At 53.9% G+C, this 57,671-nt stretch carries 44 protein-coding genes (1 of these 44 running past the window's edge); 29 read left to right on the top strand and 15 right to left on the bottom strand.

Going from position 1 to position 57,671, the window contains the following annotated elements; all coding sequences use genetic code 11:
• Positions 1 to 810, top strand: the 3' portion of a protein-coding gene (locus AC1MDE_RS09235; protein WP_480344502.1) for an N-acetylmuramoyl-L-alanine amidase. Its footprint begins 15 nt before the window's first position; the window shows 810 of its 825 coding nt (coding positions 16-825); the start codon falls outside the window, past its left edge; the stop codon is at positions 808 to 810.
• A gap of 166 nt (positions 811 to 976) precedes the next feature.
• Here AC1MDE_RS09235 and ltaE read toward each other — a convergent pair whose 3' ends face one another.
• From ltaE to AC1MDE_RS09220, 3 genes are all read right to left on the bottom strand, one after another.
• On the bottom strand, positions 977 to 1,975 hold the full coding sequence (gene ltaE / locus AC1MDE_RS09230; protein WP_480344501.1) for a low-specificity L-threonine aldolase: 999 nt from the start codon (positions 1,973 to 1,975) through the stop codon (positions 977 to 979).
• A 69-nt stretch (positions 1,976 to 2,044) separates the two neighbouring features.
• A complete protein-coding gene (gene poxB, locus AC1MDE_RS09225; RefSeq protein ID WP_058961794.1) occupies positions 2,045 to 3,766 on the bottom strand; it encodes a ubiquinone-dependent pyruvate dehydrogenase in 1,722 nt (573 codons plus the stop codon).
• Between the two features lie 110 nt (positions 3,767 to 3,876).
• Positions 3,877 to 4,773, bottom strand: coding sequence for a LysO family transporter (locus tag AC1MDE_RS09220; RefSeq protein ID WP_166936476.1), 897 nt, complete (start codon positions 4,771 to 4,773; stop codon positions 3,877 to 3,879).
• A gap of 136 nt (positions 4,774 to 4,909) precedes the next feature.
• Between AC1MDE_RS09220 and AC1MDE_RS09215 the strand changes: the two genes are divergently transcribed.
• On the top strand, positions 4,910 to 6,550 hold the full coding sequence (locus AC1MDE_RS09215; RefSeq protein WP_479399808.1) for a DUF2813 domain-containing protein: 1,641 nt from the start codon (positions 4,910 to 4,912) through the stop codon (positions 6,548 to 6,550).
• Positions 6,551 to 6,638: 88 nt separating this feature from the next.
• Here the strand turns inward: AC1MDE_RS09215 and cspD are convergent, their stop codons facing one another.
• Complete coding sequence (gene cspD, locus AC1MDE_RS09210) at positions 6,639 to 6,860, bottom strand: cold shock-like protein CspD (RefSeq protein ID WP_038647847.1); 222 nt, start codon at positions 6,858 to 6,860, stop codon at positions 6,639 to 6,641.
• Between the two features lie 322 nt (positions 6,861 to 7,182).
• On the opposite strand from cspD, the gene clpS reads away from it, so the two are divergent.
• Both clpS and clpA read left to right on the top strand, forming a co-directional pair.
• Entirely contained in the window at positions 7,183 to 7,503 is a 321-nt protein-coding gene (gene clpS / locus AC1MDE_RS09205; protein WP_034820663.1) for an ATP-dependent Clp protease adapter ClpS, read from the top strand.
• Between the two features lie 55 nt (positions 7,504 to 7,558).
• Positions 7,559 to 9,838: an ATP-dependent Clp protease ATP-binding subunit ClpA gene (clpA, locus tag AC1MDE_RS09200; RefSeq protein WP_058961793.1), complete on the top strand. Its 2,280-nt coding sequence runs from the start codon at positions 7,559 to 7,561 to the stop codon at positions 9,836 to 9,838.
• Positions 9,839 to 9,933: 95 nt separating this feature from the next.
• On the opposite strand, the gene infA is transcribed toward clpA, so the two are convergent.
• The 5 genes from infA to trxB all read right to left on the bottom strand — a co-directional run bounded on the left by infA (position 9,934) and on the right by trxB (position 15,839).
• A complete protein-coding gene (gene infA / locus AC1MDE_RS09195) occupies positions 9,934 to 10,152 on the bottom strand; it encodes a translation initiation factor IF-1 (protein ID WP_002211347.1) in 219 nt (72 codons plus the stop codon).
• Between the two features lie 349 nt (positions 10,153 to 10,501).
• Complete coding sequence (aat, locus tag AC1MDE_RS09190) at positions 10,502 to 11,194, bottom strand: leucyl/phenylalanyl-tRNA--protein transferase (RefSeq protein WP_058961792.1); 693 nt, start codon at positions 11,192 to 11,194, stop codon at positions 10,502 to 10,504.
• Positions 11,195 to 11,227: 33 nt separating this feature from the next.
• Positions 11,228 to 12,958, bottom strand: a complete 1,731-nt coding sequence (cydC, locus tag AC1MDE_RS09185; protein WP_058961791.1) for a heme ABC transporter ATP-binding protein/permease CydC — start codon at positions 12,956 to 12,958, stop codon at positions 11,228 to 11,230.
• Positions 12,958 to 14,727 carry a heme ABC transporter permease/ATP-binding protein CydD gene (cydD, locus tag AC1MDE_RS09180; RefSeq protein ID WP_480344500.1) on the bottom strand — a complete coding sequence of 590 codons (1,770 nt, stop codon included), beginning with the start codon at positions 14,725 to 14,727 and terminating at the stop codon, positions 12,958 to 12,960. Before cydD ends, cydC begins: the two co-directional genes overlap by 1 nt.
• A gap of 146 nt (positions 14,728 to 14,873) precedes the next feature.
• Entirely contained in the window at positions 14,874 to 15,839 is a 966-nt protein-coding gene (trxB, locus tag AC1MDE_RS09175) for a thioredoxin-disulfide reductase (protein WP_480344499.1), read from the bottom strand.
• 520 nt (positions 15,840 to 16,359) lie between these two features.
• Between trxB and lrp the strand changes: the two genes are divergently transcribed.
• The 5 genes from lrp to serS all read left to right on the top strand — a co-directional run bounded on the left by lrp (position 16,360) and on the right by serS (position 23,971).
• The gene (lrp, locus tag AC1MDE_RS09170; protein ID WP_006118610.1) at positions 16,360 to 16,854 is read left to right on the top strand and encodes a leucine-responsive transcriptional regulator Lrp; all 495 of its coding nucleotides are present in this window, start codon (positions 16,360 to 16,362) and stop codon (positions 16,852 to 16,854) included.
• A 119-nt stretch (positions 16,855 to 16,973) separates the two neighbouring features.
• The gene (locus AC1MDE_RS09165) at positions 16,974 to 20,441 is read left to right on the top strand and encodes a DNA translocase FtsK 4TM domain-containing protein (protein ID WP_480344498.1); all 3,468 of its coding nucleotides are present in this window, start codon (positions 16,974 to 16,976) and stop codon (positions 20,439 to 20,441) included.
• Between the two features lie 175 nt (positions 20,442 to 20,616).
• Positions 20,617 to 21,228, top strand: a complete 612-nt coding sequence (gene lolA / locus AC1MDE_RS09160; protein ID WP_034820613.1) for an outer membrane lipoprotein periplasmic chaperone LolA — start codon at positions 20,617 to 20,619, stop codon at positions 21,226 to 21,228.
• Between the two features lie 7 nt (positions 21,229 to 21,235).
• Positions 21,236 to 22,582, top strand: coding sequence for a replication-associated recombination protein A (locus tag AC1MDE_RS09155; RefSeq protein WP_058961787.1), 1,347 nt, complete (start codon positions 21,236 to 21,238; stop codon positions 22,580 to 22,582).
• A gap of 96 nt (positions 22,583 to 22,678) precedes the next feature.
• On the top strand, positions 22,679 to 23,971 hold the full coding sequence (gene serS / locus AC1MDE_RS09150; RefSeq protein WP_058961786.1) for a serine--tRNA ligase: 1,293 nt from the start codon (positions 22,679 to 22,681) through the stop codon (positions 23,969 to 23,971).
• A 136-nt stretch (positions 23,972 to 24,107) separates the two neighbouring features.
• On the opposite strand, the gene AC1MDE_RS09145 is transcribed toward serS, so the two are convergent.
• Complete coding sequence (locus AC1MDE_RS09145) at positions 24,108 to 24,335, bottom strand: hypothetical protein (protein ID WP_167347135.1); 228 nt, start codon at positions 24,333 to 24,335, stop codon at positions 24,108 to 24,110.
• Here AC1MDE_RS09145 and AC1MDE_RS09140 point away from each other — a divergent pair.
• Positions 24,283 to 25,434: an MFS transporter gene (locus AC1MDE_RS09140; RefSeq protein WP_480344497.1), complete on the top strand. Its 1,152-nt coding sequence runs from the start codon at positions 24,283 to 24,285 to the stop codon at positions 25,432 to 25,434. The two genes, AC1MDE_RS09145 and AC1MDE_RS09140, sit on opposite strands and share 53 nt — an antisense overlap.
• A 47-nt stretch (positions 25,435 to 25,481) precedes the next feature.
• On the opposite strand, the gene pflA is transcribed toward AC1MDE_RS09140, so the two are convergent.
• The 4 genes from pflA to ycaO form a co-directional block, all read right to left on the bottom strand.
• Positions 25,482 to 26,222, bottom strand: a complete 741-nt coding sequence (pflA, locus tag AC1MDE_RS09135) for a pyruvate formate lyase 1-activating protein (RefSeq protein ID WP_480344496.1) — start codon at positions 26,220 to 26,222, stop codon at positions 25,482 to 25,484.
• Between the two features lie 159 nt (positions 26,223 to 26,381).
• On the bottom strand, positions 26,382 to 28,664 hold the full coding sequence (pflB, locus tag AC1MDE_RS09130) for a formate C-acetyltransferase (RefSeq protein WP_479402757.1): 2,283 nt from the start codon (positions 28,662 to 28,664) through the stop codon (positions 26,382 to 26,384).
• Positions 28,665 to 28,731: 67 nt separating this feature from the next.
• Entirely contained in the window at positions 28,732 to 29,592 is an 861-nt protein-coding gene (focA, locus tag AC1MDE_RS09125) for a formate transporter FocA (RefSeq protein ID WP_034820596.1), read from the bottom strand.
• 355 nt (positions 29,593 to 29,947) lie between these two features.
• A complete protein-coding gene (gene ycaO, locus AC1MDE_RS09120) occupies positions 29,948 to 31,708 on the bottom strand; it encodes a 30S ribosomal protein S12 methylthiotransferase accessory factor YcaO (protein ID WP_480344495.1) in 1,761 nt (586 codons plus the stop codon).
• Positions 31,709 to 32,020: 312 nt separating this feature from the next.
• Here ycaO and serC point away from each other — a divergent pair, with 312 nt between their 5' ends.
• The 12 genes from serC (at position 32,021) to AC1MDE_RS09060 (ending at position 46,027) form a co-directional block, all read left to right on the top strand.
• Positions 32,021 to 33,106: a 3-phosphoserine/phosphohydroxythreonine transaminase gene (serC, locus tag AC1MDE_RS09115; protein ID WP_034820590.1), complete on the top strand. Its 1,086-nt coding sequence runs from the start codon at positions 32,021 to 32,023 to the stop codon at positions 33,104 to 33,106.
• A gap of 81 nt (positions 33,107 to 33,187) precedes the next feature.
• Positions 33,188 to 34,474 carry a 3-phosphoshikimate 1-carboxyvinyltransferase gene (gene aroA, locus AC1MDE_RS09110; RefSeq protein WP_058961782.1) on the top strand — a complete coding sequence of 429 codons (1,287 nt, stop codon included), beginning with the start codon at positions 33,188 to 33,190 and terminating at the stop codon, positions 34,472 to 34,474.
• A gap of 197 nt (positions 34,475 to 34,671) precedes the next feature.
• Positions 34,672 to 35,352, top strand: coding sequence for a (d)CMP kinase (gene cmk, locus AC1MDE_RS09105; protein ID WP_034820574.1), 681 nt, complete (start codon positions 34,672 to 34,674; stop codon positions 35,350 to 35,352).
• Positions 35,353 to 35,474: 122 nt separating this feature from the next.
• Positions 35,475 to 37,148: a 30S ribosomal protein S1 gene (gene rpsA / locus AC1MDE_RS09100; protein WP_034820570.1), complete on the top strand. Its 1,674-nt coding sequence runs from the start codon at positions 35,475 to 35,477 to the stop codon at positions 37,146 to 37,148.
• Positions 37,149 to 37,234: 86 nt separating this feature from the next.
• A complete protein-coding gene (gene ihfB, locus AC1MDE_RS09095) occupies positions 37,235 to 37,519 on the top strand; it encodes an integration host factor subunit beta (protein WP_003849360.1) in 285 nt (94 codons plus the stop codon).
• A gap of 200 nt (positions 37,520 to 37,719) precedes the next feature.
• A complete protein-coding gene (locus tag AC1MDE_RS09090; protein ID WP_480344494.1) occupies positions 37,720 to 39,978 on the top strand; it encodes a DNA internalization-related competence protein ComEC/Rec2 in 2,259 nt (752 codons plus the stop codon).
• 34 nt (positions 39,979 to 40,012) lie between these two features.
• Positions 40,013 to 41,761 (top strand): lipid A ABC transporter ATP-binding protein/permease MsbA, encoded by a 1,749-nt coding sequence (msbA, locus tag AC1MDE_RS09085; RefSeq protein WP_034820556.1) that lies wholly within the window; start codon positions 40,013 to 40,015, stop codon positions 41,759 to 41,761.
• Complete coding sequence (lpxK, locus tag AC1MDE_RS09080) at positions 41,758 to 42,759, top strand: tetraacyldisaccharide 4'-kinase (RefSeq protein ID WP_058961780.1); 1,002 nt, start codon at positions 41,758 to 41,760, stop codon at positions 42,757 to 42,759. The genes msbA and lpxK overlap by 4 nt, the downstream gene beginning before the upstream one ends.
• Positions 42,760 to 42,782: 23 nt before the next feature.
• Positions 42,783 to 44,000, top strand: coding sequence for a winged helix-turn-helix domain-containing protein (locus tag AC1MDE_RS09075; protein ID WP_480344493.1), 1,218 nt, complete (start codon positions 42,783 to 42,785; stop codon positions 43,998 to 44,000).
• Positions 44,001 to 44,094: 94 nt separating this feature from the next.
• Positions 44,095 to 44,277, top strand: coding sequence for a Trm112 family protein (locus AC1MDE_RS09070; protein ID WP_058961778.1), 183 nt, complete (start codon positions 44,095 to 44,097; stop codon positions 44,275 to 44,277).
• Positions 44,274 to 45,023 carry a 3-deoxy-manno-octulosonate cytidylyltransferase gene (kdsB, locus tag AC1MDE_RS09065; protein ID WP_034820546.1) on the top strand — a complete coding sequence of 250 codons (750 nt, stop codon included), beginning with the start codon at positions 44,274 to 44,276 and terminating at the stop codon, positions 45,021 to 45,023. The genes AC1MDE_RS09070 and kdsB overlap by 4 nt, the downstream gene beginning before the upstream one ends.
• Before the next feature lie 110 nt (positions 45,024 to 45,133).
• Complete coding sequence (locus tag AC1MDE_RS09060) at positions 45,134 to 46,027, top strand: YcbJ family phosphotransferase (RefSeq protein ID WP_479401021.1); 894 nt, start codon at positions 45,134 to 45,136, stop codon at positions 46,025 to 46,027.
• Here the strand turns inward: AC1MDE_RS09060 and elyC are convergent.
• Positions 46,007 to 46,792, bottom strand: a complete 786-nt coding sequence (gene elyC / locus AC1MDE_RS09055; protein WP_480344492.1) for an envelope biogenesis factor ElyC — start codon at positions 46,790 to 46,792, stop codon at positions 46,007 to 46,009. The two genes, AC1MDE_RS09060 and elyC, sit on opposite strands and share 21 nt — an antisense overlap.
• Before the next feature lie 124 nt (positions 46,793 to 46,916).
• Between elyC and cmoM the strand changes: the two genes are divergently transcribed.
• From cmoM to AC1MDE_RS09020, 7 genes are all read left to right on the top strand, one after another.
• On the top strand, positions 46,917 to 47,690 hold the full coding sequence (gene cmoM / locus AC1MDE_RS09050) for a tRNA uridine 5-oxyacetic acid(34) methyltransferase CmoM (protein ID WP_038647801.1): 774 nt from the start codon (positions 46,917 to 46,919) through the stop codon (positions 47,688 to 47,690).
• Between the two features lie 11 nt (positions 47,691 to 47,701).
• Positions 47,702 to 49,024, top strand: a complete 1,323-nt coding sequence (gene mukF / locus AC1MDE_RS09045) for a chromosome partition protein MukF (RefSeq protein WP_480344491.1) — start codon at positions 47,702 to 47,704, stop codon at positions 49,022 to 49,024.
• Positions 49,005 to 49,739: a chromosome partition protein MukE gene (mukE, locus tag AC1MDE_RS09040; protein ID WP_480344490.1), complete on the top strand. Its 735-nt coding sequence runs from the start codon at positions 49,005 to 49,007 to the stop codon at positions 49,737 to 49,739. Before mukF ends, mukE begins: the two co-directional genes overlap by 20 nt.
• Entirely contained in the window at positions 49,736 to 54,202 is a 4,467-nt protein-coding gene (gene mukB, locus AC1MDE_RS09035) for a chromosome partition protein MukB (RefSeq protein WP_479414619.1), read from the top strand. The genes mukE and mukB overlap by 4 nt, the downstream gene beginning before the upstream one ends.
• 180 nt (positions 54,203 to 54,382) lie before the next feature.
• The gene (gene ldtD / locus AC1MDE_RS09030) at positions 54,383 to 56,173 is read left to right on the top strand and encodes a L,D-transpeptidase (RefSeq protein WP_441339622.1); all 1,791 of its coding nucleotides are present in this window, start codon (positions 54,383 to 54,385) and stop codon (positions 56,171 to 56,173) included.
• A gap of 188 nt (positions 56,174 to 56,361) precedes the next feature.
• Positions 56,362 to 56,913, top strand: coding sequence for a peptidoglycan L,D-endopeptidase MepK (mepK, locus tag AC1MDE_RS09025; RefSeq protein ID WP_039328994.1), 552 nt, complete (start codon positions 56,362 to 56,364; stop codon positions 56,911 to 56,913).
• Between the two features lie 36 nt (positions 56,914 to 56,949).
• On the top strand, positions 56,950 to 57,579 hold the full coding sequence (locus AC1MDE_RS09020) for an MBL fold metallo-hydrolase (RefSeq protein WP_058961771.1): 630 nt from the start codon (positions 56,950 to 56,952) through the stop codon (positions 57,577 to 57,579).
• Positions 57,580 to 57,671: the final 92 nt, after the last annotated feature.

Raw genomic sequence — 57,671 nt, 5'->3', positions numbered from 1 at the left:
CTGTTGGCGCTGGCGTTTTTACTGAGTGCCTGTCAGTCGTCTGTTGAGCCGCGCAACGGCTACTGGGTCGATACCGCGCATCCGGCGCAGGGCGCGCGGCCTCGCATTAAAGTGGTGGTGATCCATTATACCGCCGAAGATCTGCCATCCTCGCTGGCCACGCTCACCGATCGTGAAGTCAGTGCCCACTATTTGATCCCGCAGCAGCCGGCGCAAAAAGACGGCCAGGGCGTCATCTGGCAACTGGTGCCGGAGCGCGAACTGGCGTGGCATGCCGGGCCGAGTTTCTGGCGCGGTGCGACCCGTATCAATGACACGTCGATTGGGATTGAGATCGTCAATCGTGGCTACACGCGAACATTAACCGGCGTGGAGTGGCAGTCTTTTACGCCTGCGCAAATCAGCGTGCTGGTGGCGCTGGTGAAGGATATTACGCAGCGTTATGCCATCACACCTGAAAATCTGGTGGGGCACAGCGATATCGCGCCGCAGCGGAAACAGGATCCTGGCCCGTTGTTCCCGTGGCAGCAGTTGGCGGAGCAGGGGCTGGGCGCATGGCCCGATAGCGCTACCGTGCAGCGCTATCTCCACGGGAATGCGGCTGATGCGCCCATCGATCAGGCCGAACTGTTGGATGCGCTGCAGCGCTATGGTTATGACGTCAATTCAGCGAATACCCCACCCATGCAGCGTAAGCTGATCGCGGCGTTTCAGATGCACTTCCGTGCGCGAGATTATCGAGGCATCGCCGATGCGGAAACGCTGGCGATAGCTCGGGCGCTGCTGGCGAAATACGGCGCAGCGCAGTGAAGAGACGGTGTATGACATCGCCGATGCAGAAACGCTGGCGATAACTCGGGCGCTGCTGGCGAAATACGGCGCAGCTGGCGAAATACGGTGCGGCTGAAACAGGGCCTCGCGTTGGTGAGCTTGTGGACGGCCCGAAAGCCGTCCCTGCAAGACACTTTGCGCCCTGTTACGCTAAAAACGCCTGCCAGTGCGCAACCAGACGTTGTAAATCCTGGCGGCTGACATCGAGGTGGGTGGCAATGCGCGTGACCGGACCCACGCTCATCAGCACATCGCCGGAGTGCATCCAGCTTTTCAGGGCGTCAACCTGATCCGCCGGTACTTTCACAAACAACATGTTGGTGTGCTGATTCAGTACCTCAACCCCAATGGCGCTGAGCTGCCCAGCCAGCCAGGCCGCATTGTCATGATCTTCTTTCAGGCGCGCCACGTTGTGCTTCAGCGCGTACAGACCCGCCGCGGCCAGGATGCCGGCCTGACGCATACCGCCACCGGTCATCTTACGCCAGCGACGTGCTTGCTCAATGTAGGCTTCATCACCGCACAGCAGGGAACCGACCGGCGTGCCCAGCCCTTTAGACAGGCAGATGGTCAGCGTATCGCAATAGCGCGCGATATCTTTCAGCTCAACATTTTGCGCCACCACGGCATTGAAAATGCGGGCGCCATCAATGTGCAGCGCCAGTTTGTGCTCACGCGTCAGCTTCCACGCTTGCTCCAGATAGCTCTGCGACAGCACTTTGCCGTGATGGGTGTTTTCCAGACTTAGCAGGCGCGTACGCGCAAAATGGATGTCATCCGGTTTGATGGCGGCAACAATATCCGCCAGCGGCAGCGATCCATCTTCGGCATGAGATATAGGCTGAGGCTGAATGCTGCCCAGCACCGCCGCGCCACCCGCTTCGTATTTGTAGTTATGTGCCTGCTGGCCGACGATATATTCATCGCCGCGCTGGCAGTGACACAGCAGTGCCACCAGGTTGGCTTGCGTGCCGGTCGGGAAGAACAGCGCAGCGGCTTTGCCACTCAGGCGTGCGGCCTCGCGTTCCAGCGCATTGACGGTGGGATCATCGCGATAGACATCATCGCCAGTTTCGGCGGCCATCATCGCATCCAGCATGGCGGCACTTGGGCGGGTTACGGTATCACTGCGTAAATCGATCACATCGCTCTCCTGAAACAAAAAAGCGGGCTGAGCGCCCGCGTTATGAGTTATCTGGCCTTATTATCCGTTTTACCTCAGCCAGTTGGTTTTCGCCAGTTCAACGATCTCGTCACCACGACCATTCAGAATCGCGCGCAGCATATACAGGCTGAACCCTTTGGCCTGCTCGGCTTTGATCTGCGGTGGCATCGAGAGCTCTTCTTTAGCGGTAATCGCATCGATTAGCACCGGACCGTCATGCGCGAATGCCTGTTCCAGCGCGCTGTTAAGTTCAGAGGCTTTCTCGACGCGAATGCCTTTAATGCCACAGGCGGTGGCAATCGCGGCAAAATCCGGGTTTTCCAGATCGGTGCCATCGGTGAGGTAGCCGCCTGCCTTCATTTCCATTGCCACAAAGCCCAGCACGCTGTTGTTGAAAATCACCAGCTTTACCGGCAGCTTTAACTGGGCGACGGAAATAAAATCGCCCATCAGCATACTGAAGCCACCATCCCCACACAGCGCCACGACCTGCCGTTGTTTATCGATTGCCTGAGCGCCGAGCGCCTGTGGCATCGCGTTGGCCATCGAACCGTGGTTGAACGATCCCAGCAAACGGCGTTTGCCGTTCATTTTCAGATAGCGCGCAGCCCACACCGTTGGCGTGCCCACATCACAAGTGAAAATCGCGTCCTCGGCAGCGTAATGGCTGATTTGCTGCGCCAGATATTGCGGATGAATCGCCTGTTTATCATTGGCGGTGGCGAGGTCGTCCAGGCCTTTACGCGCCTCAACATAGTGTTCCAAAGCGCTGTCGAGATGGTGCCGATCGCTTTTGCTGACGAGTTGAGGTTGTAGCGCCTGTAACGTGGCTTTGATGTCACCCACCAGCGCCATATCGACATGGCTGTGCGCCCCCAGACTGGCGGGATTGATATCAATCTGGATAATTTTAGCGTCGGCTGGATAGAACGGGCGATAAGGGAACTGGGTACCCAGCAGAACAACGGTGTCTGCGTTCATCATGGCTTGATAGCCGGAGGAGAAACCAATTAAGCCGGTCATACCAACATCGTAGGGATTATCGTACTCGATGTGCTCTTTGCCGCGCATGGCGTGCACCACGGGCGCTTTGAGGGTTTCTGCCAACTTCACCACTTCAGCGTGCGCGCCAGCACAGCCGCTGCCGCACATCAGCGTAATATTTTTGGCATGGTTGAGCGTGTCGGCCAGCCGGGCAATTTCACTGGCGTTAGGCACAACATGGGGTAATTGTGGCGGATACCACTCGCTACGCGCCCCTTCCGGCGCCGGTTTCAGGGCAATGTCGCCCGGAAGCACGATGACCGATACACCACGATTGAGAATCGCTTTGCGCATGGCGATGCCGAGAACCTGCGGCAGTTGCTCAGGGTTGGACACCAGTTCGCAATAGTGACTGCATTCGCGGAAAAGCTCTTCCGGATGCGTTTCCTGGAAGTAACCGCTGCCGATTTCACTCGAGGGGATATGGGCCGCAATCGCCAGCACTGGCACATGGTTGCGGTGACAATCAAACAGGCCGTTAATCAGATGCAGGTTGCCTGGGCCGCAGGAACCGGCGCATACCGCCAGTTCACCGCTGATTTGCGCTTCAGCGCCTGCCGCAAAGGCCGCCACCTCTTCATGGCGAGTGGGCATCCATTCAATGGTGCCCATGCGATTCAGGCTGTCATTGAGTCCATTAAGAGAATCCCCCGTGACACCCCAAATGCGTTTCACACCGGCGCTTTCCAGGGTTTTGGCCAGCAGTGCCGCCACAGTTTGCTTCATCGTTCGCTCCTTTCTGGTGTTTTGCTATCCGTCCCGATGGCGGAAACGTGTCAGTCAGAAAGCGTAGACGAAGGAAGGCGCACGCAGCCGTGAAAAAATGCGCTCGCTGCTCAGGCGGAAAACAGCGCGATAAGAATCGGGGCCAGTAAACTCATGATAAAACCGTGCACGATCGCGGCCGGGACAATTTCCATGCCGCCGGTGCGTTGCAGAATCGGCAGGGTGAAATCCATTGAAGTGGCGCCACTCAAACCCAGCGTCATACTGCGCTGACGGCTGATCAACAGCGGGATCAGCATAATGGTGATCAGTTCACGCAGCAGGTCGTTAAAGAAGGCCGCGCTGCCAATCACCGGGCCGAAGGATTCGGTCATCAGAATACCGGACAGCGAGTACCAGCCGAAGCCGCTGGCAAGCGCCAGGCCGGTTTTGATTGGCAAATCGAGCCATAATGCGGCCAGCATTCCACCGATCAAGGCGCTGCATAGCGACACCGCGGCTACCAGCATGCCGCGACGATTGAGCGTGATTTGACGCAAGGTCATGCCGCTGCTGCGCAGTTGAATACCGACAAGGAACAACATCAGCATCAGGGCATATTCACTGATGGTTGATGCGTGGCGCAGAATTGACCACTGGCTTAATCCCAGCAGGAATCCGCCCAGTACCGAGCCGCACAGCTTGAGGGATTCCAGCGCCATGTGCAGACGTGAAGGCAGGGCTTGCTGCTTGTGCGGGTGATGCCACGGCACGCGCTTCTCCAGTAGCCAGAAAGCCAGCAGAGAACAGGCGAGAATGCACAGCATACTGATCAACGCGGTATGAAAAATGGTGAGCAGATTACTGCTGAGGTTATCGAGGAAAGCGAGACTGGTGCCCATAAAAAACAGGATGATGTACACCAGTGCGCTCAGCATGCGGGCGACGCCGCGCAGCAGATTGGCACGGGTCACATGCAGTAAATAGCCAGCAATCAGTGGCAGCAGAATGATGATCAAGCCATACATAGAGCGTTTTCCATCCGTGGGAGAGGGCCGCAAGCTATCGGAAAACAGTTGAAGTGTAAACCTTTTACCCGTGCATTAACTTGACCAACTTAACGAGGCGAACCATGCTCAGGCAAAGCACTCAAGGGATAGCATGATGTTTCTGGAACATATCGATATTCGCGGTTTTCGTGGCATCAATCGGCTGTCGTTGCCGCTCACTGATACCAATCTGCTGATTGGTGAAAATGCCTGGGGTAAATCCAGCTTGCTGGATGCGCTGACATTATTACTGGCGCCTGCGGCTGAACCTTATCAGTTTACCGAACATGATTTTCACTTCCCACCGGGCGATCTGGAAGCACGCCTGCGCCAGCTGCAACTGGTGTTCCGCTTTCGAGCACAAGCGGGCGATGACGAAGCAGTGTTCCAGCCTTTCTGGCAGCGCGATGAAAACGGGCGCTTCATCCGCTTCAGCACCCGTGCGCGCCGCAACGAGCATGGTGTGAAAACCACCTGGCGCTTCATCGACCAAAATGGCGATGTGCTGGCGATGGAAGGCACTGAGGCGGCGCTGGCCCATCTGCGTGCCTTTTATCCCGTGCTCAGACTGCGCGATGCGCGCTTTGGCCGGCGTGGACGGCACAGCAGCACCGATGCGGACCGCCAGGCCACGACGCTGAGTGAATTGTCACAGGAAGTCGAGAAATTAACCCGGGATTTGGTGGTGCAGCCGCAGAATTTGAGCGACGATTTACTGCGTCAGGGCTTGCACACCATGCAGCAATTGCTGGAGCACTACTTCCTTGTGCAGCAACCGGGGGTTAGCGCGGCGCGTGTCGCACCTGAATTACGTGATGGTTCGCAAGGCTGGCGTTCACTCGACAAGCTTAACCACCTGATTGCGGGAACGGAATCACGCAGTCGGCAGGTCATTTTATTGCGCATGTTCTCTTTACTGATTCAGGCGCACGGCAATGAAGCGCTGCCGCAGGGCGCTCATCCATTGTTGCTGGTGGAGGATCCGGAAACGCGACTGCATCCAATTATGCTGTCAGTGGCGTGGAATCTGCTGGATTTAATGCCGCTGCAAAAAATCACCACCACCAATTCGGGGGAGCTGTTATCTCAGGTGCCGTTAGAGAATATTTGTCGCCTGGTGCGTGAACCTACACGCGTTGCGGCATGGCGGATTGGTCCTGAAGGATTGAGCGCTGAGGAGAGCCGCCGTATTGGCTTTCATATCCGCGTGAATCGCCCCTCGGCACTCTTTGCCCGCTGCTGGTTGCTGGTGGAGGGGGAGACGGAAGTGTGGATCATCAATGAACTGGCACGGCAGCGCGGTTACCATTTTGCGGCCGAAGGGGTCAAAGTCATCGAATTTGCGCAGTCTGGTCTTAAGCCGCTGTTGAAGTTTGCCAGACGCATGGGCATTGCCTGGCATGTGTTGACTGACGGCGACGAAGCGGGCAATAAGTATGCAGCCAGCGCACGGAGCCAACTGCAGGAGCATGAGCAGCAAGACGATCATCTGACGCAGTTCCCGGCCCCGGATATAGAACATTTTCTCTATAAGCAGGGGTTCAGCGACGTTTATCACGACATGGCGCACCTGCCGTTAAACGCGCCGATGAATGCGAGGCGTATTATTACTAAAGCGATTCATCACAGCTCGAAACCCGAATTGGCGATTGCGGTAGCCATGGCGGCGGCAGAGCGTGGGCCGCAGGCGATTCCCTCGTTACTGGATCAGCTGTTTGCTCGCGTGATGTGGTTAGCTCGCGGACGTGCAGATTGAGGGGCGGGAAAATCCGCAAAAGAAAAATGCCAGCGTCTGCGGCTGGCATTTTTTTCGGGAGTGGTCAGAATGAATGAAGAGGCGCGCGTCAGGCGACTTGCGTGACTTCACAGGGCACAATCAAGCTGGCGTGATTGCCTTTAGGCCCTTCATGGACATCGAACTGAACCTGCTGGCCGGCCTTCAGCGTTCTGTATCCCTCCATCTGAATCGTGGAGTAGTGTGCGAAGATATCGTCGCCGCCGCCAATCGGACAGATAAAGCCGAAGCCCTTGGCGTTGTTGAACCATTTAACAGTACCCGTCTCCATGCTTTTACTTCCCTCGCAAGACATTTTGAACAGTAGGTGAGGTCATTGAAGCTGTGAGTCGAGTTTGTTTAAAACTCAATCAGCTTGTGTAAGTAGAATGTAGAGAAACGGTCCTTATCGTCAAGCAAACGGCCCTGGCGCACGGGGAGAAATTCATCAAAATTTGAGGCAGTTAACGCTATTGCAAATTTTGTGATACAGGTCGCGCATGGGCTTTTAGGGCCGTTTTTTCTTAAGGGAAAGGTGGCTTGACAGACATGTTAAACTTAGGAATGGGCGCAGAAATGCGCGCAATCGTAACGCAGAATTTCGACGGAACATTATGGCAAACACAAACGACTGGCTTAATTTTGAACATCTAGCCGAAGATAAAGTACGCGAAGGGTTAAAGCCGCCTTCGATGTATAAAGTCATTCTGAATAATGACGATTATACACCTATGGAATTTGTTATTGACGTTCTGCAAAAGTTCTTTTCTTATGATGTTGAACGTGCAACGCAACTGATGTTGAAAGTTCACTACCACGGAAAGGCGATTTGTGGTGTATTCACTGCAGAAGTGGCGGAAACCAAAGTCGCCCAGGTGAACAATTACGCACGAGAGAATGAACATCCGTTGCTGTGTACGCTGGAAAAAGCCTGAGCCCGTCTCCATATAGGGGAAAGGTCGTCAGAGCGATAATTGGGGGAGGTGCCAAATGCTCAATCAAGAACTGGAACTCAGTTTAAACATGGCTTTCGCCAGAGCGCGCGAGCACCGTCATGAATTTATGACCGTCGAGCATCTGTTGCTGGCATTGCTTAGCAACCCGTCGGCCAGAGAGGCACTGGAAGCCTGTACGGTGGATATCGTGGCTCTGCGACAGGAACTCGAAGCCTTCATCGAACAAACCACGCCGGTGCTGCCAGCCAGTGAAGAGGAGCGTGATACTCAACCAACGCTCAGCTTTCAGCGCGTGTTGCAACGTGCGGTATTCCATGTCCAGTCATCCGGTCGCAGCGAAGTGGCAGGCGCGAACGTGCTGGTCGCCATTTTCAGCGAGCAGGAGTCTCAAGCGGCTTACCTGCTGCGCAAACACGAAGTCAGCCGCCTCGATGTGGTGAACTTCATCTCCCATGGTACGCGTAAAGATGAGCCGGGCCAGCCGCAGAACAATGCGGAGAATCCGGTTAACGAAGAGCAAGCAGGCGGGGAGGAACGTATGGAAAACTTCACCACCAATCTTAATCAGCTTGCTCGTGTCGGCGGAATCGACCCGCTGATCGGCCGCGATAAAGAGCTGGAGCGTGCCATTCAGGTATTGTGCCGTCGCCGTAAGAATAACCCGCTGCTGGTGGGTGAATCTGGCGTGGGTAAAACCGCGATTGCGGAAGGGCTGGCCTGGCGCATTGTGCAGGGCGATGTTCCAGAAGTGATGAAAGATTGCACCATCTACTCGCTGGATATCGGTTCGCTGCTTGCGGGTACCAAGTACCGTGGTGATTTTGAAAAACGTTTCAAAGCGCTGCTAAAACAGCTGGAACAAGACACCAGTAGCATCCTGTTTATCGATGAAATTCACACCATTATCGGTGCGGGTGCCGCTTCCGGTGGACAGGTGGATGCCGCTAACCTGATCAAACCGTTGCTCTCCAGCGGAAAAATCCGCGTGATGGGGTCAACCACCTATCAGGAGTTCAGCAACATCTTTGAGAAGGACCGTGCGCTGGCGCGTCGTTTCCAGAAGATCGACATTACCGAACCTTCTGTCGAAGAAACCGTGCAGATTCTTAACGGACTGAAACCGAAGTATGAAGCTCACCATGATGTGCGTTATACCGCGAAGGCAGTGCGTGCAGCCGTGGAACTGGCGGTGAAATACATCAACGATCGTCATCTGCCGGATAAGGCGATTGACGTGATAGATGAAGCGGGTGCGCGCGCGCGCCTGGTGCCGGTGAGTAAGCGTAAGAAAACGGTCAATGTATCTGATATTGAATCCGTGGTGGCACGTATTGCGCGTATCCCAGAGCAGAGTGTGTCAGCCACCGATCGCGACACGCTGAAAAATCTCGGCGATCGTCTGAAAATGCTGGTGTTTGGCCAGGATAACGCGATTGAAGCACTGACTGAAGCGATCAAGATGAGCCGTGCCGGTCTCGGTCAGGATCGTAAACCAGTGGGGTCATTCCTGTTTGCTGGTCCAACCGGCGTCGGTAAAACCGAGGTGACGGTTCAGCTGGCGAAGGCCCTGGGGATTGAGCTGCTGCGTTTCGATATGTCCGAGTATATGGAGCGCCACACCGTTAGCCGTTTGATCGGTGCACCTCCGGGATATGTTGGTTTCGATCAGGGTGGTTTGCTCACCGATGCGGTGATTAAGCATCCGCATGCGGTGGTGCTGTTGGATGAAATCGAGAAAGCGCACCCGGATGTCTTTAACCTGCTGCTGCAGGTGATGGATAACGGCATGCTGACCGATAACAACGGCCGCAAAGCGGACTTCCGCAATGTGGTGCTGGTGATGACCACCAACGCCGGTGTTCGCGAAACTGAGCGTAAGTCGATTGGTTTGATTCATCAGGACAACAGCACCGACGCGATGGAAGAGATCAAAAAGATCTTTACGCCTGAGTTCCGTAACCGTCTGGATAACATTATCTGGTTCCGTCATCTGGATACCGCGGTTATCCATCAGGTGGTGGATAAGTTCATCGTCGAGTTGCAAGCGCAACTGGATGCAAAAGGCGTCTCGCTGGAAGTCAGTGATGATGCTCGTGACTGGCTGGCGGATAAAGGTTACGACAAAGCGATGGGTGCCCGCCCAATGGCACGTGCCGTGCAGGAGAATCTGAAGAAACCACTGGCTAACGAACTGCTGTTTGGTTCATTAGTGGATGGCGGTTCAGTCTCGGTGGCGCTGGATAAAGAAAAAAACCAGCTGACCTACCATTTCCTGAGTGCGGAAAAACGGAAAACCGAAGGGACTGTGCACTGATGTGCTGAGTTGCAGATAAGAAAAGGCCGGATGAAAATCCGGCCTTTTTTTTCGCGCTCAGTTAATTGCCACAAACGCGAGATGTGGACAACAACTTAGCGACTACGGAAGACAATGCGGCCTTTGCTCAGGTCGTACGGGGTCAACTCGACAGTCACTTTGTCGCCCGTCAGGATGCGGATGTAGTTTTTGCGCATTTTACCGGAGATATGAGCGGTAACCACGTGCCCGTTTTCAAGTTCTACGCGGAACATGGTGTTAGGTAACGTATCCAGTACGGTACCTTGCATTTCAATATTGTCTTCTTTGGCCATCGAATCCTCTGGGGTGAACTACCAAACTGTTGAACCGGCAAGATAATGCCGAATTCCATGATTTATGTAAAGAACCGTTGGCGATTTTGCCAACGCTTCGCCGTGCGTCGCGCCATTGCGCGTGCATTACGGAAAAATTCGGGTGTTTTTATTGACGTCTGCGGGGGATTAGCGGGCTAAGAAGTTGTCGCAATTGGCATCAAGTGCACAACGGCAACAGCTTCGGGAAATGGATGAGATTCCCAACCTGGCAATTCCGGCTCGCCACAGCGAAGCGCGGACGACATACCAAACTCGCTTATTGTATCACTTTTGTCGGGAATTGTGTGCAAAACATCTGCGAGCAGGGTCAAAAAAGGGTTTGTGTTTGCCAGCAACCGCTTAAAACAGGCTGCCACGCCAGTGTTTGCACGTACTGTAAATAATCGACACGCGGGATTTCAACGGCGCCCAACGAAGCCGTATGTGGGTTAATCACCTGGCAATCAATCAAGCGTCCCTGATGAGCGAGAAAATGCTGAGAGAACACCCACAGCGCAGTTTTTGACGCATTTTCCTGGCGGCTAAACATCGACTCGCCACAAAAAATCTGCCCAAGCGCCAGACCATACATGCCGCCTACCAGCCGATTATCATTCCAGACTTCAATCGAATGCGCGTGACCCAGCTCGTACAAACGCAGCCAGGCGCGTTTCACCTCAAAGGTAATCCAGGTGCCTTCTTGTCTGCCGCTGGCACAGCCTTCCAGTACCTGCGGGAAAGCATGATTCATGGTAACGCGAAAAGGTGAACGGCGATGAAAACGCGCCATGCTGCGGCTGAGATGAAAAGATTCAGGAAGCATCACGGCACGCGGATCGGGCGACCACCATAGAATCGGATCGCCGGGCGAAAACCAGGGGAAAATGCCGCGCTGATAGGCGTTCATCAGTCGGGCAGGGGAGAGGTCGCCGCCCATCGCCAATAATCCATTCGGCTCGCGCAGCGCCATCTCCGGCGGAGGAAAATTTAATGAATCCCGTGAAAGTTGTACCAGTCTCATTGCGTCAATTACCCTTCGGGCTGCTCGCTAAGACTATAGCGCAAAGCGCTGGTGGAAACGCCAATAGCGTCCTGCTTTTGAGATTAATTCGTCATGCGTGCCCGACTCAATAATCTGTCCCTGGTCCATCACGCAAATACGATCCATCGTTGCCAGACCGCTGAGGCGATGGGTCACCATGATCACCGTCTTACCCTGACTGACCTGGCGCAACAGCGTCAATATCTGCTGTTCGGTGGTGGCGTCCAGGCCTTCGGTGGGCTCATCAAGCAACCATAGATCGCCGTTGTGCAACAGGGCGCGTGCAATGGCCAGGCGACGCAGTTCGCCTCCCGACAGCGGGCGGCCACCTTCACCCATCCATGCGTTGAGCCCTTCATCATGTTCCGCCAAATGGGTGAGTCCAACCTGATGCAGTGCTGCATTCAGTTGTTCATCACTGGCGGCAGGGTGTGCCAGCAGTAAATTATCGCGTAACGTCTGACTAAACAGATGCACGCGCTGCGTGACCACGCTGATACGTTGACGCAGACTTTTTTCGTCCCACTCAGCTAGGGGAATATTATTCAGTCGAATGTCACCCTGCTGCGCCTGCCAGCCGCGCGTGATCAGTGCCAGCAAACTGGATTTGCCGCAGCCGGTGGGGCCGAGCAGTGCCAGATGCTCACCGGTTCGCAGTGTCAGCGAGAAGTGCCTGAGTACCGGTTCCGGTCGCTGCGGATAGCTGAAAGTGATTTTTTCCAGCGTCAGGTTGATGCCCGAATCAGAAGGTGCAGTCGAAGAGGGAAAACGAATAAGAGGCTCTTGCTCAATGATCTCCCTTACGCGCTGTGCCGCGCCAGTCACCTGCGACAGCGGCAAAAAGGCGCCCGCTACCGGTGCCAGCGCTTCAAAAGCCGCCAGGCCGCAGAACACGAAGAGCGCGATGAATGCGCCTGGTGCACTATCGCCGCCCACGCCCGCCGCTGAAATCCACAGTAGCAAGACCACGGTTAAGCCGCTGATGAGCAGTAACAGGCTTTGCGCCAGCGCTTGCAGACTATGCTGACGCCGCTGCGCCTGCTGCCAGCTGAATTCTTCGGCATCCAGTTTGTGACGCCACCACGCCGCTGCGCCATAAATTTGCAATTCGGCGAGCCCGGTTACCCATTGCGTCAGTTGCAAACGCCAGCTGGCTTGATGCTGAGCGATGCGATGCCCGGCTGAGGTGCCTAATCGCCAGAACAGCGGTGGCATCAGGAGCAACGTCAGCAGCATCATCGTGCCCAGGAGTAGCGCCAGTGGCACATCTAACATCGCCAGGCCGCAAGTAACGACAATAATGACCACCGCGGCACCGACCAGTGGTGAAATCACACGCAGATAGAGATGGTCTAACGTATCGACATCACTGACAAAGCGGTTAAGCAGTTCGCCCTGTCTGAAACAGGCCAGTTGTTCGGGGGCCAGCGCGATCAGTTTGCTAAAGGTGAACACACGCAAATGCTGCAACACCCTGAAAGTGGCATCGTGACTGACTAAGCGTTCGAAGTAACGCGACGCAGTGCGAGTGATGGCCGCGCCACGCACCCCTGCTGCGGGCAACATATAGTTGAAACTGTAAAGGCCAGCCACGCCAGCCAGCGATGAGGCGGCAAGGAACCAGCCAGATAGGGTGAGCAAGCCGATACTGGCGAGCAAAGTCGCAATGGCTAACACGATGCCCAGACCTAAACGCCAGGGATGACGACGAAACAGACACAGAAACGGCAATAGTGGATTCATCAGACAATCTCCTGCTGGCGATGCTGCACCATGGCACGCAACGGCCCGTCCTGAGCAATCAGTTGTTGCCACTGCCCCTGCTGCACCAGTTGCCCGGATTGCATCACCCAAACTTCATCCCAACTGGCAAGATCGTGAAGTTGGTGGGTGATCATGAGGGTGGTTTGCTGTGTGGCTGCCTGGTTTAATGCGCGCAACACATGCTGTTCACTTTGGCTATCAAGACCTGAACCGGGCTCGTCCAGCAGCAGTAGTTGTGCCGGTTTCAACAGTGCACGCGCAACGGCGACGCGTTGTGCCTGGCCAACAGAAAGGCCCATTCCGCCATCGCCAATGGGGGTGTCGAGGCCTTGCGGTAAACGGGCGATAAACTCATCCACGCCCGCCTGTTGCAAAACGCTGCGCAGTGTTGCTTCATCCATGCTGCTGTTGTGAGACAGGTTTTCGCGCAACGTGGTCGCGGGCAAATGGGGATTTTGACCGACCCACGCCAGATGCTGCTGCCAGTTCTCACGGCTGATATCCCGCAGTTCATGCCCATTGACCCGCAGCGATCCCTGATAGGGCAGAAAGCCGAGCAACACGTTCATCAGTGCTGATTTACCTGCTCCACTCTGACCCACCAGCGCCACGCGTTTATTCGCCTCAAGCGTAAAATTCAGCGGCTGTGATAACGCTTCACCTTTGGCTGTCATCACCACCAAATCTTGTGCTTCAAGGCTTAAAGGGGTATCGAAAGCGACTGACAGGCTGGAGGCGGAAGCTGGGATTTCCGGACTTTCGTTAAGAAAACGATCCAGTGCATCTGCGCCCCCAACAGCTTGCGCTTTAGCGTGGTAAAAAGTACCCAGATCGCGCAGCGGCTGGAAAAACTCAGGCGCCAATATCAGTGCCAGGAATCCAGCAAACAAGGTCACGCCAGTGCCGTAATGACCAAAATTGAGTTCGCCAAGATAGGAGAAGCCGAAATAGACCGCGACCACGGCAATCGCCAGTGAGGCAAAGAATTCCAGCACTGCGGAAGAGAGAAAAGCAAGGCGCAGCACTTCCATGGTGCGCTGACGAAAATCCGTGGTGCTTTCAGCAATCGCCTGCTGTTCAGCGGCAGCCCTGTAGAATAGGCGCAAGGTTTCACGCCCGCGCAGGCGGTCATAAAAATCGCCGCTCAGACGTGCCAGTGCGAGGAAGTTGCGACGGTTTGCATCGGCGGCACCCATGCCGACCATCGCCATGAAAATCGGAATCAGCGGTGCGGTCGCGAGCAGGATCAATCCTGCAGCCCAGTTAATCGGGAAGATGGCTATCAGGATGGCGAAGGGAATAAAAACGGCCAGTGACATCTGTGGCAGATACCGCGCGTAATACTCTTGCATCTCTTCAATTTGCTCAAGCAGCAGCGTTGCCCAGCTTCCCGCTGGTTTGCCCTGAACCCAGGCAGGACCTAAATCATTCAGCTTATCCAGTACCTGTTTGCGCAGAGCGCGACGGATGGCAACGCCAGCACGGTAACCTGCCATTTCTCGTGCATAGTGCAGACCTGCGCGAAGAGCAAAGCACAACAGAAGCAGGATGAAATCAGTCAGCAGGGCACCGCGCGGTTGTTGGGCAACAATAAGATTCTGCAGCAGCGAGGCCAGCAACCAGGCTTGAGCAATAATCACCAGTGCACCAGCAAAACCGAATAGCGATGCGGCACGTAAACTTCGTGCGCCATGAAGACGTTGCTGGCGGAGCCAGCGAAGAAGATGTTGCTGCCGTGATTTTTCCATGCGAAGCCGTTTGATCACTGATGGAGAGAGGCAAAACCGGATAAAGTATCCGGAAATAGTAAGCGCATGAACTTTAGCATGCAGGCAATAAAAAAGGCGACCTAAACAGGTCGCCTCTTTGCAATTATGATCAGCTTATTAACAAGTTACAGATCGGGTTTAACAAGCCCGTCAAGATAGCGTTCTGCATCCAGCGCCGCCATACAGCCGGTGCCGGCAGAGGTGATCGCCTGGCGATAAATATGATCCATCACGTCACCCGCCGCAAACACGCCAGGAATGCTGGTCTGGGTCGCATTGCCCTGCAGACCGGACTGCACTTTGATATAGCCGTTTTCCAGCGCCAGCTGGCCGTCGAAAATGGCGGTATTCGGGCTATGACCAATCGCCACAAACAGCCCGGCAACATCCAGCGCTTCCGGCTCTTCACCTTTGGTGGAAAGCAGTTTCACACCGGTGACACCCATCTGATCGCCGACCACTTCTTCCAGTGTGCGATCGGTGTGCAGTACGATGTTGCCGTTGCGCACTTTATCCATCAGACGATCGATCAGAATTTTTTCCGCACGGAAGCTATCACGACGGTGAATCAAATGGACTTTCGCCGCGATATTTGCCAGGTAAAGGGCCTCTTCCACCGCGGTATTACCGCCACCAATCACCGCGACTTCTTGATTGCGATAAAAGAAACCGTCACAGGTCGCACAGGCGGAAACGCCTTTGCCTTTGAACGCTTCTTCAGAGGGCAGGCCGAGATAACGTGCGGAGGCGCCAGTAGCAATGATCAGCGCGTCAGCGGTGTATTCGCCACTGTCCCCCGTTAAACGGAACGGGCGATTCTGCAAATCTACCGTATGAATATGGTCGAAAATAATTTCGGTGTTGAATTTCTCGGCATGCTCTTGCATACGTTCCATCAACGCCGGGCCTGTCAGATCGTTCGGATCGCCTGGCCAATTCTCCACTTCAGTTGTGGTGGTGAGCTGACCGCCTTTTTCCAGCCCGGTAATCAATACCGGATTCAGGTTAGCGCGGGCGGCATAGACTGCCGCAGTATATCCGGCAGGGCCGGAGCCTAAAATGAGCAGCTTACTGTGTTTGGCCGTACTCATGCGTTCCTCAGTTTTTTGCGACAACATAGTTTTTGATTGTAGGGAAATTAGCGCAGCAAAAAAAGGTTTCAGCAATTTTGATAACAATCGCTGCAAGCGGCGTAGTCGATGAGTGCAAATTCTGCACGTCGATTGCGCCAAAAGGGGGCAATGCTCGGCAAATTCTGGTGCAGCAGCATTAAAATTCTCATTTAAAAACAGCAACCCAGAACTCTATCTGGCATCTTGTACTGAATTTGGATGTTTTACTTTGACAATCGCCTGCTGTTTTGCGAAAACATTACCAGAAGCGGAGAATATTTAGCGGTTCAAAACAGAATTTCATTTCTGTTTTGCACGTTTTTGCCGGATAAACTCAGTCTGACATTGGTAATGACGCATGATGTGGACAGACAACATGCGTCATACGGATGGAAGCATTACTGCACAGACTTATCGTCTTCACTTCAGTAAGGCCCTGAACAATGAGCGTTTTCAGGGTGTGGCAGGTAAAGGGAAGGAATTAAGAGAGACAATAATAATGGTAGACAATAAGAAACGCCCCGGAAAAGATCTGGACCGTATCGACAGAAACATTCTGAATGAACTGCAAAAAGACGGCCGTATTTCTAATGTTGAGCTTTCAAAACGTGTTGGCTTATCACCTACGCCGTGTCTTGAGCGTGTGCGTCGCCTGGAACGTCAGGGCTTCATTTTGGGTTACACCGCACAACTGAACCCACATTATCTGGATGCTTCTCTGCTGGTATTCGTTGAGATTACTCTGAATCGTGGTGCGCCAGATGTGTTTGAACAATTTAACGCCGCTGTGCAAAAACTTGAGGAAACTCAAGAGTGTCACCTCGTTTCCGGTGACTTTGACTACCTGTTGAAAACCCGTGTACCGGACATGTCCGCCTACCGTAAGCTTTTGGGTGAAACCTTGCTGCGCCTGCCGGGCGTTAACGACACCCGTACTTACGTGGTGATGGAAGAGGTCAAACAGAGCAATCGTCTGGTGATCAAAACCCGGTAATGCAGGGCAGGTGCAAAACTTGCAGGAATTCGGTACACTCCTGTGAATTCATACAGGACCAGCGTCGGGCTTGCCCGGCGCTGTTGCCTTCTTAATTTACAGGCACCTGGAGAGTTCTCTTGAGCCAGGAATATACAGAAGATAAAGACGTTTCGTTACAACCGCTGAGCAGTGGACGCAGGCTGCTGGAAGCGTTGCTCATCCTTGTGGCCCTGTTCGCCATCTATTTGATGGTGTCGCTGGTTAGCTTCAACCCTTCCGATCCCAGCTGGTCTCAGACCGCCTGGCATGAACCGATCCATAATTTGGGTGGTAGTGTCGGCGCATGGCTGGCGGATACGCTCTTATTCATTTTCGGCGTGATGGCGTATGCCATACCTCCGGTCATCATTGGTTTGTGCTGGATTACATTCCGTCAGCGCGATCGCCAGGATTACATCGATTACTTTGCGGTGGGCTTACGACTGATTGGCGTGCTGGCGCTGGTGGTGACCACTTGTGGTTTAGCCGCGCTGAACGTCGATGACATCTGGTACTTTGCTTCGGGCGGTGTGATTGGCAGCCTCGTCAGTAATGCGATGGCACCCTGGTTTAGTTCTGCCGGCGGTACTTTAACGCTGATCTGCGTCTGGGCGGCAGGCATAACCCTGTACACAGGCTGGTCGTGGCTGACGATCGCCGAAAAAATCGGGAGCGTGGTGATGGGCGTGCTGACCTTCGCCAGCAACCGCTCTCGTCATGACGAACCCTGGCAGGAAGAAGATGAGTACGAAGAAGAGGAAGAGCATGCCGAACATGCTGCGCCTCAACTGCGTGCTGCGCAATCGCATGATGACGATGATGACGTTCTACTGGCTAAGCCGCGTAAGGTGGCTGAGCCTATCGCCGAACAGCTGCCGGATGATCCTCTGCTAGCCAAAGCCAGTGCCGCGACAGCTGCAGCCATTGCTGTGACCGCCGAAGCAGCACACCAGGCGCCAGTTGTGCCTTCCCCCGTGTTCAATGCACCAGCCGAAGCGGCACCTGTTGTTCATACCCCGGAAGTGCGAGCGGCAGAAGCACCTGTTGCGGTACCTCCTGCGCCTGAACCGGTTATTCAACCCGCACCGCCGCTGTATCGCTTTGAAGTTCCGGGCGAACCTGCACCTTCAGCGTTTTCACCCGTTGATGAAGATGAAGGGCCACGCATGGGGAACTGGCAGGATGCCGCTCAATCATCTGCTTCTCTGAACACTGCGGCAGCCGCAGCAGTGGGGGCAGCTGCAGCGAAAACGGCTTCTGCGTATACACCCGCTTTCGATGTGGTGCCGGAGCGCGATTACAACCCGCAGGTGAAGCAGGGTATTGGCCCTGAATTGCCGCGTCCGAACAAAGTTAAACTGCCAACACGTCGTGAACTGGCTTCTTACGGCATTAAGTTGCCGTCACAGCGTATGGCTGAAGACAAAGCGCGAGAAGAAGCCGAACAGCAACTGCCTGAAATGACCGCGACCTATCATGAACCGTTACAGGATCATGAAGGGGATGCTGCGTTGCAGGAAGCCCAACTGCGTGAAGCGTTTGCGTCTCAGCAACAGCAGCGCTATGCAGAGACCGGACAGCATCAAGTCGAAGAAGATGAAGAGGCTTTACATCAGGCGCAGTTGGCTAATCAGTTTGCAGCTCAGCAGCAACAACGCTATCAGCAATCTGATACCAATGAAGGCCCAGTATTTAACCTTGATACTTCATCAGCCTTTGATTTTTCGCCGATGAAAGATTTGGTTGATGACGGCCCAAGCGAGCCATTGTTTACCATCGATGCCACGCCTGAGCCGGAAGCGCCTGCGCAATGGCAGCAGCCTGTCGCACCGCAACCTGAAGCGCCTTCGCAGTGGCAGCAGCCTGCCGCACCGCAATCTGGAGCACCTGCGCAGTGGCAACAACCTGCAGCACCGCAGCCGGAAGCCATGCCATCGCTGAATGAGCACAATAGCCCATGGTCATCGCCCGAGACCGAAAGCTATGCTGCGCCAGCAGAAGCGCCTCAACCGGTCGCACCTGCGCAAGATAGCCTGTTCCATCCGTTCCTGGTTCGTCATGAACGTCCGCTGGAAAAGCCTTCTACGCCGCTGCCGACGCTTGATTTGCTGACCTCTCCGCCTTCGGAAGAGGAACCTGTGGATATGTTCGCGCTTGAGCAGACAGCACGTCTGGTTGAAGCGCGTCTGGCCGATTATCGTGTGAAGGCTGAGGTGGTGGGCATCTCGCCTGGCCCGGTTATCACCCGCTTTGAGCTGGATCTTGCTCCTGGCGTGAAAGCCGCACGTATCTCTAACCTGTCGCGCGATTTGGCCCGTTCGCTCTCTGCCGTCGCGGTGCGTGTGGTGGAAGTGATTCCAGGCAAACCTTACGTCGGCCTGGAATTACCGAACAAACATCGCCAAACCGTGTATCTGCGCGAAGTGCTTGATTGCGACAAGTTCCGTGATAACCCGTCACCGCTGTCAGTGGTGCTGGGGAAAGACATTTCGGGCCAGCCGGTGGTGGCCGATCTGGCGAAGATGCCGCACCTGCTGGTTGCCGGTACGACCGGTTCCGGTAAGTCGGTTGGTGTGAACACCATGATCATCAGCATGCTGTATAAAGCCACACCAGAAGAAGTGCGCTTTATCATGATCGACCCGAAAATGCTGGAGCTCTCCGTCTACGAAGGCATTCCGCATTTGCTGACTGAGGTGGTCACCGACATGAAAGATGCAGCGAACGCGCTGCGCTGGAGTGTGGGTGAGATGGAACGCCGCTATAAACTGATGTCTGCGCTGGGCGTGCGTAATCTTGCCGGTTACAACGAGAAAATTGAGCAGGCTGCTGCCATGGGGCGTCCAATTCCAGACCCGTTCTGGAAGCCGGGTGACAGCATGGACACTACGCCGCCAGTGCTGGAAAAACTGCCGTATATCGTGGTGTTGGTCGATGAATTCGCCGATCTGATGATGGCGGTGGGCAAGAAAGTTGAAGAGTTGATTGCTCGCCTGGCACAGAAAGCGCGTGCGGCGGGTATTCACCTGGTGCTGGCAACCCAGCGTCCGTCGGTGGATGTGATTACCGGCTTGATCAAAGCCAACATCCCAACGCGTATCGCCTTTACGGTGTCCAGTAAAATTGACTCACGCACCATTCTTGATCAAGGCGGCGCGGAATCACTGCTGGGAATGGGTGACATGCTTTATATGCCGCCTAACTCCTCAATGCCGGTGCGTGTCCACGGTGCCTTCGTGCGCGATCAGGAAGTGCATGCGGTGGTGCAGGACTGGAAAGCACGTGGACGTCCGCAATACATCGACAGCATTACCGCGGGTGAAGAGAGCGAGAGCACAGCGGGCGGTCTTGATGGTGATGAAGAGCTTGATCCGCTGTTCGATCAGGCGGTCTCATTTGTGGTCGAGAAACGTCGCGCCTCTATCTCCGGTGTTCAGCGTCAGTTCCGTATTGGTTACAACCGTGCAGCGCGCATCATTGAACAGATGGAAGCGCAGGGTATTGTCTCTGAACCGGGCCATAATGGTAACCGCGAGGTGCTATCACCGCCGCCGCATGAGATGTAATCTAGCGCACGCCATGACTTACTTCTGGGCCAGTTAACACTGGCCCGTTGTTTATCTGCAGAACGATCCCCATATCGTTGGGAGCTTTCGGCTTTTTCTTCTGTCGAACAGACAGAGCGGCAACTACGTTTAATGCAGTAAGTGTCGGGAAACCATGAATAAGGAATCGAATCAGATGAAATTACGCGTTATTGCCTGCGGCCTGCTGGCCGGTTTTGTTTCTTCGTCGGTATTGGCGGATGCGTCGAGCGATTTGCAGCAGCGTCTGAACAAAGTGAACAGCTTCCATGCCAGCTTTAGCCAGAAAGTGACAGATGGCAGCGGTGCAAATGTGCAGGATGGTGAAGGTGAGCTGTGGGTTAAACGCCCAAGCCTATTCAACTGGCATATGACCGCGCCAGACGAAAGCGTGATTATCTCCGACGGTAAAAACCTGTGGTTCTATAATCCGTTTGTCGAGCAAGCCAGCGTTAGCCTGCTGCAGAACGCCACCAGCAATACGCCATTCATGCTGATTGCCCGAAATCAGCCAAGCGACTGGCAGCAGTACAACATCAAGCAGCAGGGTGATAATTTCGAACTGACGCCAAAAAGCAGCGATGGCAACCTGAAGCAATTCACCATCAACGTCTCTGCATCCGGAACCATCAACAAATTCAGTGCGATTGAGCAAGATGGTCAACACAGTGATTATCAGCTGAAAAGCCAGAAAAACGGTGCGATTAGCCCAGATAAGTTCACCTTTACACCGCCAAAAGGGGTAACGGTGGACGATCAACGTCAGTGAGGTCGCGGTGAGTAACCTGTCCCTGGATTTCGCCACTTCAAATGAGTTTCAGCCGCTGGCCGCGCGTATGCGGCCAACCACATTGCAGCAGTATATCGGGCAACAGCATCTGCTGGCGGCGGGTAAACCGCTGCCGCGCGCGATTGAAGCCGGGCATTTGCACTCAATGATTTTGTGGGGGCCGCCAGGAACAGGGAAAACAACACTGGCAGAGATCATTGCGCACTATGGCAAGGCGGATGTCGAGCGAATTTCTGCCGTGACATCCGGCGTGAAAGAGATCCGTGAAGCCATCGAGCGCGCGCGGCAGAATCGTCAACTGGGCCGCCGTACCATCCTGTTTGTGGATGAGGTTCATCGTTTTAATAAAAGCCAGCAGGATGCATTCCTGCCCCATATTGAAGATGGCACCATTACCTTTATCGGTGCGACCACCGAGAATCCATCGTTTGAACTCAACTCGGCACTGCTATCGCGTGCTCGTGTCTATCTGCTGAAATCGCTCACCACGGAAGATATTGAACAGGTGCTCACCCAGGCGATGGAGGATAGTGCGCGGGGTTACGGTAACAGCGACATTTTGCTCCCAGAAAACACCCGGCGCATGATTGCTGAGTTGGTTAACGGCGATGCACGTCGTGCGCTGAATACGCTGGAAATGATGGCGGATATGGCAGAGAGCAACGCGCAAGGTCAGCGTGAGCTGACGCCACAGCTGCTGAATGAAGTCTCGGGAGAAAGGGCGGCGCGTTTTGATAATAAAGGCGATCGTTTCTACGATCTGATTTCGGCGCTGCATAAATCCGTGCGCGGTTCGGCGCCAGATGCCGCTCTCTACTGGTATGCCCGCATCATCACGGCCGGGGGTGATCCGCTGTATGTTGCACGCCGTTTACTGGCGATCGCTTCGGAAGATGTGGGCAACGCCGATCCACGCGGTATGCAGGTGGCTATTTCGGCTTGGGACTGTTTCACTCGCGTCGGGCCTGCAGAAGGTGAGCGCGCCATCGCACAGGCGATCGTCTATCTGGCCTGCGCGCCCAAAAGTAATGCGGTTTACACGGCGTTCAAGGCGGCCATGCGCGACGCACGAGAATTCCCGGATTATGATGTGCCAGAGCACCTGCGCAATGCGCCCACCAAATTAATGAAAGAGATGGGGCTGGGCAAAGAGTATCGTTATGCACATGACGAACCCAATGCTTACGCGGCAGGAGAGGTGTTCTTCCCGCCTGAAATGGCGCAAACGCGCTACTATCAACCCACCAATCGGGGGCTTGAAGGGAAAATCGGCGAAAAACTCGCCTGGTTGGCTGAACAGGATCAAAATAGCCCGATAAAACGCTACCGCTGATAAACGCCTTACGGTAAGGTGAGCAAGTATTTCAATGCATTCCAGTGGGATGCATCCCTTCATTCGTTCAACCAACCTTAATTACACAGGATAAGCATGCTCGATCCCAATCTGCTGCGTAATGAGCCAGACGCAGTCGCTGAAAAACTGGCACGCCGAGGATTCAAACTGGATGTGGAAACGCTGCGTTCGCTCGAAGAGCGTCGTAAAGTACTGCAGGTAGAAACTGAAAATCTGCAGGCAGAGCGTAACTCCCGATCCAAATCCATCGGTCAGGCCAAAGCGCGTGGGGAAGACATCGAGCCACTGCGTCAGGAAGTGAACGTGCTGGGCGAACGCCTGGATGCGGCGAAGGTTGAGCTGGATACACTGCAAAACACCATCCGCGATTTTGCCCTCTCGCTGCCTAACCTGCCGGTCGATGAAGTGCCGCTGGGTAAAGACGATAGCGAGAATCAGGAAGTCAGCCGCTGGGGCCAGCCGCGCCAGTTCGATTTCCCGGTAAAAGACCACGTTGAGCTGGGTGAAGCGGTTAAAGGGCTGGATTTTGCCGCTGCAGTGAAACTGACCGGTTCACGTTTCATCGTGATGCAGGGGCAGATCGCTCGCCTGCATCGTGCGCTCAGCCAGTTCATGATTGATCTGCACACTCAACAGCACGGTTATCTGGAAACCTACGTGCCGTATCTGGTCAACCATGAGACGCTGTTTGGTACGGGCCAATTACCTAAGTTTGGTGAAGACTTGTTCCACACCAAGCCTTTGGGTGAAGAAGCGGGCAGCAGCAACTACGCACTGATCCCGACGGCGGAAGTGCCGCTGACCAACCTGGTGCGTGATGAGATCGTGGAAGAAGAAAATCTGCCGATAAAACTCACCGCGCACACGCCGTGCTTCCGCTCTGAAGCAGGTTCTTACGGACGCGACACGCGTGGTCTGATTCGTATGCACCAGTTCGACAAAGTTGAGATGGTGCACATTGTTGCGCCTGAGACTTCAATGGACGCACTGGAAGAGTTGGTTGGTCATGCTGAGAAAGTCCTGCAGTTGCTGAACCTGCCGTACCGTAAGGTGCTGCTGTGTACTGGTGATATGGGCTTTGGTTCCGCCAAAACCTACGATCTGGAAGTGTGGCTGCCGGCGCAGGATACCTATCGTGAGATCTCTTCTTGTTCCAACATGTGGGATTTCCAGGCGCGTCGCATGCAGGCTCGCTGCCGCAGTAAAACCGACAAGAAGCCTCGCCTGGTGCACACACTGAACGGTTCAGGCCTGGCAGTTGGACGTACATTGGTGGCGGTGCTGGAAAACTACCAGCAGGCTGACGGCCGTATCGAAGTACCAGAAGTGCTGCGTCCCTATATGGGCGGATTGGAAATCATTGGTTAATCGCTGGTTTCCGACAATAAAACCCGGCAATGCCGGGTTTTTTATTTTCAGGATCGAGCGATTATTTTTAGTAAGAATTAATCAGAAATAAACGTTATCGTCAGTAGACTCGCTTAAAACACTAAAATCCATAAATTCATGCAGATAGCAATGAGTTATGGTGATGATATATCTCCTCTAAGCTGCTGAAGATAAAAATAATAAATTGTTCAGCAGCAAATTGTGCTGTGGTGATTTTTTGCCCGTTGACTTTAAAATAGCGAATGGCAAACTGCGCGCAATTATCTTCATTTCTTTGGTTTTTAATCCCTATGTCTACCTGGTCACGCCCCGTCGTGTTGCTGCTCTGCGGCTTAATGCTCATGACGGTGTCTATTGCTGTGCTTAATACGCTGGTACCGCTTTGGCTTACTCACGATCAACTGCCGACATGGCAGGTGGGTATGGCCAGCTCAGCCTATTACACCGGGAATCTGCTGGGGACATTGCTGGCGGGCTGGTTAATCAACCGCTATTGCTTTAATCGCTGTTTCTATCTGGCCAGCGCCCTGTTTGCCGTCGCAACTATGGGAATGGTGTTGTTAGAAGGCTTCTACAGCTGGACTGCGCTGCGTTTTGTTGCGGGTGTTGGTTGCGCGCTGATCTGGGTGGTGGTGGAGAGTGCGTTGCTGTGCAGCGGTACAGTGCGTAATCGCGGTCAGTTGTTGGCTGCCTATATGATCATCTACTATCTCGGCACGGTAGCGGGTCAGTTGCTGGTGAGTCGCGTTTCGACTGAACTCCTGCAGGTGATCCCATGGGTTACCGCGCTGATCGTCTGTGCCGTGCTGCCGGTGGTCTTCCTGCGTGTTAATGCCAGCTCCGCGACTGAAGAGGCTTCTACCGGTCGCATCTGGACCATGTTGCGCCGTCGCAGCTCACGTCTGGGCATCAACGGCTGCATCATTTCCGGTATCGTACTGGGTTCACTGTATGGTCTGATGCCGTTGTATCTGTCTCATCGGGGAATGAGTGATGCCAACGTCGGATACTGGATGGCGCTGCTGGTGAGTTCGGGCATTGTCGGCCAGTGGCCGGTGGGCCGTCTAGCCGACCGCTTTGGGCGCCTGATGGTGTTGCGCGTTCAGGTGTTTGTGGTGATTCTGGGTGCCATCGCCATGTTAGGCGATACTGCTATGGCGCCTGCACTGTTTGTTTTGGGGCTGGCTGGCTTCACGCTCTATCCAGTGGCGATGTCCTGGGCATGTGAAACCGTTGCGCACCATGAGCTGGTTGCCATGAATCAGGCGCTACTGTTCAGCTACACCATTGGCAGTCTGGTCGGGCCGGGCATGACATCAATGCTGATGCAGAATTACTCTGACCGTTTGCTGTTTGTGATGATTGCGGCCGTCGCGTTAGTGTATCTGGTGATGCTGCTGCGTAAGGCCGATCAGCACGCCACGCCAATTGCACACGCTTAATATCTGATTGCGTAAATAATAAAGGGAGCGACATGCTCCCTTTTTTGTTAGTACATCACTTCGTGACCATAACCCGCCAGGATCTTTTTGACCCTTTCCATGGTCTCTTTGCTGGGTGGTTTAACGCCATCCAGTTTGTACTCTTCACCCATGGCAATCCATTTATGCTTGCCCAGTTCATGGTAGGGCAGTAGCTCAATCTTCTCGACGTTCTCCATATCTTTCGTAAATTCGCCGAGGCGATGGGCAGAATCATCATCATCGGAATAGCCAGGCACCACCACAAAGCGAATCCAGGTACGTTTGCCTTTCTTCTTCAGATAGCGCGCGAAATCGAGGGTGCGATGATTAGAGACGCCAACCAGAATCTGGTGCACATCATCATTGATTTGTTTTAGGTCGAGCATCACCAGATCGGTGGCATCCAGCATTTCGTCGATCACTGGATCGTAACGACGTACAAAGCCGTTGGTATCCAGGCAGGTGTGAATGCCTTCTGCCTTACAGGCACGGAACCAATCACGCACAAACTCGGCTTGTAAGATTGCTTCCCCACCTGATGCCGTTATTCCTCCGCCAGAGGCATTCATAAAGTGACGATACGACAGTGCATCTTTCATCAGGTCGTCCACCGTGACTTCTTTGCCACCGTGGGTGTCCCAGGTGTCGCGATTATGGCAGTAGAGGCAGCGCATCAGGCAGCCCTGGAAGAAGGTGATAAAACGGATGCCGGGACCGTCAACGGTGCCGCAGGATTCAAATGAGTGGATACGACCGATGGTTGACATTGCGATGTATTCTCCGGGTTAGCCTCAACATCAGGCGGCACAATCTGTGTTGTGCTCTTGGATTAAAGTCGATTTTGCCAGGCTGCCAGCGAAAGCAAACTGGCAAAACAGACTTGGGGAGAAAAGGCTCCCGCAGGAGCCTTTACATTTCAGGGAGGATTACAGGGACTGAGTGAACGTACGGGTAATCACATCCTGCTGCTGCTCTTTGGTCAGCGAGTTGAAGCGCACAGCATAACCGGAAACGCGAATGGTTAACTGAGGATATTTCTCAGGGTGTTCCATCGCATCCAGCAGCATCTCACGGTTCATCACGTTGACATTCAGGTGCTGGCCGCCCTCGATATTGGCTTCATGGTGGAAGTAACCATCCATCAGGCCAGCAAGGTTGGTTTTACGCACGTTATCATCTTTACCCAGTGCATTTGGCACGATGGAGAAGGTGTAAGAGATACCATCTTTCGCGTAAGCAAACGGCAGTTTGGCAACCGAGGTCAGTGAGGCAACGGCACCTTTCTGATCGCGACCGTGCATAGGGTTAGCACCTGGGCCGAATGGCGCACCTGCACGACGACCGTCAGGGGTGTTACCGGTCTTCTTACCGTACACCACGTTAGAGGTGATGGTCAGCACCGACTGGGTAGGTACTGCATTACGATAGGTTTGCAGTTTCTGAATTTTCTTCATGAAACGTTCAACCAGGTCACACGCCATATCATCGACACGTGAATCGTTGTTACCAAACTGCGGATACTCGCCTTCAATCTCGAAATCTACGGCCAGACCATCCGCATCACGCACGGTTTTTACTTTGGCATATTTAATTGCAGACAGGGAATCCGCCGCCACTGACAAGCCTGCGATACCACACGCCATGGTGCGATAGACATCACGGTCATGCAGCGCCATCAGTGAAGCTTCATAACTGTACTTATCATGCATGTAATGGATGATATTCAATGAGGTGACATACTGTTTAGCCAGCCAATCCATGAAGTGATCCAGACGTGCCATCACAGTGTCGAAATCCAGAATTTCATCAGTGATTGGCGCTTCTTTCGGGCCAACCTGCATTTTCAGTTTTTCGTCCACGCCACCGTTGATTGCATACAGCAGTGTTTTAGCGAGGTTGGCGCGGGCACCGAAGAACTGCATCTGTTTGCCGACAATCATTGGGCTCACACAGCAGGCGATCGCGTAGTCATCGTTATCAAAGTCAGGGCGCATCAGATCGTCATTCTCATACTGCAATGAAGACGTATCGATAGAGACTTTGGCCGCATATTTTTTAAAGTTAACCGGCAGCTTTTCTGACCACAGAATGGTCATGTTAGGTTCCGGTGATGGGCCCATGGTGTACAAGGTATTCAGGAAGCGGAAGGTACTTTTGGTGACTAAAGTACGGCCATCAACACCCATACCGGCCAGAGACTCGGTTGCCCAGATTGGGTCACCTGAGAACAGTTCGTCATATTCTGGAGTGCGCAGGAAACGTACCATACGCAGTTTCATCACCAGGTGGTCAATTAACTCCTGCGCGCCTTCTTCAGTCAGTTTGCCCGCTTTAATATCACGGTCGATATAAACATCGAGGAAGGTGGATACGCGACCGAATGACATCGCGGCGCCGTTCTGTGATTTCACCGCGGCCAGATAGCCGAAGTAGGTCCACTGTACAGCCTCTTGCGCTGTGGTAGCGGGCAGAGAAATATCAGAGCCGTATTTGGCAGCCATTTCTTTAATCTGGCCAAGCGCACGGTGTTGCTCGGAGATTTCTTCACGCAGACGGATGGTGGCTTCAAGATTGACACCATTTTCCATATCGCTTTGCAGTGAATTGAACTGCGCCACTTTATCTTTCATCAGATAATCGATGCCGTACAGCGCCACGCGGCGATAGTCACCGATGATACGACCACGACCATAAGCATCTGGCAGACCGGTTAAGACACCGGATTTACGGCAGCGCAGAATATCAGGGGTATAGACATCGAACACACCCTGGTTATGAGTTTTACGATAGTCGGTAAAGACTTTTTTCAGGGCTGGGTCGAGTTCACGGCCATAAACCTTACAAGAGCCCTCGACCATTTTGATGCCGCCAAACGGGATAATGGCGCGTTTCAGTGGAGCTTCAGTTTGCAGACCTACGATGGTCTCCAGCGATTTATTGATATAACCCGCATCATGTGACGTGATGGTAGAAGCCAGGTCGGTATCGAAATCAACCGGTGCATGGGTGCGGTTCTCAATCTTGATACCTTCCAGCACGCTGTCCCACAGTTTAGTGGTGGCGGGTGTGGCGCCTGCGAGGAAAGATTCGTCACCTTCATAGGGGGTGTAGTTTTTCTGGATAAAGTCACGGACGTTGACACCGTTCTGCCATTCGCCGGCGCTAAATCCTTCCCAGGCTGACGCCATTTTTTCGTTAAGTTCGGACATGATATACCTGCCTTATTTAGGGAGACTCTGACGATGACGTGCCCTTGAGCACGCCCGTATCAATTGCTTAGTGAACCGGCTCATCACCACGAAGATAGATGACCCAGTAGGTCAAACCGACTAACAATCCGCCGCCGATAATGTTGCCGATCGTCACGGGAATAAGGTTGTTAACAATAAAGTCGCCAACGCTGAGAGAGGGGAACTGTGCGGCGCTGGAGCCGGCCAGTTGCCAGAATTCCGGGCTGGCGAAGTCGCGAATGACAATTGCCATAGGGATTAAAAACATGTTGGCGATGCTGTGCTCAAACCCGCTGGCAACGAACATCCCGACCGGCAATATCATGGCAAACATTTTGTCAAACAGACTGCGGCCGGAGTAACTCATCCATACGGCCAGGCAAACCATCAGATTAGCCAGTGTGCCGAGGCTAACGGCCTCAATAAACGTGTGATGCATTTTGTGATCGGCGGTTTGCAGGACGTTCAACCCCCACGCGCCGTTGGCAACCATATGTTCACCTGCTAACCAAATCAGCGCGACAAAGAACAGCGCACCAAACAAGTTACCGATATAGACATTCAGCCAATGACGACCGAGTTGCATCCAGGTGATGCGCCCGCTGGCTTTCGCCACCACAATCAAAACCGTCGAAGTGAAAAGGTCCGCGCCACATACCACAACCAGCATCAAACCCAGAGAGAAGCAGATACCGCCAATCAGTTTCGCAATACCGTAGGGCATCGCGCCACTGCCCGTGGTGGCAGTAATGTAGAAAACAAATGCGATAGAAATAAATACGCCAGCAGTGATGGCTAAGAAGAAGGTGGTTAAAGGATGTTTAGTGGCTTTATAGACGCCGGCATCTTCAGCAACTTTCGCCATGGCCGCGGGTAATAATGCATTAAAAGGGTTGTCAGCTTTCACACTAACGCTCTCCTGAAATTGTCTGTAAAGATACTAACAAAGGAGTATAGGTCAGGAATTGATGTGGATCATAAATGGCAGGGAGGTACGGGGTAAGCGAGGCGTTAAGCTAAGGAATTTTCATGTAACAATTTGAATTATAACAACTAAAAAATTTTTAATTTATGCAGAATAAGTTTAATGAAGGGTCTTTGAAAGTGACTTAATGTTAATTCAGTTTAATCAATGAAACTGAATTGTTAATTATCAATATTCAATGTTGAGTATGACAATTTGAGGCAAAAAAAATGGCACCGGGATTAATCAGTGCCATTCTCAACGTTAGCAAAAATATCGCGCTAAGCGCCCGTGAATATTACTTTGACCAATAGTTACGTTTTGCTGCCTGCAGTTTTTCGTAGGTGGCCAGCAGGGCCTGATGAGCCGGGAAGGCTTTCAGATCCAGGTCTACCGCTTGCAGGCCGTAGAATGGTGCTTCACCGCTGATCGCTGCAGAAGCGGCATCAACGGCGTTTTCGCCATACATCCGCACAAAGGCACGATGATATTGCAGAGGATCGCGTTCTTCCTCCATGGCGAGCAACAGCAGGGTTTGCAGGCAACGGTAATAGTTGGCGCGTTCAGCGCTGAAGATTGACTGGTTGAACTCCATGGTCCATTCCGTCCAGATCAGAGCCTGATCCAAATCTCCGCCCGCCAATGCCAGCATGGCTTTCAGCTCGCCAATACGAAGGGTGTACCAGCCATTGTCTTTACCTGACGCCAGACCCAGTAGCTCACGGACGCGAGTGAAGTCGTCATGACCTTCTTCATCCAACTGCTCGATGAGGTTCAGATACGCCTCCGGTTCCCACTCACTGGCTGGCAGCGCCAGCAACGTTTCACGCAGCGGCGCGCCCATGCTGTTGTTGGCCAATAACAGGTCTTCCGCCGGATAAATATCTGACATGCCCGGTACGATGATACGGCAGGCGTAAACGCCCAGATGCTCATAATCCGCGATGTAAACCTCTTGATCTTCCGCGCGGAAGATGGCCATCAGCGTATCAAACTCTTCGTGCGTGCTGCCTGAGAAACTCCAGTCGACGAAAGGATAATCCGCATCATCTTTGAACATGTCCCAGGAGATTAAACCACTGGAATCGATAAAGTGGGTTTCCAGGTTGGCGTGTTCAGCCACTTCTTCATCATCAAAGGTCGGTGGGGTGAAGACATCCAGGTCTTTCAGTCCACGGCCCTGGAGCAGTTCAGTAACGGTACGTTCCAATGCCACACCAAAGTCAGGGTGCGCGCCGAATGAAGCAAAGCAAGTGCCGTTGGCCGGGTTAAACAACACTACGCAGATAACCGGGTACTTGCCGCCCAGTGAAGCATCGTAAGAGAAGATCGGGAAACCTTCGGCTTCCAGACGTTCAATCGCCTCAATCACGCCGGGGTAGCGCTGCATCACTTCAGCAGGAATTTCTGGCAGGCTAATTGACTCAGCGATAATGCGGTTTTTGATGTGGCGCTCAAAGACTTCAGACAGGCCTTGTACACGCGCTTCATTCGCGGTGTTACCGGCAGACATGCCGTTAGAAACATACAGGTTGCCGATGATGTTCATCGGGATGTACACCGTCTGCTGGTCGGATTGACGAGTAAATGGCAGGCCGCAGATACCACGGTCAACATTACCTGACTGCAGGTCAATCAGATCTGAGGCGCTCAGACTATCTTCTGGATCGTAAAATTTCTGCAGACGCGCATCCAGAATCCCTGCTGGTAAACTGTCATCGTCAGTCAATGGGAACCACTTCTCATTCGGGTAGTGAACGAAATCGCCGTTGGCGATGGACTGACCGAGCCAGAAATCGGCGAAGAAGTAGTTGGTTGAGAGACGCTCAAAATATTCGCCTAACGCCGAAGCCAGTGCCGCTTTCTTACTGGCACCTTTACCATTGGTAAAGCACAGCGGGCAGTCGCGATCGCGGATATGCACAGACCAGACGTGTGGAACCGGGTTCAGCCAGGAGGCTTCTTCAATGTTGAAGCCCAGGTCCTGCAGTTTGTGCTGGAAACGTGCGATGGAGTCTTCCAGTGCGGCGTCTTTTCCTGGAATAAACGTTTGCGTCATGTTGGCGCTCTCTCAAGTCGATGGTTGGGCGTAAAGCGCGCAATGATACGGGTTTTGCGCCTGCTTCGCTATTCAGTGGTCTAAATTTATCGCGGTATTGTCACGGCTATTTCATCACCTGGCAGCATTCTGATTTTACTTCGGGAATCTCCCTCACAAAATTCCGTGGCTTATTGCATTTATGACATAAGCTGCGGTGGAGCCCGCCCCGGAATTGAGATCGCTATCGGATTAATGATTGCAGCCATTCGGAGGCAATGATAAAACCGATACGGTATTCATAACCGTTCGATATGACAGTGGTGAGGGGAAATGACGCAGGTTTATAATTTTAGCTCCGGCCCAGCGATGCTGCCGGTAGAAGTGCTCCGTCGTGCAGAACAAGAACTGACAAACTGGCACGGATTAGGCACCTCTGTAATGGAGATCAGCCATCGCAGTAAAGAGTTCATTGCTGTCGCTGAAGCAGCAGAACAGGATTTTCGCGATCTGCTGAAGATCCCATCGAACTACAAAGTTTTATTCTGCCATGGTGGCGCGCGCGCGCAGTTCGCGGCTATTCCAGGTAACCTGCTGGGTGATGCTAAATCCGCTGACTATATTGATGGCGGCTACTGGGCACACAGCGCGATTAAAGAAGCTGAAAAATATTGCACCCCGAACACCATCGACGTCAAAACCACGCTTAACGGCAAACGTGCTTTGTTACCGATGCGTGAATGGCAGCTTAACGATGATGCTGCCTATGTGCATTTCTGCCCGAATGAAACCATTGATGGCATCGCAATCGATGAAGAGCCTGACTTTGGTGACAAAGTGGTGGTGGCTGACCTGTCATCAACCATTATGTCTCGCCCAATCGATGTCAGCCGTTACGGTGTGATCTACGCGGGCGCACAGAAAAACATCGGTCCAGCGGGATTAACGCTGGTGGTGGTGCGTGAAGATCTGCTGGGCAAAGCACAAAGTTATGTGCCGTCTATCCTTGATTACAAGGTGCTGGCTGAAAACGAATCCATGTTCAACACACCGCCGACTTTTGCCTGGTACCTCTCTGGTCTGGTATTCAAATGGCTGAAAGAGAAGGGCGGTGTTGCTGAGATGGATAAGGTCAATCAGGCGAAAGCAGACCTGCTCTATGGCGTCATTGATAACAGCAGCTTCTACCGTAACGATGTTGCCGCTGCGAACCGTTCACGTATGAACGTGCCGTTCCAGCTGGCTGATGCCGCGCTGGATAAAGTGTTCCTGGACGAGTCTCTGCAGGCAGGCCTGCATGCACTGAAAGGACACCGCGTGGTTGGCGGTATGCGTGCGTCGATCTACAATGCGATGCCGCTGGAAGGGGTGAAAGCCCTGACTGAGTTCATGATCGACTTCGAACGTCGTCACGGCTAATTACTCATCATCGGCCAGCCTGGCTGGCCACTGGCCCCGTTAAACAACGGGGTTTTGTCTTTTCTGGAGATTTGGTTTCACATGCAGGACTCCCTGACTCTACAACCGATTGCTCGCGTTGACGGCACGGTAAACTTACCGGGTTCAAAAAGCGTTTCTAACCGCGCATTGTTATTGGCCGCGCTGGCCAACGGCACGACTCGCCTGACCAATTTGCTGGACAGCGATGACGTTAAACACATGCTGAATGCGCTGAAGGCGCTGGGCGTCAATTATACGCTCTCTGCCGATCGTACCGTGTGCGAAGTGGTGGGAAATGCAGGTCCGCTGCACAGTGACCAGGCCCTGGAACTCTTTCTGGGCAACGCCGGTACTGCTATGCGTCCGCTGGCAGCCGCATTGTGCCTGGGTCAACAGTCGATTGTGCTGACTGGCGAACCCCGCATGAAAGAGCGCCCAATTGGTCATCTGGTGGATGCGTTGCGTCAGGGCGGAGCTAAAATTGATTACCTGGAGCAGACGGATTATCCGCCGCTGCGTCTGAACGGCGGGTTTGTAGGTGGCGATGTCAGTGTGGACGGTAGTGTTTCCAGCCAGTTCCTGACAGCATTGCTAATGACCGCTCCGCTGGCACCGAAAGACACTGTGATTACCATCAAAGGTGATCTGGTTTCTAAGCCGTACATTGATATTACACTGCACCTGATGCGTTGTTTTGGTGTCGAAGTCGATAACCAGAACTACCAGCGCTTTGTGGTGAAAGGCCAGCAGCAGTATCAATCTCCGGGCGATTATCTGGTGGAGGGCGATGCCTCTTCTGCCTCTTATTTCCTCGCCGCCGCCGCCATTAAAGGTGGAACGGTTCGCGTAACCGGGATTGGCCGCAACAGCGTTCAGGGCGACATCCGCTTTGCTGATGTGCTGGAAAAAATGGGTGCGGTGATCGAGTGGGGTGATGACTATATTGCCTGCACACGAGGTTCTCTGACCGCGATTGATATGGACATGAACCATATTCCAGATGCGGCGATGACCATTGCCACCACGGCGTTGTTCGCGGAAGGCACCACCTTGATGCGAAATATCTACAACTGGCGTGTGAAAGAGACTGACCGCTTAGCGGCGATGGCGACCGAATTGCGCAAAGTGGGTGCGGAAGTAGAAGAAGGTCACGATTTTATTCGTGTCACTCCACCGGCTCAGCTTCAGCATGCGGATATTGGCACTTATAACGATCACCGCATGGCGATGTGCTTTGCGCTGGTGGCGTTATCGGACACGCCTGTCACCATTCTTGATCCCGGCTGCACGGCGAAAACCTTCCCGGATTACTTCCAGCAGTTGGCGAAAATCAGCCAGACCTCTTGATCACGCTACCCGGTACGCTTGTGCCGGGTTTCCTCGCTCTCTTCTGGTCTTGTTGGGCGGAAATTCTTCTGAATCTGTCGAAATTTCTGGCGCTGTCTACGCTAAAGGGTAACTAACCTGACGCGGGCAGCGTATAATGCCGCGCATTCAAACAGCCAAGAAGGCTGATAATAAGCACGCAGCAACAGGAGAGAACAATGACGGCAATCGCCCCGGTAATTACCATTGATGGCCCAAGTGGCGCAGGTAAAGGGACCTTGTGTAAAGCGATGGCGGAGTCATTGCAGTGGCATTTGCTGGATTCTGGTGCCATTTATCGCGTACTCGCATTGGCTGCACTTCATCATCAGGTGGATATTGAATCCGAAGAAGCATTAGTGCCTATGGCGGCTCACCTCGACGTGCGTTTCTTGTCTGTTGAAGGCGAAATGCAGGTCATTTTGGAAGGTGAGGATGTGACCGGTGAAATCCGTACGCAGGAAGTGAGCAATACGGCTTCGCGGGTTGCTGCTTTCCCACGCGTGCGTGAAGCGCTGCTGCGTCGCCAGCGAGCATTCCGTGAAGAGCCGGGTTTGATTGCGGATGGCCGCGATATGGGCACCGTGGTATTCCCCGATGCACCGGTAAAAATCTTCCTGGATGCAAGTTCGGAAGAGCGTGCTCACCGTCGTATGCTACAGTTGCAGGAGAAGGGCTTTAATGTTAACTTTGATCGCCTTTTATCCGAGATAAAGGAACGCGACGACCGCGATCGTAATCGTGCAATTGCGCCTTTAGTGCCTGCCGCTGATGCTCTGGTGCTGGATTCAACCAGTATGTCCATTGAGCAAGTGATTGAAAAGGCACTTGATTATGCCCGCCAAAAGCTGGGCATTTAATCTATTCGGTAACTGAATTGTAGTAACCCTGTACCACGGATCCGGTGCTGGGCATGTGAAACAACCCCATCCGACAATGACGTCAGGTGGACGTTAAATTGAAGAATCCTAAGATTATCAATATGACTGAATCTTTTGCTCAACTATTTGAAGAATCACTGAAAGAAATCGAAACCCGTCCGGGTTCCATCGTTCGTGGCGTTGTTGTCTCTATCGATAAAGACGTAGTCCTGGTTGATGCGGGTCTGAAATCTGAGTCTGCAATTCCTGCAGAGCAGTTCAAGAACGCAGCCGGCGAACTGGAAATCCAGGTTGGCGACGAAGTTGACGTTGCGCTTGACGCAGTTGAAGACGGCTTCGGTGAAACCCTGCTGTCCCGTGAGAAAGCTAAGCGTCACGAAGCTTGGATCACGCTGGAAAAAGCTTACGAAGAAGCTGAAACTGTTACCGGTGTTATCAACGGCAAAGTTAAAGGTGGCTTCACAGTTGAGCTGAACGGTATTCGTGCGTTCCTGCCAGGTTCACTGGTTGACGTTCGTCCGGTTCGCGATACTCTGCACCTGGAAGGCAAAGAGCTTGAGTTCAAAGTTATCAAGCTTGATCAGAAACGTAACAACGTGGTGGTTTCTCGCCGCGCAGTTATCGAATCTGAAAACAGCGCTGAACGCGATCAGCTGCTGGAAAACCTGCAGGAAGGCATGGAAGTTAAAGGTATCGTTAAGAACCTCACTGACTACGGCGCATTCGTGGACCTGGGTGGCGTTGACGGCCTGCTGCACATCACCGATATGGCCTGGAAACGCGTTAAGCATCCAAGCGAAATCGTCAACGTGGGCGACGAAATCACTGTTAAAGTGCTGAAGTTCGACCGCGAGCGTACTCGTGTATCTCTGGGCCTGAAACAGCTGGGCGAAGATCCATGGGTTGCTATCGCTAAGCGTTACCCAGAAGGCACCAAGCTGACTGGCCGTGTAACCAACCTGACTGATTACGGCTGCTTCGTTGAAATCGAAGAAGGCGTTGAAGGTCTGGTACACGTTTCTGAAATGGACTGGACCAACAAAAACATTCACCCATCTAAAGTTGTTAACGTGGGCGATGTTGTTGAAGTTATGGTTCTGGACATCGACGAAGAACGTCGTCGTATCTCCCTGGGTCTGAAGCAGTGCAAAAACAACCCATGGCAGCAGTTCGCTGAGACCCACAACAAAGGCGATCGCGTTGAAGGTAAAATCAAGTCAATCACTGACTTCGGTATCTTCATCGGCCTGGACGGTGGCATCGACGGTCTGGTTCACCTGTCAGACATCTCCTGGAACGCGACTGGCGAAGAAGCCGTTCGTGAGTACAAAAAAGGCGACGAAATCGCTGCTGTTGTACTGCAGGTTGATGCAGAGCGCGAGCGCATCTCTCTGGGCGTGAAGCAGTTGGCTGAAGATCCATTCAACAACTACATCACCCTGAACAAGAAAGGCGCTATCGTTAACGGTAAAGTAACTGCAGTAGACGCTAAAGGTGCTACAGTAGAATTGGCTGATGGCGTTGAAGGTTACCTGCGCGCTTCAGAAGCTTCACTGGACCGTATCGAAGATGCAACTCTGGTTCTGAGTGTTGGTGACGACGTTGAAGCTAAATTCACCGGCGTTGACCGTAAGAACCGCGTTGTAAGCCTGTCTGTTCGTGCTAAAGACCAGGCTGATGAGAAAGAAGCTATCAACACTGTTAACACCAAACAGGAAGAAAGCAACTTCTCTAGCGCTATGGCTGAAGCGTTCAAAGCGGCTAAAGGCGAGTAATCGACCCGAGGCACCGGACGATGTAAGTCGTCCGGTTTCGGTAAAAGCTGTCATACCTTTCCCATTAAGGATTAACCGGAGGTTACATGACCAAGTCAGAACTTATTGAAAGACTTGCTGGACAGCATACTCATATTCCGGCGAAAGTCGTTGAGGATGCAGTTAAAGAGATGCTCGAGCACATGGCCACCACGTTGGCACAGGGCGAGCGCATTGAAATCCGGGGATTCGGCAGCTTTTCTTTGCACTACCGCGCACCGCGCACTGGTCGTAACCCGAAAACGGGTGACAAAGTGGATCTGGAAGGTAAATACGTTCCCCACTTTAAGCCGGGCAAAGAATTGCGTGACCGTGCAAATATCTACGGCTAAGCCGTTACCGAACGACAAAGCGACACCTCCGGGTGTCGTTTTTTTTGCTCTAAATTCGTTGTTGTGAATCTGATTCCTAAACCCACATCAACAATGAAAGCCACTTCGTTTTTTTGGCATCCGCAATCCAGCTCTCCCCATTCCTGAAAGCTATTCCTGCCAATTGCACGCAAACTGGTGCCCATTGCGGGAGAAAAGTGATGCGTATAACAGGGATTGCAGTAGCCAGAATCATGATCCTGGCGGCGCTACCATTGGGTTTGTTACCTCAAATACCGACCATGGAAATGATCGCTGTGATGGTGCTACCAGCACTTATTGTGGCATCCCTGCCTTGGGCTGTGCTGCGTCTTATTGGCATGGGTATCCTGCTTCTGGCGTGGGCGCTATTGGAAGCGAGACAGATGCTGAATGTGATTGACCAGCTTTCAATGGTGCCAGCCGAAGTGACGCTGCGTATTGTTGATGTGAAGGAAAATCAACAGCAATTTAAAGCCCAGATTATCCGTGTGGGTGAGCGATATCAGTTCCCGCCGTTGTTTGTCAGTATCAATGCGGAGCCAGGTGAATCGGGGTATTGTGCAGGGCAACGCTGGAAAATGACCTTACGCTTGCGTGCAGTGCATGGTCGATTGAATGAAGGCGGGTTTGATGCCCAACGTTTTGCGCTGGCAAACCATACACCTTTGCAGGGGAGAATCATTAACCAGCTGGCGGAATCGGTAGATTGTAATTTGCGAACGCAGGTTATGCGCCATCATCAACCTCTTTTTGAACACCTGCAACAACCTGCCATTTTGCAGGCGCTGGCTTTTGGTGAACGTGAGAACATGACCAAAACTCAGCGACAATTATTACGTGAGACCGGAACCGCACACTTAATGGCGATTTCCGGTATGCATATTGCGCTAGCGGCCAGCGTTGGCTGGATGATAGTACGTGGCTTGCAGCTGCTGCAGCCTGCGCACACCATCGGTTATCTGCTGCCACTGATGGGGAGCATCATTACCGCGACAATCTACTACTGGCTGTCGGGCAGCCATGCACCAGCACAGCGCGCGCTGGTCGCGCTACTACTGTGGACGACGATAAGAATGGCTGGCTGGCAGTTAACAGGCTGGCAGATTTGGACACTGTGCATGGGTGTACTGCTTTGGCTTGATCCCCTCTCCGTCTTATCTGAAAGCTTTTGGCTCTCTGCTCTTGCCGTCGCCATGTTAATCATCTGGTTCCAGTGGTTTGCCTTGCCGGATCGATACCGTCAGGCCTGGCGCTGGCTGCCGCTGAGATTGCTGCACTTACAACTTGGCATGATGATACTGATGGCTCCTCTGCAGATTTTTTTATTTCAGGGAATCAGCCTCAGTGCACTGGTCGCTAACCTCATCGCGGTGCCGGTGGTATCGCTTTTCACCGTGCCATTGATACTGCTGGCGCTTTTGCTGCCCATACAACCCATCGCTTCGGTACTGTGGCGGTTGGCGGATTTTTCTGTCAATCAGGTGATGCAGGGCCTGGCATACTTGCCAGCAGGATGGTGGCCGTTAAATGATGCCTTGCCGGCAGTGGCCCTGCTATGGGGCGGTTTATTTATGTGGCGCAGTGGTTTGCTGAATAACACGCTGATGCTTTGCTGCGGCTGCGCATTGGCATTTCTGTTATGGCGTCATCAGTCTGAACAAGATGACTGGCAGATTGACGTGCTGGATGTGGGCCATGGTCTGGCGATCGCGATTACACAGGGTAATGATGTGGTGTTGTACGATGCGGGTCCACGCTGGAATGAAGATGATGCGGGCGCGCGCGTGATACTGCCATGGTTACTGTATAAGGGACGACAGTTAAACACGGTGGTGGTAAGTCATAAGCATCTGGATCATCGGGGTGGGCTCAATTCACTGCATCAGGCCAATCCCAATATGATGATCCGCAGTGCATTGGGTGAAGCGGGGCATTTACCCTGTCAGCGAGGAGAGCAGTGGCAATGGGGCAAACTGACCTTTACGGCACTCTGGCCGCCTGCAGGGAATACGCAAGGGCAAAATAATGACTCTTGTGTCGTACGCGTAGACGATGGAGCTGTCAGCCTGCTGCTCACCGGGGATATTGAGTTAGAAGCAGAAAGAAAATTGGTGGCATTAGAGAAAACCCAGCTCACCAGCACGTTAATGCAGGTCCCTCATCATGGTAGCCGAACCTCTTCGGGGCCTTTACTGTTACGTAGTGTTGCAGGAAAGGGCGCGGTGGCATCGGTAGCGCGCTATAACGCCTGGCGCATGCCAGCCGCCGCCGTGGTGGAACGCTATCGCCAACAGGGCTATATCTGGTATGACACGGCACAATCCGGGCAGGTCCACATTGGTATTCGGCAGGGTGAATGGCAGATTAAGGGATTGAGGGAGCAAATAAAACCTCGCTGGTATCATCAGTGGTTTGGCGTCAAACGTGAATCCAGGTAGAATGAGCGGCTATTTCAAACAGCGTGAATAAATAATGCATCAAGACAAAGATCTCTCAACGTGGCAAACGTTCCGCCGACTCTGGCCGATGATTGCGCCGCACAAAGCAGGACTGTTTGTGTCTGCGGTGGCGCTGATTCTCAATGCGGCCGGCGATACCTTAATGTTGTCGCTGTTGAAACCTTTACTGGATGATGGCTTCGGCAAGGCCGACCGCTCCGTCATGCTTTGGATGCCTCTGGTGGTGATTGGCCTGATGCTGGTGCGTGGCGTGACCAGCTACATCTCCAGTTATTGCATCTCTTGGGTATCGGGCAACGTGGTCATGAATATGCGCCGCCGCTTGTTTGGTCACATGATGGGCATGCCCGTGGCGTTCTTTGACCAGCAATCAACCGGCACATTGCTGTCACGCATCACTTATGATTCCGAGCAGGTTGCTTCGTCCTCTTCCAGTGCACTGGTGACGGTCGTACGTGAAGGCGCCTCGATCATCGGCCTGTTTATCATGATGTTCTACTACAGTTGGCAGCTGTCATTAATTTTGATAGTCCTTGCGCCAATTGTTTCCTTTGCGATTCGCACAGTGTCCAAACGCTTCCGCAGCATCAGTAAAAACATGCAGAACACCATGGGACAAGTCACCACCAGTGCTGAACAGATGCTGAAAGGGCACAAAGAGGTGCTGATCTTTGGTGGTCAGGATGTTGAAGCACAGCGTTTCTCCCTGGTGAGCAACAAAATGCGCCAGCAGGGCATGAAACTGGTTTCGGCATCTTCCATTTCCGATCCGGTCATTCAACTGATTGCTTCTCTGGCACTGGCATTTGTGCTCTACGCCGCCAGCTTCCCCAGCGTGATGGAAACTCTCACCGCCGGTACCATCACTGTGGTGTTCTCATCAATGATTGCACTGATGCGCCCACTGAAGTCGCTGACCAACGTTAATGCCCAGTTCCAGCGCGGCATGGCGGCTTGTCAGACACTGTTCTCGATTCTGGATAGCGAGCAGGAAATTGATAATGGCAAGCGTGAAATCACGCGTGCCAAAGGCGATGTCGAATTCCGCAATGTGACCTTTACCTATCCTGGCCGTGAAGTCCCGGCGCTGCGTGATATCAATCTGTCACTGCCCGAGGGCAAAACCGTGGCATTGGTAGGACGCTCAGGATCGGGTAAATCGACCATGGCGAGCCTGTTGACCCGTTTCTACGATATCGACTCCGGTGAAATTCTGCTCGACGGTCACGATCTGCGCGAATATACCTTGCGCTCCCTGCGTAATCAGGTGGCGCTGGTTTCCCAGAATGTCCATCTGTTCAATGACACCATCGCCAATAACATTGCTTATGCACGCAATGGTGAATACACCCGCGAACAGATTGAACAGGCAGCGACTATGGCGCACGCCATGGACTTTATTAAGAAGATGGATAACGGTCTGGATACCGTGATTGGTGAGAACGGCGTGTTGCTGTCAGGTGGCCAGCGTCAACGTATCGCCATCGCGCGCGCATTGCTGCGTGATTGCCCGATTCTGATCCTTGATGAAGCGACCTCAGCACTGGATACCGAATCCGAGCGCGCGATTCAGGCCGCACTGGATGAGCTGCAGAAAAACCGCACTTCGCTGGTTATCGCGCACCGCCTGTCGACCATCGAAAAAGCCGATGAAATCGTGGTCGTTGAGGATGGTCGTATCGTTGAACGCGGTACGCACAGCGTGTTGCTCGCCGAAAAGGGTGCCTATGCACAGCTTCACAAACTGCAGTTTGGTCAATGATTGAACGCATCTGGAGCGGGCGCTCGCCACTGTGGCTGCTATTGTGGCCACTGAGTTTGCTGTATGGGGCAATCAGCAGTTTGATTCGCCTCAGCTATCAGCGTGGCTGGCGTAAAAGCTGGCGTGCGCCATGTCCGGTGATTGTGGTAGGTAATCTGACGGCTGGCGGCAACGGTAAAACGCCGATGGTGATTTGGCTGGTTCAGGCACTGCAACAGCGTGGCCTGCGCGTTGGCGTTGTCTCACGCGGCTATGGTGGAAAGGCTGAGCGTTATCCACTGCTGGTGACGGCCGATACCCCGACATCACAAGCCGGCGACGAGCCGGTATTAATCGCGCAGCGTACTCAGGCGCCGGTAGCCGTCGCGCCTCAACGCCGTATGGCGGTAGAAGGACTGCTGGCCGCACAGAAACTGGATGTGATTATTACCGACGACGGTCTGCAACATTACGCGTTGCAGCGCGATCGTGAAATTGTGGTAGTGGATGGTGTCCGTCGCTTCGGTAATGGCTGGTGGCTGCCCGCAGGTCCGATGCGTGAGCGCGCATCCCGGCTGCAAAGCGTCAATGCCATCATCGTCAATGGTGGAGAGGCGCAAGCCGGTGAGATCGCCATGACGTTGCGTCCCGGTAAGGCGATCAATCTGGTGAACGGTGAGACAGCCAACCTCGATCAATTGCCAGAAACGGTGGCGATGGCCGGTATTGGGCATCCGCCGCGGTTCTTCAAAACGTTGCAACAGCACGGCATCCAGCCGGTGGCAGAAATCGCGTTTGCCGATCACCATGCTTATAGCGAAGAAGAGTTACAGCGTTTGACGCAGACTCATCAATGCCTGCTGATGACCGAAAAAGACGCAGTGAAATGCCGTAGTTTTGCACGTGACAACTGGTGGTATCTACCGGTTGATGCCGATCTGTCGGGGGCGTCCCTGGATGCTTTACTCGCCGATGTGACCCAACTCTGCACCACTGCGCGCGACGCCCGTTCGCGCTAAACCTGCTCAAAGGGAAGCGAGTCATGACCACAACATCGTCCCTTTCGCTACAAACCGCTCGTCACTTACATCTGGCTGCTCAGGGGCTGTTACGCCCACCGAGCCGCCGGGCACGCTTTGCCGATATCCATGCCTGCGTGCGCCAGATGTCATTACTGCAAATCGACACCATCAATGTCGTCGCCCGTAGCCCTTATCTGGTGCTGTTCAGCCGCCTTGGCGCTTATCCCACACAGTGGCTGGAAGAAACATTGGCCTCCGGTGCGCTTTTTGAGTATTGGGCGCACGAAGCCTGTTTCATCCCCTTCGAAGATTACCCGTTGCTACGCCATCGCATGCTGGAGCCGCAGCGGCTGGGGTGGAAATACAACGAGCAGTGGGTTGAAGAACATCAGCAGGAAATCGCCGCCTTGCTGAATCATATCGCTGAAAATGGCCCGGTACGCGCGGCCGATTTTGCCAGTGATAAGCACACCAAACCCGGCTGGTGGGCCTGGAAACCCCACAAGCGGCATCTGGAAAACCTGTTCAGCGCGGGTGAGTTGATGGTGGTCGAACGCCGTAACTTCCAGCGGGTGTACGATCTGCGCACCCGCGTGATGCCTGATTGGGATGACGAACAGCATGCAGTGAGTGAATCTGATGCGGTACTGGCGATGCTACGACACAGTGCCCGCAGTCTCGGTATTTTTCGTGCCAGTTGGTTGGCCGATTACTATCGGCTGAAGCGTGCACCCCTGCAATCCTGGATTAAGGATGCCGAAGCACAAGGCGAAATCGTGTGCGTTGAGGTGGAACAGCTCGGTGAGATGTGGCTGCATAAGAGCTTGTTACCTCTGCTGGATAGAATACCCAGCGCCACCCACACGGCCTTGTTGTCACCGTTCGATCCGGTGGTATGGGATCGCCGGCGCGCTCTGGAGTTGTTTAATTTCGATTACCGCATTGAGTGCTATACCCCTGCTGAGAAGCGCGTCTATGGTTACTTTGTTCTGCCGGTGTTACACCGAGGTGCACTCAAAGCGCGTATTGATGCAAAGATGGACCGCCAGGCACAGCAGCTGATTATTCGTGCATTTTGGCTTGAGCCCGGCGTGCGTGTTACCCAGGCCTTTCTGAATGATGTGCAAAAAGCCATCAGTCGCTTTGCACAGTGGCAAGGTGCCGATGAGGTCATCGTTGAAAATGTCCCTGCCGAACTGCTTGCTGCCTGGACGCATCGTTGGGTTATCAGCGATTGAGTTCATCGTAATAATGCCGCGCCCGGCGCACTGTGCTTCGGGTGCGCTATGGTATGCTAGGCGCCTGAGAAATCGGTGCTGAAAGGAGAAAATTATGGATCACCGTTTACTTGAGATTGTTGCCTGTCCGGTTTGCAACGGAAAACTGTATTTCAACAAAGAGCAGCAGGAGCTGATTTGTAAACCAGACGGCCTGGCTTACCCGGTGCGCGATGGCATTCCGGTATTGCTCGAAGTGGAAGCGCGTACGCTGTCTGTTGAAGAGATCCAACCATGAGTTTCGTCGCTATCATTCCGGCGCGTTATGCATCAACGCGCCTGCCCGGCAAACCGCTGGTGGATATTCACGGTAAACCGATGGTGATACACGTGATGGAGCGCGCACGCGAGTCGGGCGCCGATCGCGTAATTGTGGCGACCGATCACCCCGAGGTGGCTGCAGCGGTAACCGCTGCCGGTGGCGAAGTGTGCATGACGCGCGCAGATCACCAGTCGGGCACCGAGCGTCTGGCGGAAGTGATTGAGAAATACCAGTTTGCCGATGACACCATTATCGTCAACGTGCAGGGCGACGAGCCGATGATTCCGGCAGAAATCGTACGTCAGGTCGCCGATAATCTGGCGCAGGCTGATGCAGGGATGGCGACATTAGCCGTGCCGATTACCGACGCTGAAGAAGCGTTTAACCCCAATGCGGTTAAAGTGGTGATGGACGCGAAAGGCTATGCGCTTTATTTCTCACGCGCCACCATTCCGTGGGATCGCGAGCGCTATGCGAAATCGCGCGAACAGATTGGTGACACTTTGCTGCGTCACATTGGCATTTACGCCTATCGCGCTGGCTTTATCCGTCGTTACATTGCGTGGGAACCTTGCCCGTTAGAGCACATTGAATTGCTGGAGCAGTTGCGCGTGCTGTGGTACGGCGAGAAGATTCACGTTGCCGTAGCGCAAACCGTGCCAAGTGTTGGCGTGGACACACCAGAGGATCTGGTTCGTGTTCGTGCGGCCATGCAGGGGTAAAGCCCGACCGGCCAGCCGCTCGCGCTGGCCATAAAGTTTGATCTGGCGCTAAGTTTCGCGCCCCCATGACCTCCAGGATAGTGAATTCAATTGACTGCGGAGGATAACGCATGGAACAGCTCCGTTCAGAACTGGCGTTGATACTGGGTGAAGGTATCAGCCGCCTCGAAACCATTAGCGAACAGGCGCAGTCGCGGCTGTACGCACTCTATGACAACGACGGTAAACCGATGCCGCTGGTGGCGAAGTATTTTCGTCATCAAGGCCGTGCGGCGCTGGAAGCCAAAAAACTCACCATGTTGGGCCATGATGGACTGGTCACAGTACCTGCGGTTTTTGGCCTGGTGCTGAGTCAGCAGCCGCCGGTACATGAAATGCTACTGATGGCGCGCTTCAATGGCGTCTCCGCCGAAGCGCCAGCGCGCACCGCCGGTCGCTGGGAGCAACTGTGTGAGCAAATTGTCGAGGGTGTACTCGGCTGGCACCGTATCGACAGCCACGGATTAGTGGGAAGGGTTGATAGTGTCCAGGAAAACAACTGGCCAGCCTGGTATCGCCAGCGCATCGAGGTGCTGTGGGCCACGTTGGGCTATCTGTCACCGCCATTTTTCACATTGGAAGATAGGCAGATCCTGTACCGTAGCCGACAGCAGTTAACTCATCTCTTCAAAGACTTCGACGATCCCTGCGTGCTGATGCACGGCAACCTGCGTTTATCCAGCATGCTGAAAGATGCACGCAGTGACCAACTGATAGCGATGATGCAGCCAGGCAATATTCTCTGGGCTCCGCGTGAGTATGAGTTAATCCGGCTGGCAGATAGCGGGGCTGAAGCCTCACTGCTGCAGCATTACCTGCAACGCGCGCCGGTTTCTGAAGGCTTTATCTGGCGGCGCTGGCTGTATCAGCTATGGGATTGTGTCGATACGTTGGTAAGCAGCGGACAGTTTGACCGTCCGCGCTTTGATCATGCCCGCGAGCAGTTACTTCCCTGGCTCGGATGACAGCAAATCATCGCCACGCAGCCGTTGCCAAATCTGGCCCAGGGTTTCATAAATCGCACGTTCACTGTGACCCAGCCACATTGGCGATGGCAACATGCGGTCCCAGGCGCTGATTGGCGAGGTAATCGCGAGCTGATTGGCCGGTGCGGCGATGGGGTTCAGACCAGCGCTCAGGAAAAAATGCATTGCACGTGGCAAGTGGTTCGCCGATGAGACCAGCAGGAAAGGGTGATTGCCGATAGTTTGTTTAACGGCCAGCGCTTCTTCGCCCGTTTCATGTGGTTGGTCCAGCGTGATAATCGCCGAACGTGGCACTCCCAGACTTTCGGCTACCTCTGCCGCCACGCTGGCGTTGCTGCGGGGGTTGTATCCAGCAGCAGCGCCAGTGAAAATCATTTTTGCTTGAGGATTCCGACGCCATTGGCGCACACCTTCTGTTACGCGCGGCAGGCTGTTGTTGAGCAAATTAGAACTCGGTGCCCAATTCGGATTGAAGGTGTAGCCACCGCCCAGCACGACGATATAATCCACCGGTTCGCTACCGTTCCAGGTGGGATAATGCTGTTCGATGGGGCGCAACAGACGATCGGCAACGGGTTGCAAGCTGAGCAATAAAAGCAGCAACCAGCTAATAGAGATCAGAATTTTGCCGCCTTTTTGCCAACGGCTAAACCAGAGAAGTAAAAGTCCTACCGCCATGAGCAACAACAGCAGTGGTAAAGGTAATAACATCGCGCCAATCCATTTCTTTAAGGCAAAAAACATCGAAATTTGCTCCTTTTGTCCGAAAAAACAGCAGCCAGACAGTTACTGTGGCGTGAAAGGTTCATTCTTGTTGAGCCTGTGACAAAATAGCACAAGTTGAATGCAGCACAGTGGAGCCATCATCATGCAGGATCGTAACTTTGACGATCTGGCGGACAAATTTTCGCAGAACATTTATGGCACCCGCAAAGGGCAGGTACGGCAGGCGATCCTGTGGGACGAACTGGATGCGCTGTTACCGACATTGCCTGAAGGCGCACTGTCAGTGCTGGATGCCGGCGGTGGCGTAGGGCAAATCTCCTGTGGATTAGCGGCACGCGGCCATCAGGTGCTGTTGTGCGATCTCTCCGCGGAGATGTTAAAGCTGGCTGAAGCGCATGCGCACACCGAGGGTGTGAGCCACAACATGCAATTCAAACAAATTAGCGCGCAGCAGGTGGGCGAACATTTGGATCGGCCGGTTGATCTGGTATTGTTTCACGCTGTGCTGGAGTGGGTGGCAGAACCGGAAGCGGTGCTGCGTGCCTTGTGGCACACGCTGAAGCCCGGTGGTGTGCTGTCGTTGATGTTTTACAATGCCCATGCCCTGACGTTCCGCACCCTGCAACTCGGCAATTTCGGCTATCTGCGTGCCAATATGACTAAACGCAAAAAGCGTACGCTGTCACCGGATTTCCCGCGCGATCCTCAGGACGTTAATCGCTGGTTGAGTGATGCGGGCTTTGAGATTGAACAGCGTGCAGGCATTCGCGTGTTTTGTGATTACATGAAACCGCCACCGCCCGGCGTCGTCAAAAGCGTTGAAGAGATTATTGAGATGGAACGGCGCTACTGTCGTCAGGAGCCCTTTTTAAGTTTAGGGCGCTATATCCACGTGACCGCGCGCAAACCCAGGTAGAAGGATCAACTATGAGCGAATTTTCCCAGACGGTCCCCGAATTGGTGGCATGGGCGCGCAAGAATGACTTTTCACTTGCGTTGCCGGTAGAACGTCTGGCCTTTTTGCTGGCTATCGCCACCTTAAACGGTGAGCGCATGGACGGTGAAATGAGTGAAGGTGAACTGATCGATGCGTTTCGTCACGTCAGTAAAGCCTTTGAGCAAACCCATGAAACCGTGCAGGTGCGCGCCAACAACGCCATCAATGACATGGTGCGTCAGCGCCTGCTCAATCGCTTTACCAGCGAGCTCACTGAAGGCCACGCGATTTATCGTCTGACGCCGTTGGCCATCGGCATTACCGATTACTACATTCGCCAGCGCGAGTTTTCCACGCTGCGCCTGTCAATGCAGCTGTCGATTGTGGCACAGGAACTGAAACGCGCCGCCGATGCCGCTGAAGAAGACGGTGATGAATTTCACTGGCATCGCAATGTCTTTGCCCCGCTGAAATATTCCGTGGCCGAGATTTTTGACAGCATCGACATGACGCAACGTCTGATGGATGAGCAGCAACAAGCGGTGAAAACCGATATTGCGGACCTGCTCAACAAAGACTGGCGTGCCGCGATTTCAAGCTGTGAACTGCTGCTGTCCGAAACCTCCGGCACACTGCGTGAACTGCAGGATACGCTGGAAGCGGCGGGTGACAAATTGCAGGCCAATCTGTTGCGCATTCAGGATGCTACGCTGAGCAGCCCGGATTTGGGCTTTGTCGATAAGCTGGTGTTTGACCTGCAAAATAAGCTGGACCGCATCATCAGTTGGGGTCAGCAGGCCATCGATTTGTGGATTGGCTACGACCGCCACGTGCATAAATTTATCCGTACCGCTATCGACATGGATAAGAACCGCGTCTTCGCGCAACGTTTACGCCTGTCGGTGCAGAACTACTTCGACCAGCCTTGGGCATTGACCTACGCGAATGCCGACCGTCTTTACGATATGCGCGATGAAGAGATGACGCTGTGTAATGATGAGGTGATGGGCGAACTGCCGCCAGAGATGGAGTACGAAGAGTTTAACGAGATTCGTGAGCAGCTTGCCGCGATGATCGAAGAAGCATTGCTGATTTATAAGCTGGAGCAAAAGCCGCTCCATCTCGCTACGGTGATGCGCGATTACCTGGCGCAATACCCGCGTGCGCGCCACTTTGATTTGGCGCGTATCGTCATCGATCAGGCAGTAAGCCTCGGTGTTGCCGAAGCTGATTTAGCCGGTCTGCCGGCAGAATGGCAGACTATTAATGATTACGGAGCCAAGGTGCAGGCACATGTCATCGACAAATATTGAACAAGTGATGCCAGTTAAACTGGCGTTGGCACTGGCAAACCCGATTTTCCCGGCGCTCGATAGCCAGTTACGCGCGGGACGCCACATTGGTATTGAAGAGCTGGATAATCACGCTTTTCTGATGGATTACCAGGAGTACCTGGAAGAGTTTTATGGGCGCTACAACGTTGAGCTGATGCGCGCGCCGGAAGGTTTCTTCTATCTTCGTCCACGTTCCACCACGCTGATTCCACGCTCGGTGCTGTCCGAGCTGGATATGATGGTCGGTAAGATCCTGTGTTACCTCTACCTCAGCCCGGAGCGTCTGGCCAATGAGGGGATTTTCACCCAGCAGGAGCTGTATGAAGAACTGCTGTCACTGGCGGATGAGAGCAAACTGCTCAAGCTGGTAAACCAGCGTTCGACAGGTTCTGACCTGGATCGTGCCAAGCTGCAGGAAAAAATGCGTGCTTCGATCAGCCGCCTGCGCCGCTTAGGTATGGTGTGGTACATGGGCAACGACAGCAGCAAGTTCCGCATCATGGAGTCGGTGTTCCGCTTCGGTGCGGATGTGCGCAGCGGTGACGATGCGCGTGAAGCACAGCTGCGTCTGATCCGCGACGGCGAAGCCATGACGCTGGAGAACAAAGCCGCGGCCAACGAGAGTGATGATGCAGATAACGACAATGACGTTGAAAGCGATGCGAATGATAACGCGGAGGATGAACAGGAATGATTGAACGCGGTAAGTTTCGTTCGCTAACGCTGATCAACTGGAACGGCTTCTTTGCCCGTACCTTTGATCTCGATGAGCTGGTGACCACGCTCTCCGGCGGTAACGGTGCGGGTAAATCCACCACCATGGCGGCTTTTGTCACGGCGCTGATCCCCGACCTCACCTTGCTGCATTTCCGTAACACCACCGAAGCGGGGGCCACCTCTGGCTCTCGCGATAAAGGTCTGCACGGTAAACTGCGCGCGGGTGTCTGTTATGCGGTGCTGGATGTGGTCAATTCGCGCCATCAGCGCGTGGTGGTCGGCGTGCGTCTGCAACAGGTTGCTGGACGCGATAAAAAAGTCGATATCAAACCCTTCAGTATTCATGGCCTGCCGACCGATTCGCAGCCGACCGATATGCTGACCGAAATCCTTAACAGCCGCCAGGCGCGCGTATTACCGCTGGCGGAAGTGAAAGAACGCGTTGAAGCGCAGGAAGGCGTGCAGTTCCGTCAGTACAACTCGGTTACGGATTACCACGCCGTCCTGTTCGAGCTGGGCGTGGTGCCGCGTCGTCTGCGCACCGCTAGCGACCGCAGTAAGTTCTATCGTCTGATTGAAGCCTCGCTGTACGGCGGTATCTCCAGCGCTATCACCCGTTCACTGCGTGATTATCTGTTGCCAGAAAATGGTGGCGTGCGCAAAGCCTTCCAGGATATGGAAGCCGCGCTGCGTGAAAACCGCATGACGCTGGAAGCGATTCGCGTTACGCAGTCCGATCGCGATCTGTTCAAGCATTTGATCTCAGAAGCCACCAGCTATGTATCGGCTGATTATATGCGTCACGCCAACGAGCGCCGTATTCATCTCGACGGCGCGCTGCAGTTGCGTAATGAACTGTTCACCAGCCGTAACCAGTTGGCTTCGGAGCAGTATCGCCACATCGAAATGGCTCGTGAACTCTCTGAGCACAACGGTGCAGAAAGCGATCTGGAAACCGACTATCAAGGCGCCAGCGATCACCTGAATCTGGTCCAGACAGCCATGCGTCAGCAGGAGAAGATCGAGCGCTATGATGCCGATCTCGAAGAGCTGACTTACCGCCTCGAAGAACAGAATGAAGTGGTGGCGGAAGCCCGCGAAGTGCAGGAAGAGAATGAAGCGCGTGCCGAAGCGGCAGAAATTGAAGTGGATGAGCTGAAAAGCCAGTTAGCCGATTTCCAGCAGGCACTCGATGTGCAACAAACGCGGGCAATTCAGTATCAGCAAGCATTGCAGGCGCTGGATAAAGCGCGCGCGCAGTGTCAGTTGCCCGATCTGACCATCGATAATGCGACGGAGTGGCAGGAAACCTTCCAGGCACGCGAAGAAGAAGCCACCGAGCAACTTTTACGTCTGGAGCAGAAACTCAGCGTGGCCGAAGCGGCGCACAGCCAGTTTGAGCAGGCCTTAGCGCTGGTGACCAGCATTGCCGGAGAAGTCAGCCGCCAGGATGCATGGCAAGTGGGACGCGACTTATTGCGGGATGCCGCTAACCAGCGTCATCATGCCGATCAGCTCTCTTCGCTGCGCCTGCGTCTCAATGAGCTGGAAACGCGCCTGCGCGAGCAGCATGATGCCGAGCGCCTGTTAGCCGATTTCTGCAAGCGTCAGGGGCAACAGTACGATGCCGACGCGCTGGAAGGGCTGCAGCGCGAGCTGGAAGCACAGATTGAACAGCTGAACGAAAGCGTGTCCGATGCCGGTGAACGCCGCATGCTGATGCGCCAGGAACTGGAACAGCTGCGTGAACGCATCACTGCACTGACGGCGCGTGCGCCACATTGGCTGGCCGCGCAGGAAATCCTGACGCAGCTTAGCGAGCAAACAGGCCAGGCGCTGACTAACAGCCAGCAGATCACCGAGTTCATGCAGCAGTTGCTGGAGCGTGAGCGTGAAACCACCGTTGAACGTGACAATGTGGCGGCACGCAAACGTGAGGTCGAGCAGCAGATCGAGCGTTTAAGTCAACCTGGTGGTGCGGAAGATGCTCGCCTGACGCAACTGGCGGAACGATTTGGCGGCGTACTGCTGTCGGAAATTTACGATGACGTCACACTGGATGACGCACCGTACTTCTCGGCGCTGTATGGCCCATCGCGTCATGCGATTGTGGTACCCGATTTATCTCTGGTGCGTGAACTGTTGGATGGCCTGGAGGAGTGCCCGGAAGATCTCTATCTGATTGAGGGGGATCCGCAGGCGTTTGATGACAGCGTCTTCAGTGTTGATGAGTTGGAAAACGCCGTGGTAGTGAAAGTGGCTGAGCGTCAGTGGCGCTACTCCCGCTTCCCGAAAGTGCCGTTGTTTGGCCGCGCTGCGCGTGAAAACCAGCTGGAACTGCTGAACAATGAGCGTGACCAGCTGGCAGAGCGTTTTGCCACCTTATCGTTTGATGTGCAGAAAACCCAGCGTTTGCATCAATCCTTCAGCCGCTTTATCGGTAGCCATTTGGCGGTGGCCTTTGATGAGGATCCTGAAGCGCTGATCCGCCAGCTGAACAGCCGTCGTGGCGAGCTGGAACGGGGTCTGGCACAGCATGAGAATGATAACCAGCAGCAGCGTGCCCAGTTTGAACAGGCTAAAGAGGGCGTCAGCCAGCTCAACCGCCTGCTGCCACGCGTGAATCTGCTGTTGGATGATTCACTTGGCGATCGCTGCGAAGAGATCCGTGAACGCGTCGAAGAAGCTCAGGAAGCGGCGCGCTTCCTGCATCAGCATGGCGCTAAAATCAGCAAGCTGGAGCCGCTGGTGTCGGTGTTGCAAAGCGATCCGCAGCAGCATGATCAGCTGGAGCGCGATTACCAGCAAGCACAGCAGCAGCAGCGTGATGCGCGTCAGCAGGCCTTTGCCCTGACGGAGGTGGTGCAACGTCGCGCCCACTTTAGCTATGAAGATTCTGCCGGCATGCTGACCGGCAACAGCGATCTCAATGAAAAACTGCGCCAGCGTCTGGATCAGGCGGAGGGTGAGCGCAGTCGTGCGCGTGAACGTCTGCGTGAACATCAGGCGCAGCTGACACAATATTCACAAGTGCTGGCATCACTGAAAAGTTCCTATGACGCCAAGCGTGACATGCTGAAAGAGTTGCAGCAGGAGATGCAGGATATCGGCGTGCATGCCGATGCCAGCGCCGAAGAGCGCGCCCGCGCCCGACGCGACGAACTTTATACCGCATTAAGCCATAACCGTGCTCGTCGTAATCAGCTGGAGAAACAGCTCACGTTCTGCGAAGCCGAAATGGACGGCCTGCAGAAGAAACTGCGCAAGCTGGAGCGTGATTATCACCAGATTCGTGAGCAGGTCGTCAGCGCTAAAGCAGGCTGGTGTACGGTGCTGCGTCTGGTCAAAGAGAACGGCATGGAGCGTCGCCTGCATCGTCGTGAGATGGCCTATCTGGGCGGAGATGAACTGCGTTCAATGTCGGATAAGGCATTGGGTGCACTGCGTCTGGCGGTGGCGGATAACGAACATCTGCGTGATGTGCTGCGCATGTCGGAAGATCCAAAACGTCCAGAACGCAAAGTACAGTTCTTTATCGCAGTTTATCAGCATCTGCGCGAACGTATTCGTCAGGACATCATTCGTACTGACGATCCGGTTGAAGCCATCGAGCAGATGGAAATTGAGCTGAATCGTCTGACGGAAGAGCTGACGGCACGCGAGCAGACGCTGGCCATCAGTTCACGCAGCGCGGCGAATATCATTCGTAAAACCATTCAGCGTGAGCAGAATCGTATTCGTCAGCTGAACCAGGGCTTGCAGGCCGTGAGCTTTGGTCAGGTGCGCAGTGTACGTCTGAATGTTAACGTGCGTGAAGCGCACTCTACGCTGCTCGATACCTTGTCTGAAGAACATGAAGCGCATCAGGATCTGTTTACCAGCAATCGTCTGACCTTCTCCGAAGCGCTGGCGAAACTCTATCAACGTCTGAATCCACAAATTGATATGGGGCAGCGCACACCACAAACCATCGGTGAAGAGCTGCTCGACTATCGCAACTATCTTGAGATGGAAGTGGAAGTAAACCGCGGCTCCGATGGCTGGCTGCGCGCGGAGAGTGGAGCGTTGTCGACCGGTGAAGCGATCGGTACCGGTATGTCAATTCTGGTGATGGTGGTGCAAAGCTGGGAAGAGGAATCACGTCGTCTGCGCGGTAAAGATATTTCGCCATGCCGACTGCTGTTCCTTGATGAAGCGGCGCGTCTCGATGCCCGCTCCATCGCCACCCTGTTCGAACTGTGTGAGCGTCTGGAGATGCAGCTGGTGATTGCTGCGCCAGAGAACATCAGCCCGGAGAAAGGCACCACCTATAAGCTGGTGCGTAAAGTGTTTAACAACACTGAACACGTGCATGTGGTGGGGCTGCGTGGATTCTCGGCAGATCCTGTGCCAGCAAAACGCGACACCAGTGATATCGATTTAGAAACAGAAAATACCTGACGCTGAATCTGGTTAAAAAACAGCGCACCGTTTAATCTGTAAGCGGCATCTGCACACTGAGGCAGATGCCGTTTTTTATTTGTATACTCAACAATAAGAGTAAGGCTGTACATAGCGAAAACAGGGCGCTGTGTCTTAGGTGAGAAGGGGGCAGGGATGTGGCTGAATAGAAGAAGCAGAATGAATCGTGCGGTACTCGCACTCAGTGTTTCACTGGTATTGTCGCCGCTGGCCACCAGCCATGCCGCGATCATTGCCGCTTTACCCGGAACTTCACATAGCGCCATGTCAGTGGCGGCAAGTCAGCATCAAATTCAGCAGGCTTTTAGCCCCAGTCAGCAGCCTTTCTATCTGCCGGGATTAGCCGGTATCTACGCCGCGCGTAATATGGCGCCACTCTGGCAGGATCAGCAAGCGGTGCAGGCTTTCCAGCAACAGTTGGCGGAGGTGGCGCTATCCGGCGTCCAGCCACAGTTTACTCGTTGGGTTGAATTACTGACTAATCCCACGATTACTGGCATGGCGCGCGACATCGTGCTGAGCGATGCCATGTTAGGCTATTTGCAGTTTGTCGCCAATGTGCCGACGCAGGGTGAAACCTGGCTGTACAGTAATGTTCCCTACAAATTGACGATGCCGGGCGTTGCTGCCATTAACCAGTGGCAAAATGCGGTAAACGGTGGTGGCAGTCGCGCGTTTATCATCTCGCTGGCACCGCAACATCCTCAATATGCGCCGATGCACAGTGCGCTCAAAGCGCTGCTGACCGATAACCGTCCATGGCCACAACTGCGTGACAGCGGGACGCTCCGCCCCGGCCAAATCAGCAACGATGTGCCAGCGCTCAGAGAGATTTTGCAGCGGACCGGCATGCTGACTGCCGCAACGCACAGCAGCACACCGACGCCAGCTGATGATGCCGTGCCGACAGCACCTGTGCCGGTCAGCCAGAGCAATCAGCCGATCGCGGTGAGTCCATCGGCGGCCAGCGTCAATGATTTGTCTGCACAGGCACCTGCTGCAACCGGCAACGTGGTGGCGAATGCCACGCCTGCTGGCGACAATGTGTATGACGCCGCGCTGGTGGAAGGGGTAAAACGCTTCCAGCACTGGCAAGGTCTGGCGGATGATGGGGCGATAGGCCCTCGCACGCGTGAGTGGCTGAATGTGTCACCGCAGATGCGCGCATCGTTACTGGCACTGAATATCCAGCGCCTGCGTCTGCTGCCGGATGATATGCATAACGGCATTATGGTGAACATTCCCAACTATTCACTCACCTATTACAACAACGGAGCCACGATTTTGTCATCGCGGGTGATTGTCGGTCGTCCCGATCGTAAAACGCCACTGATGCGCAGTGCGTTGAACAATGTGGTGCTCAATCCACCGTGGAATGTGCCTACCACGCTGGTGCGTCAGGATATCGTGCCGAAGGTCAAACAAGATCCCGGATACCTCTACAAGCACGGCTATACCTTACTGTCGGGCTGGAGTGCGGATGCCGAAGTGATCGATCCGTCGATGATTGACTGGCATATGGTTTCTGCAGCCAGTTTCCCGTATCGCATTCGTCAGGCGCCGGGCGCGATGAACTCTCTGGGTCGATATAAGTTTAATATGCCGAGTTCCGATGCCATTTATTTGCACGACACGCCTAACCATGGCTTGTTCCAGCGCGATATTCGCGCACTGAGCTCTGGTTGTGTGCGCGTGAATAAGGCCTCTGAACTGGCCGACCTGCTGCTGCAGGATGTGGGTTGGAATGACAGCCGCATCACCGACACGCTGAAACAGGGCGACACGCGCTACGTGCCGATTCGCCACCGCATCCCGGTTAATCTCTATTATTTAACCGCATGGGTCGCGGCGGATGGACAGCCGCAATATCGTACAGATATTTACAATTATGATAACCCTGCGCGCTCCGGTAGCCAGGTTCTGTCAAAAGCAGGAAAGCTTCTCCTCTAGTCATTGATTTTCCAGATTTCATCTCTCTTCGAAAAGATCAGGGCCCGTCGCAAAATTTCGGTTTTGCGCGGGTTTTGGTCATTCTGTGACACATTGCGGGTTGACTGACCTCCAGGCTGCGGTTACTGTTCGGCCTTGTGTACTTTTTACACATTTTTTTGTCGCTTTAGATTAGGTAACCCCGCTACATGGCTAATTTTGATTCCCAACGTCGTCGATTACTCCTGATTGGAGGCGCAGCGGCAGGTTTGTCTCTGCTTCCTGGTTCAGCACTGGCTTCGCTTTCCACGGCCCGTCCCCGAGTATTGACGCTTAATAACCTTCACACCGGTGAAACCCTTAAAACGGAGTTTTTTAACGGCAAGAGTTATGACAAGGATGAGTTAGCCCGCTTAAATCACTTCTTCCGTGATTACCGCGCCAATCAAGTGAAACACATCGATCCGCATCTGTTTGATCAGCTCTATCGCTTACAGATGGTGCTCAACACCCGCAAACCGGTGCAGCTGATCTCAGGCTACCGTACGCTGGCCACTAACAACATGCTGCGCGAATCGGGTCCTGGCGTGGCCAAACACAGCTATCACACCAAAGGGCAGGCAATGGATTTCCATATCGAGGGAATTTCATTAAGCAATGTTCGCAAAGCGGCGTTATCTATGCGCGCGGGTGGTGTAGGATATTACCCGCGCAGCAACTTCGTACACATAGATACCGGGCCTGCAAGGCACTGGTCCTGATACCGGCAGCGCTGCGTGTGTCGGTCATGGAGCGCTATGAATTACCACATTATTCCGGTTACGGCCTTTTCTCAAAACTGCTCGGTCATCTGGGATGACGAAACCCAGCAGGCGGCGCTGGTGGATCCCGGCGGTGATGCCGAGACGGTTATTGCCGTATTGGCTGAGCGAGGATTAACCCCCGCGCAAATTCTGCTGACGCATGGTCATCTTGATCATGTGGGGGCCGCCGCTGAACTCGCCGCACACTATCAAATTCCTATTGTTGGCCCTCACAAGCTGGATGCGTTCTGGCTGGATAATTTGCCGACGCAAAGCCGCATGTTTGGCCTGCCGGAATGTGCGCCACTGGCGCCGGATCGCTGGCTGGAAGAGGGCGAAACGGTGCAGGTTGGGAATGTCACGCTGGAAGTGCTGCTTTGCCCGGGTCATACGCCGGGACACATTGTGTTCTTCGACCGGGCTGGGCGCTTATTGATATCGGGTGATGTGATTTTCAATGGCGGTGTCGGACGTACCGATTTCCCGCAGGGCAGCCACAGCGATTTAATCAATGCGATTAACACTAAGCTGTTACCGCTGGGTGATGATGTGACCTTTGTGCCGGGCCACGGTCCGATTTCCACCTTGGGTCGGGAGCGTATCAGTAATCCGTTCCTGCAATAAAAAATGGGCCATTAAGGCCTAATGCCAGTCAGTTAAGCCTGACTGGCATTTTTTCTTCTGGCTGTCGGATATTTATAGGGTCTCTCTTTCAC

This window comes from Pantoea folii, assembly GCF_056678875.1.
This window is presented reverse-complemented; position numbering and strand designations above follow the sequence as displayed.

Coding starts and splice junctions, on each gene's coding strand:
- poxB (WP_058961794.1), bottom strand. CDS start 3,766: ATGAAGCAAACTGTGGCGGCACTGCTGGCCAAAACCCTGGAAAGCGCC.
- AC1MDE_RS09220 (WP_166936476.1), bottom strand. CDS start 4,773: ATGTATGGCTTGATCATCATTCTGCTGCCACTGATTGCTGGCTATTTA.
- AC1MDE_RS09215 (WP_479399808.1), top strand. CDS start 4,910: ATGTTTCTGGAACATATCGATATTCGCGGTTTTCGTGGCATCAATCGG.
- cspD (WP_038647847.1), bottom strand. CDS start 6,860: ATGGAGACGGGTACTGTTAAATGGTTCAACAACGCCAAGGGCTTCGGC.
- clpS (WP_034820663.1), top strand. CDS start 7,183: ATGGCAAACACAAACGACTGGCTTAATTTTGAACATCTAGCCGAAGAT.
- clpA (WP_058961793.1), top strand. CDS start 7,559: ATGCTCAATCAAGAACTGGAACTCAGTTTAAACATGGCTTTCGCCAGA.
- infA (WP_002211347.1), bottom strand. CDS start 10,152: ATGGCCAAAGAAGACAATATTGAAATGCAAGGTACCGTACTGGATACG.
- aat (WP_058961792.1), bottom strand. CDS start 11,194: ATGAGACTGGTACAACTTTCACGGGATTCATTAAATTTTCCTCCGCCG.
- cydC (WP_058961791.1), bottom strand. CDS start 12,958: ATGAATCCACTATTGCCGTTTCTGTGTCTGTTTCGTCGTCATCCCTGG.
- cydD (WP_480344500.1), bottom strand. CDS start 14,727: ATGGAAAAATCACGGCAGCAACATCTTCTTCGCTGGCTCCGCCAGCAA.
- trxB (WP_480344499.1), bottom strand. CDS start 15,839: ATGAGTACGGCCAAACACAGTAAGCTGCTCATTTTAGGCTCCGGCCCT.
- lrp (WP_006118610.1), top strand. CDS start 16,360: ATGGTAGACAATAAGAAACGCCCCGGAAAAGATCTGGACCGTATCGAC.
- lolA (WP_034820613.1), top strand. CDS start 20,617: ATGAAATTACGCGTTATTGCCTGCGGCCTGCTGGCCGGTTTTGTTTCT.
- serS (WP_058961786.1), top strand. CDS start 22,679: ATGCTCGATCCCAATCTGCTGCGTAATGAGCCAGACGCAGTCGCTGAA.
- AC1MDE_RS09140 (WP_480344497.1), top strand. CDS start 24,283: ATGTCTACCTGGTCACGCCCCGTCGTGTTGCTGCTCTGCGGCTTAATG.
- AC1MDE_RS09145 (WP_167347135.1), bottom strand. CDS start 24,335: ATGAGCATTAAGCCGCAGAGCAGCAACACGACGGGGCGTGACCAGGTA.
- pflA (WP_480344496.1), bottom strand. CDS start 26,222: ATGTCAACCATCGGTCGTATCCACTCATTTGAATCCTGCGGCACCGTT.
- pflB (WP_479402757.1), bottom strand. CDS start 28,664: ATGTCCGAACTTAACGAAAAAATGGCGTCAGCCTGGGAAGGATTTAGC.
- ycaO (WP_480344495.1), bottom strand. CDS start 31,708: ATGACGCAAACGTTTATTCCAGGAAAAGACGCCGCACTGGAAGACTCC.
- serC (WP_034820590.1), top strand. CDS start 32,021: ATGACGCAGGTTTATAATTTTAGCTCCGGCCCAGCGATGCTGCCGGTA.
- aroA (WP_058961782.1), top strand. CDS start 33,188: ATGCAGGACTCCCTGACTCTACAACCGATTGCTCGCGTTGACGGCACG.
- cmk (WP_034820574.1), top strand. CDS start 34,672: ATGACGGCAATCGCCCCGGTAATTACCATTGATGGCCCAAGTGGCGCA.
- rpsA (WP_034820570.1), top strand. CDS start 35,475: ATGACTGAATCTTTTGCTCAACTATTTGAAGAATCACTGAAAGAAATC.
- ihfB (WP_003849360.1), top strand. CDS start 37,235: ATGACCAAGTCAGAACTTATTGAAAGACTTGCTGGACAGCATACTCAT.
- AC1MDE_RS09090 (WP_480344494.1), top strand. CDS start 37,720: ATGCGTATAACAGGGATTGCAGTAGCCAGAATCATGATCCTGGCGGCG.
- msbA (WP_034820556.1), top strand. CDS start 40,013: ATGCATCAAGACAAAGATCTCTCAACGTGGCAAACGTTCCGCCGACTC.
- lpxK (WP_058961780.1), top strand. CDS start 41,758: ATGATTGAACGCATCTGGAGCGGGCGCTCGCCACTGTGGCTGCTATTG.
- AC1MDE_RS09075 (WP_480344493.1), top strand. CDS start 42,783: ATGACCACAACATCGTCCCTTTCGCTACAAACCGCTCGTCACTTACAT.
- AC1MDE_RS09070 (WP_058961778.1), top strand. CDS start 44,095: ATGGATCACCGTTTACTTGAGATTGTTGCCTGTCCGGTTTGCAACGGA.
- kdsB (WP_034820546.1), top strand. CDS start 44,274: ATGAGTTTCGTCGCTATCATTCCGGCGCGTTATGCATCAACGCGCCTG.
- AC1MDE_RS09060 (WP_479401021.1), top strand. CDS start 45,134: ATGGAACAGCTCCGTTCAGAACTGGCGTTGATACTGGGTGAAGGTATC.
- elyC (WP_480344492.1), bottom strand. CDS start 46,792: ATGTTTTTTGCCTTAAAGAAATGGATTGGCGCGATGTTATTACCTTTA.
- cmoM (WP_038647801.1), top strand. CDS start 46,917: ATGCAGGATCGTAACTTTGACGATCTGGCGGACAAATTTTCGCAGAAC.
- mukF (WP_480344491.1), top strand. CDS start 47,702: ATGAGCGAATTTTCCCAGACGGTCCCCGAATTGGTGGCATGGGCGCGC.
- mukE (WP_480344490.1), top strand. CDS start 49,005: ATGTCATCGACAAATATTGAACAAGTGATGCCAGTTAAACTGGCGTTG.
- mukB (WP_479414619.1), top strand. CDS start 49,736: ATGATTGAACGCGGTAAGTTTCGTTCGCTAACGCTGATCAACTGGAAC.
- ldtD (WP_441339622.1), top strand. CDS start 54,383: ATGAATCGTGCGGTACTCGCACTCAGTGTTTCACTGGTATTGTCGCCG.
- mepK (WP_039328994.1), top strand. CDS start 56,362: ATGGCTAATTTTGATTCCCAACGTCGTCGATTACTCCTGATTGGAGGC.
- AC1MDE_RS09020 (WP_058961771.1), top strand. CDS start 56,950: ATGAATTACCACATTATTCCGGTTACGGCCTTTTCTCAAAACTGCTCG.